At 66.9% G+C, this 57,157-nt stretch carries 49 protein-coding genes and 1 tRNA gene (2 of these 50 running past the window's edge); 32 read left to right on the top strand and 18 right to left on the bottom strand.

Going from position 1 to position 57,157, the window contains the following annotated elements; genetic code table 11:
• Positions 1–473 carry the 5' portion of a glycosyltransferase family 2 protein gene (locus ABIC35_RS17165; protein WP_121076554.1) on the bottom strand. The gene continues 487 nt to the left of window position 1, outside the view, so the window shows 473 of its 960 coding nt (coding positions 1–473); its start codon is at positions 471–473; the stop codon falls past the left edge of the window.
• 255 nt (positions 474–728) lie between these two features.
• On the opposite strand from ABIC35_RS17165, the gene gatB reads away from it, so the two are divergent.
• Both gatB and ABIC35_RS17175 read left to right on the top strand, forming a co-directional pair.
• Positions 729–2,240: an Asp-tRNA(Asn)/Glu-tRNA(Gln) amidotransferase subunit GatB gene (gatB, locus tag ABIC35_RS17170; protein WP_121076557.1), complete on the top strand. Its 1,512-nt coding sequence runs from the start codon at positions 729–731 to the stop codon at positions 2,238–2,240.
• 13 nt (positions 2,241–2,253) lie between these two features.
• Positions 2,254–2,871 (top strand): peptidylprolyl isomerase, encoded by a 618-nt coding sequence (locus ABIC35_RS17175; RefSeq protein WP_121076560.1) that lies wholly within the window; start codon positions 2,254–2,256, stop codon positions 2,869–2,871.
• 6 nt (positions 2,872–2,877) lie between these two features.
• Here ABIC35_RS17175 and ABIC35_RS17180 read toward each other — a convergent pair whose 3' ends face one another.
• From ABIC35_RS17180 to ABIC35_RS17190, 3 genes are all read right to left on the bottom strand, one after another.
• Positions 2,878–3,597: a Crp/Fnr family transcriptional regulator gene (locus ABIC35_RS17180; protein WP_183049367.1), complete on the bottom strand. Its 720-nt coding sequence runs from the start codon at positions 3,595–3,597 to the stop codon at positions 2,878–2,880.
• Between the two features lie 80 nt (positions 3,598–3,677).
• On the bottom strand, positions 3,678–3,866 hold the full coding sequence (locus ABIC35_RS17185; RefSeq protein WP_121076566.1) for a hypothetical protein: 189 nt from the start codon (positions 3,864–3,866) through the stop codon (positions 3,678–3,680).
• 16 nt (positions 3,867–3,882) lie between these two features.
• A complete protein-coding gene (locus tag ABIC35_RS17190; protein ID WP_121076569.1) occupies positions 3,883–4,065 on the bottom strand; it encodes a hypothetical protein in 183 nt (60 codons plus the stop codon).
• Between the two features lie 112 nt (positions 4,066–4,177).
• Here ABIC35_RS17190 and ABIC35_RS17195 point away from each other — a divergent pair.
• Positions 4,178–4,262 (top strand) — tRNA-Leu (locus ABIC35_RS17195).
• A gap of 57 nt (positions 4,263–4,319) precedes the next feature.
• Entirely contained in the window at positions 4,320–5,945 is a 1,626-nt protein-coding gene (gene tig, locus ABIC35_RS17200) for a trigger factor (RefSeq protein ID WP_121076572.1), read from the top strand.
• 230 nt (positions 5,946–6,175) lie between these two features.
• On the opposite strand, the gene ABIC35_RS17205 is transcribed toward tig, so the two are convergent.
• From ABIC35_RS17205 to ABIC35_RS17215, 3 genes are all read right to left on the bottom strand, one after another.
• Complete coding sequence (locus tag ABIC35_RS17205; protein ID WP_121076575.1) at positions 6,176–7,657, bottom strand: glycoside hydrolase; 1,482 nt, start codon at positions 7,655–7,657, stop codon at positions 6,176–6,178.
• Positions 7,654–9,021 carry a glycoside hydrolase family 27 protein gene (locus tag ABIC35_RS17210; protein WP_121076576.1) on the bottom strand — a complete coding sequence of 456 codons (1,368 nt, stop codon included), beginning with the start codon at positions 9,019–9,021 and terminating at the stop codon, positions 7,654–7,656. The genes ABIC35_RS17205 and ABIC35_RS17210 overlap by 4 nt, the downstream gene beginning before the upstream one ends.
• Positions 9,022–9,084: 63 nt before the next feature.
• Complete coding sequence (locus ABIC35_RS17215) at positions 9,085–9,792, bottom strand: FadR/GntR family transcriptional regulator (protein ID WP_121076579.1); 708 nt, start codon at positions 9,790–9,792, stop codon at positions 9,085–9,087.
• Positions 9,793–9,969: 177 nt separating this feature from the next.
• Here ABIC35_RS17215 and ABIC35_RS17220 point away from each other — a divergent pair, with 177 nt between their 5' ends.
• The 6 genes from ABIC35_RS17220 to ABIC35_RS17245 all read left to right on the top strand — a co-directional run bounded on the left by ABIC35_RS17220 (position 9,970) and on the right by ABIC35_RS17245 (position 21,328).
• Positions 9,970–12,762, top strand: a complete 2,793-nt coding sequence (locus tag ABIC35_RS17220) for a TonB-dependent receptor (RefSeq protein WP_354278529.1) — start codon at positions 9,970–9,972, stop codon at positions 12,760–12,762.
• Positions 12,763–12,864: 102 nt separating this feature from the next.
• A complete protein-coding gene (locus ABIC35_RS17225) occupies positions 12,865–14,370 on the top strand; it encodes a tryptophan halogenase family protein (protein ID WP_121076583.1) in 1,506 nt (501 codons plus the stop codon).
• 81 nt (positions 14,371–14,451) lie between these two features.
• A complete protein-coding gene (locus tag ABIC35_RS17230; RefSeq protein ID WP_121076585.1) occupies positions 14,452–17,703 on the top strand; it encodes a glycoside hydrolase family 2 TIM barrel-domain containing protein in 3,252 nt (1,083 codons plus the stop codon).
• Positions 17,703–19,250: an alpha-N-arabinofuranosidase gene (locus tag ABIC35_RS17235; protein WP_121076587.1), complete on the top strand. Its 1,548-nt coding sequence runs from the start codon at positions 17,703–17,705 to the stop codon at positions 19,248–19,250. The genes ABIC35_RS17230 and ABIC35_RS17235 overlap by 1 nt, the downstream gene beginning before the upstream one ends.
• A gap of 17 nt (positions 19,251–19,267) precedes the next feature.
• Complete coding sequence (locus ABIC35_RS17240) at positions 19,268–20,602, top strand: family 43 glycosylhydrolase (RefSeq protein ID WP_121079323.1); 1,335 nt, start codon at positions 19,268–19,270, stop codon at positions 20,600–20,602.
• A 102-nt stretch (positions 20,603–20,704) separates the two neighbouring features.
• The gene (locus ABIC35_RS17245) at positions 20,705–21,328 is read left to right on the top strand and encodes a superoxide dismutase (protein WP_121076589.1); all 624 of its coding nucleotides are present in this window, start codon (positions 20,705–20,707) and stop codon (positions 21,326–21,328) included.
• Between the two features lie 39 nt (positions 21,329–21,367).
• Here ABIC35_RS17245 and ABIC35_RS17250 read toward each other — a convergent pair whose 3' ends face one another.
• From ABIC35_RS17250 to mtaB, 4 genes are read right to left on the bottom strand one after another with little or no spacing between them, the layout of a single operon-like run.
• The gene (locus tag ABIC35_RS17250; RefSeq protein ID WP_121076591.1) at positions 21,368–23,125 is read right to left on the bottom strand and encodes a chloride channel protein; all 1,758 of its coding nucleotides are present in this window, start codon (positions 23,123–23,125) and stop codon (positions 21,368–21,370) included.
• 7 nt (positions 23,126–23,132) lie between these two features.
• Positions 23,133–23,756, bottom strand: a complete 624-nt coding sequence (locus tag ABIC35_RS17255) for a septation protein A (RefSeq protein ID WP_121076593.1) — start codon at positions 23,754–23,756, stop codon at positions 23,133–23,135.
• Positions 23,749–24,684 (bottom strand): signal recognition particle-docking protein FtsY, encoded by a 936-nt coding sequence (ftsY, locus tag ABIC35_RS17260; protein ID WP_121076595.1) that lies wholly within the window; start codon positions 24,682–24,684, stop codon positions 23,749–23,751. Before ftsY ends, ABIC35_RS17255 begins: the two co-directional genes overlap by 8 nt.
• Positions 24,681–25,907, bottom strand: a complete 1,227-nt coding sequence (gene mtaB / locus ABIC35_RS17265) for a tRNA (N(6)-L-threonylcarbamoyladenosine(37)-C(2))-methylthiotransferase MtaB (RefSeq protein WP_121076597.1) — start codon at positions 25,905–25,907, stop codon at positions 24,681–24,683. Before mtaB ends, ftsY begins: the two co-directional genes overlap by 4 nt.
• Here mtaB and ABIC35_RS17270 point away from each other — a divergent pair.
• Positions 25,907–26,485: a DUF924 family protein gene (locus ABIC35_RS17270; RefSeq protein ID WP_121076599.1), complete on the top strand. Its 579-nt coding sequence runs from the start codon at positions 25,907–25,909 to the stop codon at positions 26,483–26,485. The genes mtaB and ABIC35_RS17270 overlap by 1 nt on opposite strands.
• Here the strand turns inward: ABIC35_RS17270 and ABIC35_RS17275 are convergent.
• Positions 26,460–28,058, bottom strand: a complete 1,599-nt coding sequence (locus ABIC35_RS17275; protein ID WP_121076601.1) for a putative bifunctional diguanylate cyclase/phosphodiesterase — start codon at positions 28,056–28,058, stop codon at positions 26,460–26,462. The genes ABIC35_RS17270 and ABIC35_RS17275 overlap by 26 nt on opposite strands.
• A 236-nt stretch (positions 28,059–28,294) precedes the next feature.
• Between ABIC35_RS17275 and ffh the strand changes: the two genes are divergently transcribed.
• From ffh to rimM, 3 genes are all read left to right on the top strand, one after another.
• Positions 28,295–29,776: a signal recognition particle protein gene (gene ffh / locus ABIC35_RS17280; RefSeq protein WP_121076603.1), complete on the top strand. Its 1,482-nt coding sequence runs from the start codon at positions 28,295–28,297 to the stop codon at positions 29,774–29,776.
• A 48-nt stretch (positions 29,777–29,824) separates the two neighbouring features.
• Complete coding sequence (rpsP, locus tag ABIC35_RS17285) at positions 29,825–30,211, top strand: 30S ribosomal protein S16 (protein WP_183049368.1); 387 nt, start codon at positions 29,825–29,827, stop codon at positions 30,209–30,211.
• A gap of 63 nt (positions 30,212–30,274) precedes the next feature.
• A complete protein-coding gene (gene rimM, locus ABIC35_RS17290; RefSeq protein WP_354278530.1) occupies positions 30,275–30,778 on the top strand; it encodes a ribosome maturation factor RimM in 504 nt (167 codons plus the stop codon).
• A 23-nt stretch (positions 30,779–30,801) separates the two neighbouring features.
• On the opposite strand, the gene ABIC35_RS17295 is transcribed toward rimM, so the two are convergent.
• A complete protein-coding gene (locus tag ABIC35_RS17295) occupies positions 30,802–31,401 on the bottom strand; it encodes a hypothetical protein (RefSeq protein WP_121076607.1) in 600 nt (199 codons plus the stop codon).
• Between the two features lie 70 nt (positions 31,402–31,471).
• Positions 31,472–32,374 carry an NAD(P)/FAD-dependent oxidoreductase gene (locus ABIC35_RS17300; RefSeq protein WP_121076609.1) on the bottom strand — a complete coding sequence of 301 codons (903 nt, stop codon included), beginning with the start codon at positions 32,372–32,374 and terminating at the stop codon, positions 31,472–31,474.
• A 55-nt stretch (positions 32,375–32,429) separates the two neighbouring features.
• Here ABIC35_RS17300 and ABIC35_RS17305 point away from each other — a divergent pair, with 55 nt between their 5' ends.
• The 5 genes from ABIC35_RS17305 to rplS are packed head-to-tail and all read left to right on the top strand — an operon-like array spanning position 32,430 to position 34,621.
• Positions 32,430–32,798 carry a type II toxin-antitoxin system VapC family toxin gene (locus ABIC35_RS17305; protein ID WP_121076611.1) on the top strand — a complete coding sequence of 123 codons (369 nt, stop codon included), beginning with the start codon at positions 32,430–32,432 and terminating at the stop codon, positions 32,796–32,798.
• Positions 32,799–32,853: 55 nt separating this feature from the next.
• Complete coding sequence (locus tag ABIC35_RS17310) at positions 32,854–33,126, top strand: AbrB/MazE/SpoVT family DNA-binding domain-containing protein (RefSeq protein ID WP_121076613.1); 273 nt, start codon at positions 32,854–32,856, stop codon at positions 33,124–33,126.
• On the top strand, positions 33,119–33,502 hold the full coding sequence (locus ABIC35_RS17315) for a type II toxin-antitoxin system VapC family toxin (protein WP_121076615.1): 384 nt from the start codon (positions 33,119–33,121) through the stop codon (positions 33,500–33,502). Before ABIC35_RS17310 ends, ABIC35_RS17315 begins: the two co-directional genes overlap by 8 nt.
• Entirely contained in the window at positions 33,499–34,233 is a 735-nt protein-coding gene (gene trmD / locus ABIC35_RS17320) for a tRNA (guanosine(37)-N1)-methyltransferase TrmD (protein ID WP_121076617.1), read from the top strand. The genes ABIC35_RS17315 and trmD overlap by 4 nt, the downstream gene beginning before the upstream one ends.
• Before the next feature lies 1 nt (position 34,234).
• Positions 34,235–34,621, top strand: coding sequence for a 50S ribosomal protein L19 (gene rplS / locus ABIC35_RS17325; RefSeq protein ID WP_066717104.1), 387 nt, complete (start codon positions 34,235–34,237; stop codon positions 34,619–34,621).
• A 169-nt stretch (positions 34,622–34,790) separates the two neighbouring features.
• On the opposite strand, the gene ABIC35_RS17330 is transcribed toward rplS, so the two are convergent.
• Positions 34,791–35,099: a hypothetical protein gene (locus tag ABIC35_RS17330; protein WP_354278531.1), complete on the bottom strand. Its 309-nt coding sequence runs from the start codon at positions 35,097–35,099 to the stop codon at positions 34,791–34,793.
• Between the two features lie 388 nt (positions 35,100–35,487).
• Between ABIC35_RS17330 and ABIC35_RS17335 the strand changes: the two genes are divergently transcribed.
• The gene (locus ABIC35_RS17335; protein WP_121076619.1) at positions 35,488–35,880 is read left to right on the top strand and encodes a GAF domain-containing protein; all 393 of its coding nucleotides are present in this window, start codon (positions 35,488–35,490) and stop codon (positions 35,878–35,880) included.
• Positions 35,881–35,903: 23 nt separating this feature from the next.
• Here the strand turns inward: ABIC35_RS17335 and ABIC35_RS17340 are convergent, their stop codons facing one another.
• Positions 35,904–36,320: a hypothetical protein gene (locus ABIC35_RS17340; RefSeq protein WP_354278532.1), complete on the bottom strand. Its 417-nt coding sequence runs from the start codon at positions 36,318–36,320 to the stop codon at positions 35,904–35,906.
• 200 nt (positions 36,321–36,520) lie between these two features.
• On the opposite strand from ABIC35_RS17340, the gene ABIC35_RS17345 reads away from it, so the two are divergent.
• From ABIC35_RS17345 to ABIC35_RS17360, 4 genes are all read left to right on the top strand, one after another.
• A complete protein-coding gene (locus ABIC35_RS17345; protein WP_121076621.1) occupies positions 36,521–38,758 on the top strand; it encodes a DPP IV N-terminal domain-containing protein in 2,238 nt (745 codons plus the stop codon).
• Positions 38,759–38,887: 129 nt separating this feature from the next.
• Positions 38,888–40,747: a methyl-accepting chemotaxis protein gene (locus ABIC35_RS17350; protein ID WP_354278533.1), complete on the top strand. Its 1,860-nt coding sequence runs from the start codon at positions 38,888–38,890 to the stop codon at positions 40,745–40,747.
• Positions 40,748–40,821: 74 nt separating this feature from the next.
• Positions 40,822–42,171, top strand: a complete 1,350-nt coding sequence (locus ABIC35_RS17355; protein WP_121076625.1) for a DUF418 domain-containing protein — start codon at positions 40,822–40,824, stop codon at positions 42,169–42,171.
• A 224-nt stretch (positions 42,172–42,395) separates the two neighbouring features.
• Positions 42,396–43,421 carry an aspartate-semialdehyde dehydrogenase gene (locus tag ABIC35_RS17360; protein WP_121076627.1) on the top strand — a complete coding sequence of 342 codons (1,026 nt, stop codon included), beginning with the start codon at positions 42,396–42,398 and terminating at the stop codon, positions 43,419–43,421.
• A gap of 159 nt (positions 43,422–43,580) precedes the next feature.
• On the opposite strand, the gene dcd is transcribed toward ABIC35_RS17360, so the two are convergent.
• Positions 43,581–44,135: a dCTP deaminase gene (gene dcd / locus ABIC35_RS17365; protein ID WP_010543264.1), complete on the bottom strand. Its 555-nt coding sequence runs from the start codon at positions 44,133–44,135 to the stop codon at positions 43,581–43,583.
• 96 nt (positions 44,136–44,231) lie between these two features.
• On the bottom strand, positions 44,232–44,714 hold the full coding sequence (locus ABIC35_RS17370; protein ID WP_121076628.1) for a peroxiredoxin: 483 nt from the start codon (positions 44,712–44,714) through the stop codon (positions 44,232–44,234).
• Between the two features lie 114 nt (positions 44,715–44,828).
• Between ABIC35_RS17370 and ABIC35_RS17375 the strand changes: the two genes are divergently transcribed.
• The 8 genes from ABIC35_RS17375 to addB form a co-directional block, all read left to right on the top strand.
• The gene (locus tag ABIC35_RS17375; protein ID WP_121079329.1) at positions 44,829–45,389 is read left to right on the top strand and encodes a YqgE/AlgH family protein; all 561 of its coding nucleotides are present in this window, start codon (positions 44,829–44,831) and stop codon (positions 45,387–45,389) included.
• 119 nt (positions 45,390–45,508) lie between these two features.
• On the top strand, positions 45,509–46,927 hold the full coding sequence (gene ahcY, locus ABIC35_RS17380; RefSeq protein WP_121076630.1) for an adenosylhomocysteinase: 1,419 nt from the start codon (positions 45,509–45,511) through the stop codon (positions 46,925–46,927).
• A gap of 260 nt (positions 46,928–47,187) precedes the next feature.
• Complete coding sequence (locus tag ABIC35_RS17385) at positions 47,188–50,220, top strand: TonB-dependent receptor plug domain-containing protein (protein WP_121076632.1); 3,033 nt, start codon at positions 47,188–47,190, stop codon at positions 50,218–50,220.
• A gap of 109 nt (positions 50,221–50,329) precedes the next feature.
• Positions 50,330–52,669, top strand: a complete 2,340-nt coding sequence (locus ABIC35_RS17390; protein WP_121076634.1) for a sensor histidine kinase — start codon at positions 50,330–50,332, stop codon at positions 52,667–52,669.
• Positions 52,666–53,124 carry a tRNA (adenosine(37)-N6)-threonylcarbamoyltransferase complex ATPase subunit type 1 TsaE gene (gene tsaE / locus ABIC35_RS17395; protein ID WP_121076636.1) on the top strand — a complete coding sequence of 153 codons (459 nt, stop codon included), beginning with the start codon at positions 52,666–52,668 and terminating at the stop codon, positions 53,122–53,124. Before ABIC35_RS17390 ends, tsaE begins: the two co-directional genes overlap by 4 nt.
• Positions 53,121–54,092: an aminoglycoside phosphotransferase family protein gene (locus ABIC35_RS17400; RefSeq protein ID WP_183049487.1), complete on the top strand. Its 972-nt coding sequence runs from the start codon at positions 53,121–53,123 to the stop codon at positions 54,090–54,092. Before tsaE ends, ABIC35_RS17400 begins: the two co-directional genes overlap by 4 nt.
• Entirely contained in the window at positions 54,089–54,841 is a 753-nt protein-coding gene (locus ABIC35_RS17405; RefSeq protein WP_121076640.1) for a nucleotidyltransferase family protein, read from the top strand. Before ABIC35_RS17400 ends, ABIC35_RS17405 begins: the two co-directional genes overlap by 4 nt.
• An 80-nt stretch (positions 54,842–54,921) precedes the next feature.
• On the top strand, positions 54,922–57,157 hold the 5' portion of the coding sequence (gene addB / locus ABIC35_RS17410; protein ID WP_121076642.1) for a double-strand break repair protein AddB. It continues 704 nt past the right edge of the window; 2,236 of the gene's 2,940 nt are visible here — the first part of the coding sequence; it begins with the start codon at positions 54,922–54,924; its stop codon lies off the right edge, out of view.

Genomic DNA, 57,157 nt, shown 5'->3' on the forward strand with positions numbered 1-57,157 from the left:
TCGGTAAAGCTGCGGCCGAACAGCTGGGCCAGCATGCCGGTCAGCATCGCGTTGCCGAAGCGGTGGCCGCGGCGGTAGGCGAGCTCGATTTCCGACTTGCGCGCGCCGACGACCATGTCGAGCTGCTCGTCGATCAGGCGGTCGACCAGTTCGGGGGCCGCATCGGCGTCATAGGTGAGGTCGCCGTCGGAGAGGACGTAGACGTCCGCCTCGACATCGGCGAACATGCGGCGGACGACGTTGCCCTTGCCCTGCATGCGTTCCTGGCGAACGATCGCGCCGGCCTCGGCCGCGACTTCGCAAGTCCGGTCGCGGCTATTGTTGTCATATACATAGACGGTCGCTTCCGGCAGCGCGGCCTTGAAGGCTGCGACAGTCCTGCCGATCGCGACTTCTTCGTTGTAACAAGGAAGCAACACGGCGATTTTCAGCCCGGCGAAACGTCCGGCGCCCGTGGTGTCTTGCGGCGACATGAAGCTACCCCCGATATTTAGCATGCCAGAATCCAGATATTGTCGGGTTGGGTAGTGGATCGAGCTTCGTTGTGCAATGCCGAACAAACCGCTTCCGGGCACCGTTCGTCCCACCGCAGAACTGCCGCAAAGCTGGCGGCGATGTCGCCGCCAAACGCCGTTGCCGCACTGCGGTTCCAATTGCCCGCTGGACCTGAACGCCGCGACGCGCGATAGGCACAGGCACGCATATTCCCATTACCTTGTGAAGAGCACATGGCGACCAAGACTGCATCGAGCTACCGAATCCAGGGCGAGACCGGCGAATGGGAGGTCGTGATCGGCCTCGAAGTCCATGCGCAGGTGACGTCGAACGCCAAGCTGTTCTCGGGCGCGGCGACGGCGTTCGGCGCGGACCCGAACAGCCAGGTGAGCCTGATCGACGCGGCGATGCCCGGCATGCTCCCCACGCCCAACCGCGAGTGCATCCGCCAGGCGGTGCGCACCGGCATGGCGATCGGCGCGGTGATCAACAAATGGTCGCGCTTTGATCGCAAGAATTATTTCTACGCCGATCTGCCGCAGGGCTATCAGATCAGCCAGCTCTTCCACCCGCTGGTGGGCGAGGGCGAAGTCACGATCAGCCTCGACGACAAGGATCCCGAGGCCGAGGTGAAGACGATCGGCGTCGAGCGCATCCATGTCGAGCAGGATGCCGGCAAGCTGATCCACGACCAGCATCCGAACCGCTCGTACGTCGACCTCAACCGCGCCGGCGTGGCGCTGATGGAGATCGTGTCGAAGCCGGACATGCGCTCGCCGGCCGAGGCGGGAGCGTATCTCTCCAAGCTGCGCGCGATCCTGCGCTATGTTGGCAGCTGCGACGGCAACATGGACCAGGGCTCGATGCGCGCCGACGTCAACGTCTCGGTCCGCAAGCCCGGCGAGCCGTTCGGCACGCGCACCGAGACCAAGAACGTCAACTCGGTCCGCTTCGTGATGCAGGCGATCGAGGTCGAGGCACGCCGCCAGGTAGAGGTGCTGGAGAGCGGCGGCCGCATCGTCCAGGAAACCCGCCTGTTCGATCCGGATCGTGCCGAGACCCGCTCGATGCGCTCGAAGGAAGACGCGCACGACTATCGCTACTTCCCCGATCCCGACCTGCTGCCGCTCGAGCTCGACGACAGTTTCCTCGAGGAGTGCCGCCAGAGCCTGCCCGAGCTGCCCGACGCCAAGCGCCGCCGCTACGAGGAGTCGCTGGGCCTGACTCCGTACAACGCCGCGGTGCTGACCGCCGAGGCGGAGACGGCGCGCTGGTTCGAGGCGCTGCTCGCCGAGAGTGCGCGGATCCAGAAGAAGGGCGAGCAGGAAGTCGCGCGTTCCGCGGCCAACTGGCTGCTCTCGGACCTGTACGGGGCGCTCAATCGCCTCGGCAAGGGCATCGAGGAAAGCCCGGTCAGCCCCGAAGCGGGCGCCGAGCTGCTCTCGCTGATCGCCGACGGGACGATCTCCAACACGCTGGGCAAGCAGGTGTTCGAGATCATGCTGGAGACCGGCGATGCACCGGGCAAGATCGTCGAAGAGCGCGGCATGAAGCAGACCAGCGACACCGGCGCGATCGAGGCGGTGATCGCGGAGGTTTTGGCCAAGAACCCGAACCAGCTGGAGCAGTATCGCGCCGGCAAGGAAGCGCTGTTCGGCTTCTTCGTCGGCCAGACGATGAAGGCGATGGCCGGCAAGGCCAACCCGGCGGTGGTCAACGAGCTGCTCAAGAAGGCGCTGAGCTAAGGGAGGCGAGGGGATGTTGCGTCGACTGGTCGTCTTTGCCCTGTGCTTGGCTCCGTTAACCGCTTCGGCGCAGACCGCGCCGACGCCGGCATCCCCGCCCGCCAATCCCAAGGTCGCTATCGAGACCAGCGCCGGGCCGATGGTCGTCGAGGTCTATCTCGACAAGGCGCCGGTCTCCGCGCGCAACTTCCTGCGCTATGTCGATACCAAACGCCTCGACGGCGTGGTGTTCTACCGCACGGTCAAGCCGGCGGAGAAGTTCGGCTTCGTCCAGTTCGGCATCCAGAACGCGCCTGCCAAGATGTTCCCGCCGATCAAGCACGAGCCGACCACCGAAACCGGCATCAAGCATCTCGACGGCACGCTCTCGCTGCCGCGGCTGGCGCCGGGCACCGCGCGCGGCGAGTTCACCATCATGGTCGGCGACCAGCCCTCCTTCGATGCCGATCCGAGCAAGCCCGGCGACAACCTCGGCTATGCGGCATTCGGGCGGGTGATCGAGGGCAAGGACGTGCTGCTCAAGATCCTCGATGCACCGACCTCGCCGACCAAGACGCTGAGCGGCAGCTTCAAGGGCGAGGTGCCCGAGGTGCCGGTCAAGATCGTCTCGGCCCGCCGCATCGCGGGCTGATCCGCCTCAGAGCGGGTGGCGGTCCAGGTAGAGATAGCCCGGATCGAATTCGGCGAGCCGTTTGAGGCCGGGCAGGTCCTGGAAGGCAACGCGGCCGTTGCGGAACTCCATCAGCGACCGTTCGCGCAACTCGCGCAGTACGCGGTTCACATGCACCGGCGTAAGGCCCAGGCATTCGGCGAGTTCGGCTTGGCTGATCGCTAGGCGATAGCCGTCCTCCTCGGCTAGCCCCACCGCGCCGAGCCGCACGTGCAGCTCGCAGAAGAAGTGGGCGGCGCGCTGGATCGCCGAGCGGCGGCCGAGCGAAACCTCCCATTCGCGGTGGATTGCCGCATCGACATTGGTCGAAAACCACATGATCCTGGTGAGGTGCGGCAGCGTCTCGGTGATCTCGCGCAATCGCGTGTGGGATGCGCGCGCGATCGTGCAGGGCGTCAGCGCGAGCAGCGAATGGTCGAGTCGCTTGAGCGTGAAGCCGTGCAGATCGGCGAAGTCACCCGCGACATGGACATGGGTGATCTGGCGTTGGCCGTTCTTGAGATCCTTGTACCGGCCGATCAGCCCGTCGAGCAGCAGGGTGGAATAGTTCAGCTCCTCGCCCGCACGCACGATCGTGCGGCCGGCGGCATGGGTGACGGTATCCACGACCGACCCGCGCAGCGCAGCCTCTTCGGCCGCATCGATCGTGTCGCGCAGTCGGAGCTTGAGCAGGTGGCGTTCGATCATCGCGACAATCATCTCCAGCAGGCGGCAGCGGCTCTACCGCGTCCGAGGTCGGGCCGCTGCCATCGCAGTTTAGGGGGGGGTTATTGCTGGTTGAGGTCCTGGTTCTTCACGACCCCGTCGGCGCCATTCTCGCCGCCAGCGCCCAGCGGCACCGCCTTGGTGAGCGGCATGCCCTCCTTGGCCGCTGCGTCGGCGGCGTCGGAGCGGGCTTCCACCGCCTGCTGGATGTCCGAACGCGGATCGTCATTATCGTTGGTGATGTTCGGCATGGGAGCTTCTCCTGGTTCAGGCGACCGGCTGGCCGGGGGTGATGCCGGGATCGATGCTTGGCGTGGTGTCCGGCGCAGGCACGTCGATATCGGGCCCGGGCGGATTGATCTCCGGCGGCGGGCCGCCCGGCTGGCCGGGGTTGGGCGCCGGTGCTTCGGGCGGCGGCGTGGTAGGCTGGATGGGGGGCTCTACCGGCATGGGACATCTCCTGTTCGTTTCAGCCCCAACGCCTTGCGACACCCAATCGTTGCTTCGTACTTGCCCCGAACCCCATGACTGCTATAGAGCCCGCCGACCGGCGGTGTCCCCTGCGGGCGTGGCGGAACTGGTAGACGCGCTGGATTTAGGTTCCAGTATCGAAAGATGTGGGGGTTCGACTCCCTTCGCCCGCACCAGTCCTCGCGGCTGATGTGTGGTACACCGCAATTCCGATTCTTTTAGAAAGCGTGAGAATGCAGACTGTCGAGACGTTGAACGAGGGCCTGAAGCGCGCCTTCACGCTGAAGATCACCGCCGCGGACATCGACTCGAAGGTCGATGCCGAGGTCAAGCGGGTCGCTCCGCAGATTCGCATGCCCGGTTTCCGTCCCGGCAAGGTGCCGATCAACCTGGTCCGCAAGATGCACGGCGAGGCGCTCACCCAGGACGCGCTCAACAGCTCGATCCAGGAAGGCATTCAGAAGCTGATCGCCGACCACAAGCTGCGCCCGGCGATGCAGCCGTCGGTGAGCCTGGAGGGCGAATATTCCGTTGGCGGCGACGCGGAAGTGAAGGTCGAGCTGGAAGTGCTCCCGGACGTTCCGACGCCGTCGATCGAAGGCCTGAAGCTCGAGCGCCTGACGGTGCCGGTGCAGGATTCGGAAGTGCAGGAGCAGCTGAAGCAGCTCGCCGACCAGCAGAAGCGCTGGGACGATGCAGCCGAGGGCCATGCCGCGACCACGGGTGACCAGGTCGTCATGGACTTCGCCGGCAAGGTCGACGGCGTCGCCTTCGAGGGCGGCACCGGCGAGGGCATGGCTGTCGAGCTCGGCTCGGGCCGCCTGATCCCTGGTTTCGAGGAGCAGCTCGAAGGCGTGAAGGTTGGCGACGAGAAGCAGCTCAACGTCACCTTCCCGGAAGATTACGGCGCCAAGGATCTGGCCGGCAAGGCCGCGACCTTCGACGTCAAGATCACCGCCGTGCAGACCGCCGGTGAGACCAAGATCGACGACGACATGGCGAAGGCGTTCGGCCTCCAGGACCTGGAGCAGCTGACCGGCCTTCTGAAGGGCCAGATCGAGCAGCAGCTCAACGGCCTGACCCGCACCCACATGAAGCGCAAGCTGCTCGACCAGCTCGCCGCCGGCCACGACTTCCCGGTCCCGCCGTCGATGGTGGAAGCAGAGTTCGACCAGATCTGGCACCAGCTCGTTCACGAGACCGAGCATGAGGAAGATCCGGCCGCAGCGCTCGCCGAGCTCGAGAACGAGCGCGACGAGTACCGCGCGATCGCCGAGCGCCGCGTGCGCTTGGGCCTGCTGCTCAGCGAGATCGGTACCGCCAACGGCGTCGAAGTGACCGCGCAGGAAATGAACCGCCTGATCGCCCAAGCCGCGCAGCAGTACGGCCCGCAGGATCGCCAGCGCTTCATCCAGTATGTCCAGCAGGAGCCGATGGCGGCTGCCCAGCTGCGCGCACCGCTGTTCGAGGACAAGGTCGTCGACTTCCTGTTCGACAAGGCCGAGATCACCGACCGCGAAGTGACCAAGGAAGAGCTGGAAGCCGCGATCGAGAGCGACGACGGCTTCTCCTCGGGCACCCACGTCCACGACCACGACAACCACAAGCCGAAGAAGAAGGCCGGCAAGAAGGCCGAGGCTTCGGACGAGGCCGGTGAAGAGAAGCCTGCCAAGAAGCCGGCTGCGAAGAAGGCCAAGGCCGAGGAGGCTCCGGCCGCCGAGGGCGACGCGCTCGTAGAGGCCGAGCCGGTGAAGAAGGCGGCGACCAAGAAGGCGCCGAAGGCGGCCGAAGGCGAAGGCGAGGAAGCCGCGCCGAAGCCGAAAAAGGCAGCGGCCAAGAAGAAGGCCGACGCCGAGTGATTTGAGAAGGGCCGGAACGAAAGTTCCGGCCCTTTCGCTTTCTAATTCCCCTTTCGCTTGTGGGAGGGGCTAGGGGAGGGTGTGCAAGGGAAGCGGGCGAGATGCTCGCGGTGTGCCGGTGATGTTCAGCCTTGCTTCTTCACCGCTCGCCATCGCCTCCAGCTCTCACCCTCCCCCGTCCCCTACCGCAGGCGGGAGGGGAGCGCAGGCTTCGGCCGCAGGAGTAGGCTTCAGCGCAAGGCGACGACCAGCGTGGTGATCCCCTTGGGCTCCGCCAGCGCTTCGGCCGACACTGCCGCCGCATCACGCGTGGCATCGGTGACGATCCGCTCCACCACCTTTGCCCCGGGTGTGCCGATCGTCAGCCGCCGCGGCACCACGCCGCCATTGACGTGGACCAGCACCAGCCGCTTGCCGTCCGACGACACCGCGCCGACCGTGTCTGCATCGTCCACCGGCACCAGGCGATAGCCCGGCCGAATATAGCGGCTGAACTGCGCCATTGCCCAGTATTTGCGTGTCACGTGGATCGGATGCTCGGCGCTCGCCGGCGTGTAGGCCATCTTGACGATGCCCCAGTTGCTGCCGCCGGCGCTTCCGTCGCCTTTGTCGCTGCTCTGCCGCTCCACCGCCTGCCAGAACACCCAGGCGACCGGCTCGAGCCGCTTGAGATCGTGGACGACATGCTCGGCAAAGGCGAGTGGGCTGGCCGTGCCGTCGAAGCTCTCCGGATCCTTGTCGAGCGGGGTGTCGTTCTCGCTCATCCACAGGCGGATGCCGTGTGCGCGGGCGATGTCGCGCACCGCGGTCTGGTGGACGGTGCCATAGCTATGGACGTTGAGCTGGCCGATCCGAGCGCGCGTCGCCGCCGGATAGCCCTCCCAGTCACGCACGAAGAGGTGGGAGTTGGTTTCGTCGGGCGCGGCGATCACCGCCCTCAGCCCATGCGCCTTGAGCGCGCGGTCCGATGCGTCAATCATCTGCGCCTGGCGCGCGGGGCTCCAATGCGCGCCTTCCTGGGTGTTGGCGGCGAACCAGTAGTCGGTGTTCGGCTCGTTGACCGGCGACAGGGTACGGAAGGTGATGCCGTGCGCCTGTTGCAGCTTGTCCACCACGATCGCCAGATATTCGGCGAAGCGTGCCTCCTGGCCGGGGCGGAGATTGTCGTCGGTGCCCTTCTCGGCGCCCGAAACCTTGCCGCTGACGGTCATGAACCAGGGTGGCGAGTTGGAGAATGCCTCGAAGATCGGCGCTTTCACGCGGCGCTTGATCGCATCCAGCCACCAGCGCTGGTTGGCGTCGGCCGACCAGTTCCACATCGCCGGATCGGCGGGGTTCCACCAGTCCGTGCCGGTCGCGCCGGCCGGGCGGCGCCAGAAGCCGGGAACATCGGCGCCGGGGCGGAGATAGGGCGCCGTCTCGGGCGCGTCGCCGCCGCCGATATTGTAGCGCGCGATCGTCCAGCCGAGCCCCTGGGGGCCGTAGAACAGGTCGGCGAGCTTCTCGCGCACCGGATCGGGATAGCCGCCGGTAACGTGCGCGAACCAGGCGAGCGCCGTGCCCCAGCCTTCGAAGGGCTGGCCGGGCCGCTGGAGATCGGGGCGCAGCGTCAACGTTACAGCCGGCTCGGCCGCGGGGGGCGGGGCGCTGGTCTGGGCAAGCGCGGCGGGGGAGGCTGCGAGCAGCAGCGACAGGGCGAGCGTCTGGATCATGCGGGGCGTACTCGGTAGAGGGCGGCACCATGGGGCGGCAACGCGCGGGCGAGGCGGAGCGGGCTCGGCCCTTCGTCCTTGCCCTCCCAGAGGTTGCGGACCTGCACCGTGCCCGACAGGCCCAGCAGCCGCAGGTCGAACGCCGCCTCGCCGGGCTTGTCGCCGGTATTGAACAGCGCGACATAATGGCCACCCGTGGCCGCACGGGCGGTCCAGACGCGGCGATCGTCGGCGACGAACCAAGGGCGGTTGTCGCTGCTCGCCTGGTTGACGGCGAGCACCTGGCGGTTGGTGAGCAGCGCGCGGGTGGGCGCATCGAGATGGCGCAGGTCGCCGCCCATGATCAGCGGCGAACGCGCGATCGACCAGAGCGTCATCAGCGTCCGCTGCTCGTCGGGCGTGAATTTGGTGTCGCGCTGGCCGAGCGCGAGGCGGCCAAGCGGCAGCATGTCGGCATCGGGCCAGGCGCCGGGGCGGGTGTGGGGGCTCCAATTCTCGAGCCGGGTGAACTGCGCCTCCAGCATCTTCCAGTCGTCCCAGAAGTCGTCGGAGATTCGCCACATCTGCGCGTGCCGGGCGACGTGGTCGGCGCGCGGCACCGGGGTCTCCCCCGGCGAGAGGCTCAGCAGGATCGGGCGACCGCTCGCCCGGATCGCCTTGGCCGCGGCCTCGATTTCAGGGGCATGCGCGTCATAGGGGCGGCTCATGTCGTCCATCTTGACGAAGTCGACGCCCCAGGATGCGAGCAGCGCGAAGACACTGTCATAATAGGCCTGGGCGCCGGGCTTGCGCATGTCGACGCCGTACATGTCCGGGTTCCAGGGACAGATGCTTGACGTGTCCGCAATGTCGGCCGCGCGGACGCCGTTCGTCCCGAGCACCGGCAGGTTGCGCTCCACCGCCAGACGGGGGATGCCGCGCATCAGGTGGACGCCGAACTTCATGCCGAGCGCATGGATCTTGGCGGCGATGGCCGTGAAGCCCTTGCCGTTCGCAGCGGAGGGGAAGCGGTTGGGGGCGGGAAGCAGCCGGCCGTGCCCGTCCAGCGTCGGCACCGGCTTGGCGTTGTAGGTGTAGCTGTTCGCCTCGGGCTCGTACCACTGAATGTCGATGGTGAAGACATCGTAGCCGAAGGGCAGCAGCTCGCGCGCCTGGATTGCTGCGGTTTCCAGCGCCTGCGCCTCGGTGATCGTCGTAGCAAAGCTGTTCCAGCTGTTCCAGCCCATCGGCGGGGTAGGGGCGAGCATAGGGGCCTTCGTCGCGGCGCGCGCGTGGGGCGTTGCCGCAAGGCCGCCGACGAGTGCGGCCCCCTTCAGCACGCCGCGTCGGCCGATCCCCCCGATTCGTGCGATCGTGTCAGACATCGGCCACTCCCTACGGTTTTGTCTGACTATAAATGACGTGAAGATGGCGTCAACGCCAGGTGCTCAGCCTTGCAGCGACGATTCCGTATCCTCCTGCGCCTGAAGAATCAGCGTGATCGTCGCGGCGCGCGCGGCCGCCGGATTACCCTCGGTGATTGCCGTGAAGAGGTCGCGATGGAGTGGGATCGAATCGCGCAGCTGCTTCGCCTTGCGATGCTTGAACAGCGTCGTCGAGCGTACCGCGGCCCCGATGCTGCCGGACAGGCTGATCAGCAGATCGTTGCCGGTCGCCTCTAGGATGATGTTGTGGAACTGCTGGTCGGCGGCCTGGCCTTCGGGGCTCGACAGACCCGCTTCTTCCATCACCTCCATCGCATGGCCGAGCCGGCCGATATGGCGCGTCGAGCGCGAGCGGGCGGCGAGCTCGGCGGCGGCGGGTTCGACGATCATGCGGAGTTGAAACAAACTTTCGACGAACGCCATCGGCGGCTCGCCTTCGAACATCCAGGCGAGAAGGTCGGGATCGAGCAGGTTCCAGTCGGCGCGCGCGCGCACGCGGGTACCGGCCTTGGGGCGGCTTTCGATCAGCCCCTTGGCGGCGAGCATGCGCAGCGCCTCGCGTACGACGCTGCGCGACACGCCGCGCGATTCGGCAAGGTCGAGCTCGCCCGGCAGAATCGCACCGGGCGGATAGCGGCCGGTCGCGATCGCGACCCCGATCTCGTGTGCAATCGATTGGTGCGCTGGATGGCGCTTTCGCTGTTCCGTCAATGGTTTGCCCCCGTGTTGTGTGGCGATTTTGGGACCAGTTGGGCCCATACGCCAGCCCCAATCACACCCTACGAAAAGCACTTGTCTTACAAATACGACAGGATATGTTGTCGGACAACTGGCCACCACCGCGCGGAGACGCGGCTTTCCGGGCCAGCGGATTTGGGGAGGTTTGCTGTGAAATTGCACCATCGTACTTCGTTGCTCGGCGTTTCGGCCCTGGCGTTCGCGGTTGCCGGCGGCATCGCGCCCGCCTTTGCCCAGCAGGACGGCGCGTCCGCGGCCGGCGGCGGAGACGACATCGTCGTCACCGGCGTGCGCGAGAGCCTGCGCTCGGCCGCGGCGCTGAAGCGCAACGCCGATCAGATCGTTGACTCGGTGCAGGCGCAGGACATCGGCAAGCTGCCCGATGCCAACACCACCGAAGCGCTGCAGCGCATCACCGGCGTGCAGATCCAGCGCCGCTATGGCGAAGGCGCCACCGATTTCGACCACCGCACCCAGCCGGCGATCACCGTGCGCGGTCTCACCCAGGTGCAGAATTTCCTCGACGGCCGCGCGGTCTATTCGGCCTCGGGCGGGCGCGCGTTCGACCTCGAAGGCGTGCCGCCCGAACTGCTTTCGGGCATCGACGTGTACAAGAACGCGCCGGCCAATATCATCGAGGGCGGCGTCGGCGGTGCTGTGAACCTGCGTACCCGCAAGCCGTTCGATTCGCCCGGCCAGGTGATCAGCGCCACGATCCGCGGCAATTACTACGATCGCATCGACAAGCCGGGCTATGCCGTGTCGGGCCTGTACAGCAATCGCTTCCAGGCGGGCGAGGGCGAGATCGGCGTGCTGATCAACGCGGTCTATTCGAAGAGCCGCTATCGCCAGGACGGCCTGCTGATCGGCCCGTTCGACACGGTCGCGCCCGGCTCGATCGCGGGGGCTCCGGCCAATGCGCAGATCCCCTATGGCCCCGAAATCTACGACGATAGCGGCGACCGCAAGCGCTTGGGTGTCGCCGGCGCGATCCAGTGGAAGCCGAGCGATGCGCTGCTGATCACCGCGCAGGGGCAGGTCACCAAATATTGGTTCAACCGTACCGGCGCCTATTTTTACGACCTGAGCAACCGCTCGAACGTGCGCGACAGCAATGGCAACGTCACCAGCTACGGTACCGCGCCGGCGCCGGGGGCTGCCTTCACCTTCAACAGCGAAGGCTATGCGACCAGCGGCACGCTGTCGCCGATCGCGTTCGAGACCGGCCGCTATGACCAGCAGCTGTGGAGCGCGAGCAAGAACTTCACGCTCAACGCGGCGTGGAAGCCTACCGATCGGCTCAAGGTCAATCTCGATGCGCAGTATCTGACGTCCTACTACAACGCCGATCGCAACGGCCATGTGCTGTCGCTCTACACCCAGTCCGGCCAGACCTCGCTGACCACGCCGCATCCGCTGACCGTCGATTTCGACCTGCGCGGCAAATATCCGCGCTGGGACGTGACGGAGCAGGGCGTCCTCAACAACCCGGCCAATTACACCACGCCCTATATCGCGGACTCGCTCCAGCGGAACGATGCCGACACCTGGGCCTTTGCCGGCGACATCGAATATGACGTCGATGGCGGCCTGCTGAAGAAGCTGCGCGCGGGCGCCCGCTATGCCGACAACAGCATCGATCTGCGCGGCACCTGGCACGCCGCCTGCATCACGTCGCTCGGCGCCGATCCGAACTGCGGTGCGCCGGCCGGCACCCCGCTGGTGCCGCTCAGCAAGAACCCGCAGCTCTCGATGCCGGGGCCGTCCAAAAACTGGTTCGACGGCAACAGCGTGAAGGGTGGCATCCTCTATCCGGCCTTCCCGGCGGGCGACGGCGTATGGGCGCAGACCAAGGCGCTCTATGCGCTGCTCGGCGCGCAGACGCAGGACAGCTTCAAGCCCGGCGACCTCAACAGCCAGACCGAAAAGACCTATACCGGCTGGGCCATCGCCGATTACGGCTTCGAGCTGGGCGGCATCGCGTTTGACGGCGGCGTCGGCGTGCGGGTGGTGAAGACCAAGGCGACCTCGATCGGCACCCAGTTCAACAATGACGGCACCTCGGCGCCTATCAGCGTGAGCAAGGAATATACCAAGGCGCTGCCGAGCTTTAACCTCCGCGCCAAGCTGACCGACACGTTCCAGATGCGCTTTGCCTATTCGAAGGGCCTGGCGCGCCCGAACTTCGACCAGCTCTCGACCAACCTGACGCTGAACAACCCGAACCAGATCAACCCGGTCACCGGCCACCCCAGCGCGAGCTCGGGCAACCCGCTGCTCAACCCGATCCGCTCGGACAATTTCGACGTGACCGCGGAATGGTACTTCGCGCCGAGCGGCTCGCTCACCGGCGGCCTGTTCTACAAGAAGGTCAACGGCTTCCTGGCCGGCGGCATCGTCCCCGGCGTGTATAACGGCGTGACCTACGACATTAGCACCCAGGTCAATTCCGGCAACGGCACGGTGAAGGGTGCGGAGATCGGCTATAACCAGTTCTTCGACTTCCTGCCCGGGCCGCTGAGCGGGCTCGGCCTGCAGGCCAACTACACCTATGTCGACTCCAGCGTGTCCAACCCCTTCGCCGTGGCGGGGTCGAATGCGCCGACGCAGCTGCCGCTCGAGAAGCTGTCGAAGCACAGCTACAATATCGTCGGCCTGTACGAGAAGGGCCCGGTCACCGCGCGCGTCGCGTGGACCTGGCGGTCGAGCTATCTCGACCAGACCCAGGGGAGCGGTGCCAACGGCATCCCGCAATATGCCGCGCCCTATGCCTCGCTCGATGCCTCGGTCAGCGTGAACCTGACCAAGCAGGTGGCCATCTCGGCGGACGTGGTGAACCTCAACAACCGGATGAACCGGATCTATATCGGCACGCCCGCCGCGCCGCTGCGCTACGAGCTCAACGACCGGCGCTTCGGCCTGTCGCTGCGCGCGACCTATTGACCGTGTGGGCCGGGGCAGGCGACTGCTCCGGCTTTCGTCTATCGGAGCATGGCGCAGGGTGACGGCTTTCCACCTTTGGACGTTCAACGGGCGGCGCGCGGCATGAGCGCGCCGCTTTCGCATATCGCGATCATCGGCGGCGGCACGGCGGGCTGGATGGCGGCCGCTGCGCTGGGCCGGGTGCTGGATACGCGCGCCATCGCCATCACTTTGGTCGAGTCCGAGGCGATCGGCACGGTGGGGGTGGGCGAGGCGACGATCCCGCCGATCCAGGCGTTCAACGCGCTGCTTGGCATCGACGAGGCCGAGTTCCTGCGGGCGACGAAGGGGACGGCCAAGCTTGGCATCGAGTTCGTCGACTGGCGCGCGAAGGGCACCCGCTACTTCCATCCGTTCGGTATCCACGGCATCGATTTCGGCGCGATCCCGTTCGAGGCACTGTGGCAGCGCGCGCGGCTGGCGGACGAGGCGGCGCCGCTCGAGGCCTATTCGATCTGCGCCGAGGCGGCGCGGCTGGGCCGCTTCCAGCGCCCGGTGACCAGCGGCAACAACCCGCTGACCCATCTCGGCTATGCCTATCATTTCGATGCGGCGCTCTATGCCGGTTTCCTCCGCGACAAGGCCGAGCAATGGGGCGTGCGGCGACAGGAAGGCAGGATCGTCAGCGTCGAGCGCAGCGAGGATGGCGCCATCGCGGGCGTCGTGCTGGAGGATGGCACGCGCATCGCCGCCGACTTCTACATCGACTGTTCGGGCTTCCGGTCGCTGTTGCTCGGCGAGACGCTGGGCGTGCCGTTCGAGGATTGGGCACAGTGGCTGCCCAATGACCGCGCCGTCGCGGTGCCGTGCACGCTCGGCGCGGAGGGACGCTCGCCGTTCACGCGCTCAACCGCGCGGGGGGCGGGGTGGCAGTGGCGGATCCCGCTCCAGCATCGCGTCGGTAATGGGCTGGTCTATGCGAGCGCCCATTGTTCGGATGCGGAGGCCGAGGCGCAGCTGCTCGGTAGCCTCGAAGGCACGCCGCTCGCCGAACCGCGGTTGCTGCGCTTTCAGGCGGGGCGCCGCGCGCGCTTCTGGGAGAAGAATTGCGTCGCGCTCGGCCTCGCCAGCGGCTTTCTCGAGCCGCTGGAGTCGACGAGCATCCATCTCGTCCAGGCAGGCATCGCGCGGCTGCTGGAGATGCTGCCGGTGGGCGGCGGCACGCCTGCCGACATCCGCCGCTACAACCGGCTGATGGCGACCGAATTCGAGACGATCCGCGACTTCCTGATCCTCCACTTCCACGCCACCGCGCGCGACGACACCGACTATTGGCGGCATCTGCGGACCATGGACCTGCCCGATACGCTGGCCGATCGCATCGCCATCTACCGCGCCAGCGGGCGGCTCTACCGCGAGGCGGACGAGCTGTTCTCCAAGACGAGCTGGCTGGCGGTGCTGCACGGGCAAGGGATCGACCCCAGCGGCTATGACCCGATCGCCGACGGCATGCCGCGCGACGAGGCGGCGGCGCGGCTCGCCCGGATCGCCGAGGTGACGGCACTGGCGGCCTCGCGCATGACCACGCACGAGGCGTTCCTGCACGAGAGCGGAGCCCTGCAACGATAAATTACACGGAAATTACTCCGAGAAATTTGACCGAAACAATCAGCCTTTGCAGTATGCCCTCATGGGGCGGGAGGAATCAGCGTGAACAAGTTCGGGTTGCTGGCGGCGGTGGGGACGGTTGCGCTCGCCTCCGGCATGGGGATGGCGCAGGACGGGCCGAAGATCGGCGACGCGCCGCAGGTCCAGCCGGTGCAGGTCGATCCGCGCCGCCCCGATTGGGAGAACCCGGCGGTGTTCGCGCGCGGCAAGATGCCGGCCAGCGCCACGCATTTCCCCTATGAGAGCCGCGCCGCCGCGCTCGCGGGCGATCCCGCCAGGTCGAGCCGCTATCTGCTGCTCGACGGCCAATGGTCGTTCCACTTCTCTCCTTCGTCGGACGCGGTGCCGAACGGCTTCGAGAAGCCGGACTACAACGTCGCCAAGTGGAAGCGCATCAAGGTCCCCGCCGACTGGCAGACCGAAGGCTATGACCAGGCGCGCTACAACAACATCACCTATCCCTTCCCGGCCAACCGTCCGCTGATCCCGCACGCGACCAACCCGGTCGGCTCCTATCGGCGAGACGTGCAGCTGCCGGCGAACTGGTCCGGGCAGGACGTGATCCTGCACATCGGCGCGGCGGGTTCGGCCTATCAGGTGTGGGTAAACGGCGTCGAGGCGGGCTACTCGCAGGACTCCAAGCTGCCTTCCGAGTTCGACGTGACCAAGCTGGTCCATGCCGGGCGCAACACGATCGCGATCCAGATCCATCGCTGGTCCGACGGTAGCTATCTGGAAGACCAGGATTTCTGGCGCGTCTCTGGCATCGAGCGCTCGGTCTATCTGGCAGCGGCACCCAAGGCGCGCGTCGCCGACCTGTTCGTCCATGCCGGGCTCGACGCGGCGTACAAGGACGGCAAGCTCTCGACCGAGCTGACGCTAACCGATCGCACCGCGCCGCTCACCGCGCGGATGACGCTGCTCGATGGCGACAGGCAGGTACTGATGCGCGAGACGCAGCTTCCCGCCGGTGCCGCGCAGAAGGTAACGCTCGCCGCCGATGTGCCGGGCGTGCGCCCCTGGACCGCCGAGACGCCCAATCTCTACACGCTGCTCGTCGAGCTGGTCGATGCCGAGGGCAAGGTGGTGCAGGCCACCCCGCAGCGGATCGGCTTCCGCACCGTCGAGATCAAGAACGGGCTGGTCAGCGTCAACGGCAAGCCGATCACCATCCGCGGCGTCAACCGCCACGAGCATGATCCGGAGACCTTCCACGTCGTCAGCCATGCGTCGATGGAGCACGACATCCAGCTGATGAAGCGGGCGAACATCAACGCGATCCGCACCTCGCACTATCCGAACGACCCGTATCTGTACGAGCTCGCCGATCGCTACGGCCTCTATGTGATGGACGAAGCGAATATCGAGAGCCACGCGTACATGGATTACGCCAACAAGCATGGCGAACTCCGGTCTCAGCTGCAGGTCGGTTTCGATCCGGCGTGGAAGGACGCGCACGTCTCCCGCGTCGTCAACATGGTCCAGCGCGACAAGAACCACCCCTCGGTGATCTTCTGGTCGCTGGGCAACGAGGCAGGGATCGGCCCGAACTTCGAGGCGGCGGCCGCGGCGGCCAAGGCGGTCGATCCGGGCCGGCTGGTCTCGTACCTCGGCTGGGGAACCTGGGACGGGATCCAGGACCACCGGCCGAACTATTATGCCGACATCTACGCGCCGATGTACGATCCGGCGGTAAAGCTGGAGGATTACGCCACCAACTGGAACTTCAAGCAGCCGGTGATCCAGTGCGAATATGCCCATATGATGGGCAATTCGGGCGGCAATCTGAAGGAATATTGGGACACCATCTACGCCCACCCGAACAAGCTGCAGGGCGGTTTCGCCTGGGACTGGGTCGACCAGTCGATGTATCGCTACACCAAGGACGGGCGCCGCTACTGGGGCGACGGCGGCGAATATGGCCCGAACCCCGGCGGCGATATCGAGTTCGGCGACGGGCTCCTCCAGTCCGATCGCACGCCCAATCCGCAGCTCTATGAGCTCCGCAAGGTCTATGCGCCGATCCAGTTCGACGGCTTCGATGCCGCGGGCGGCACGGTGACGGTGCGCAACCGCCATGATTTCCGCGACCTGTCCGGCTTCACCTTCGATTGGGAAGTGCAGGAGAATGGCGTCGCGGTGGCGAGCGGCACGTTGGCAACGCCGGATGTGGCGGCGCACGGCGCGGGCACGATCGCTCTGCCGCTGGCGGGCATCGCGCGCAAGCCGGGTGCCGAATATTTCGTCACGATCCGCGCCCGTGCCAAGGCCGATGCGGTGCCGCTGGTGCCGGGCGGCACGGTGATCGGATGGGAGCAGTTCGCGATCGATCCTGCCTATCGTTCGGCTGAGGTAACGGCGCCCAAGGGCACGGTGACGATGCAGGACGGGCAGGGGACGATTACCCTCTCGGCCGGCGGCGCGACGCTGGTGGTGAACCGCGCGACCGGCCTGGTCGATCGATACGTCGCCAGGGGCAAGATGCTGCTCAGCGGCGGCGCGCCGCATTTCTGGCGGGCGGTGACCGACAACGACATCGGTATCAGCACCGACAAGCAGCTCGCCGCCTGGAAGGGGATGAGCGAAACGCGCACCGTCGCCTTGGTGCAGGTGCAGGATCTGGGCGAAGAGGGCGCCGAGGTGCGTGTCGCCTACACCATGGGTGGGGGCGCGGTGCGCTTCACCAGCGTCTACCGGATGGCGAGCGACGGTTCGGTCGCGGTCGATGGCCGGTTCGACCCGGTCTCGGGCCAGTTGCCGCCGCCGTTCCGCATCGGCCTCGCCTTCACCACGCCGGGCAGTCTCAAGACCGTCGAATGGTATGGCCGGGGCCCGCACGAAAGCTATGTCGACCGCAAGACCTCGGCCCCGATCGGACTGTGGCGCGGTGCGGTCGCCGAGCAGAACCATGATTACATCCGCCCGCAGGAGACCGGCAACAAGGTCGATGTCCGCTGGATGGAACTGATCGGCGGCGGCTCGGGCCTGCGGGTGCAGGGCGACACGCCGCTGATGATGAACGCGCTCGCCTTCCCCTATGCCGATCTCGACCGGCACGAACCCGGCACCTGGAAGAGCACCGATGTGGTGCCCAAGGCGCAGGGCACGCTGCTGATCGACGCCGCGCAATGGGGTGTCGGCGGCGATACCCAGTGGAGCGAGTTCGGCAAGCCGCTCCCGAAATACCGCACCCAGTTGGTGCCCACCTCGATCCACTTCCGCCTCACCCCGTTCGCGGGCGAGGGCACTACCCCCACCAAGGCGCGCCCGGCGCGCGCGACGGAGAAAGAATGATGCGAAGCCTCATCAGCGCGATTGCGCTCATCGCCGCCATGCCCGCCTTGCCGGCGCTGGCGCAGACCGGCGGCGACGCCGTGACGGTGCATGGCGACCAGCCGGGCGCCAAATATGACCGCCGCCTGTTCGGCCAGTTTGCCGAGCATCTCGGCAGCGGCATCTATGGCGGCCTCTATGTCGGTGCCGACAGCAAGATCCCCAATGTGAAGGGTTTCCGCCGCGACGTGATCGACGCGCTTAAGGCGATCAAGGTGCCGGTGATCCGCTGGCCCGGCGGCTGCTTCGCCGACGAATATCACTGGCGGGAAGGCATAGGGCCGAAGGCGAAGCGCCCGGTAAAGGTCAACACCAACTGGGGTGGCGTGACCGAGGACAATACCGTCGGCACCAACGAGTTCATGGATTTCACCGAGGTTGTGGGCGCCGAGCCCTATGTCTCGGGCAATGTCGGCACGGCGGCCCCCAGCGAGATGGCCGAGTGGGTCGAATATATGACCTCGCCGACCAAATCGACGATCGCCAACCAGCGTCGCGCCAATGGCCGCGACAAGCCGTGGAAGCTGACGATGTTCGGCATCGGCAACGAGCTGTGGGGCTGCGGCGGCGACATGCACCCGGAATATGCCGCCGACGAGACCCGCCGCTACGCCACCTTCCTCAAGGTGCCCGAGGGGCAGCGTCTGATGAAGATCGCCAGCGGCGCCAACTCGGCCGATTACAACTGGACCGAGGTGATGATGCGCAAGGCCGGCGACAAGATCGACGGCATCGGCGTGCACTATTACACGGTGCCCGGGCCCTGGGAGAAGAAGGGCGCAGCGACGGGCTTCGACGAGGAGAGCTGGGCGCGCACGCTCTCCAAGACGCTCAAGATGGAAGAGCTGCTGACCGAGCACGGCAAGATTATGGATAGGTACGACCCCAAGAAGCGGGTCGCGCTGCTCGTCGATGAATGGGGCACCTGGTACGATGTCGAGCCGGGCACGAATCCTGGCTTCCTTTACCAGCAGAACAGCCTGCGCGACGCGATGGTCGCGGCGCTCAACTTCAACATCTTCGCGGCCCATGCGGACCGCGTGCGCGGCGCCAACATCGCCCAGATGGTCAACGTGCTGCAGGCGATGCTGCTGACCGACGGCGCCAAGATGGTGAAGACCCCCACCTATTGGGCGTTCGACCTGTACAAGGACTATATGGACGGCACGGTGCTGCCGGTCGACGTGCAGTCCCGCTGGTACAATAAGGACCAGTGGACGATGCGCGCGGTCAGCGCCAGCGCGGTGCGGGGCACCGACGGCGTGGTCCATGTCGGCCTGGTCAATGTCGATCCCAACCAGCCGGCGAGCGTGAGCGTGAAGCTGGACGGCGTGACCGGCACGGCAGTGACCGGCAAGGTCCTCACCGGCGCCACGATGGACGCGCATAACGACTTCAAGGCACCGGACGCGATCCGTCCGGCGGCGTTCACCGGCGCGACGCTTTCGGGCGGGACCCTGACGGTGCAGGTGCCGGCCAAGGCGATTGTGATGCTCGACATCAAGTGAGCAAGGCGGTTCTTCTGATGGTGGCGGCGGGCTTGCTCGCCGCCGCCGACGCGCCTGCGCCGCGCTGGGATGCGGCCGGGGACGGCAATCCGCTGCTCCCCGGCTATTTCGCCGACCCGTCGATCGTGCGCGATGGCGGCAAGTGGTATATCTACGCGACCATCGATCCCTGGGGCGCCGACACGCTGGGCATGTGGACCTCCAGCAACGGCCGCGACTGGAGCTTCTCCACCCCCGCCTGGCCGACCAAGGCCGCGGCGACCAGCCCGACCTCGGGAGACTCCAAGGTCTGGGCGCCGTCGGTGGTGAAGGCGAAGAACGGGCGCTGGTACATGTATGTCTCGGTCGGTTCCGAGGTGTGGGTCGGCAGCGCGCCGTCGCCCGCCGGCCCCTGGGCCGATGCGCATGGTGGCAAGCCGCTGATCGCGAAGGATTTCGCGCCGGCCTATCACATGATCGACGCCGAGGCGTTCGTCGACGAGGACGGTACGGCCTATCTCTATTGGGGCTCGGGGCTCAACTGGACCAACGGCCATTGCTTCGTCGTAAAGCTGAAGCCCGACATGGTCAGCTTCGATGGCGAGCCCAAGGACGTCACGCCCGCCAATTACTTCGAGGGTCCGTTCCTGGTGAAGGCCGGGCGGCACTATGTCCTCACCTATAGCGACGGCAAGACGACCGAAGACACCTACAAGGTCCGCTACGCGATCGGCGACACGCCGTTCGGCCCGTTCCGCGAGGGGCCGGACAGTCCGATCCTGTCTACCGACAAAAGCCGCGACGTGATCAGCCCCGGCCATCACGCGATCTTCCGCGTCGGCAAGCAGCCCTACATCCTCTACCACCGCCAGTCGCTGCCCTGGCCGCGGCCGGGCGACGACGCGACGCTGCGCCAGATCGCGGTCGATCCGCTGACGATCCATGCCGACGGCACCATCGCGAGGGTCACGCCGAGCCATGGCAGTGTGGTTGCGGGCTTCGTCGCCCGCCGTACGCGGGGCCTGCCGGTCACGCTGAAGGGCGCGGCCGCGGACGCCGTGCATGCAGCCGAGCGGGCAGGGGACGACAATTACGCGACGCTATGGCGCCCCGCGCCCGGCACTGCGCCGCTGCTCGTCGCCGATCTCGGCAAGGTGCAGACCGTCCGCGCGGCGCAGCTGCGGATGGAATATGCCAACCGCGCCTATGACGTCGCGATCGAGGCCTCGGCCGATGGCACGCACTGGCGGCAGGTTGCTGCCAAGTCCGGCGCCAGCGGCTCGCCCATCGTGCTGCCGCTGGCCATCACCGCCCGATATCTCCGTCTGCGCGTGCCTGCGGGTGCCGGTGTATGGGAGTGGCAGCTCTTCTGATCGGCGGCATCGATCAGGGGCGAAACAAAAAATGTTGCGGCGCGACGCCCTCCCATGCGTTAGGCGGGCGGACAAGCTTTCCAATTCCAAGAGGAGCATGACATGGCCTTCGAACTTCCCGAACTGCCGTACGCCAAGGACGCGCTCGCGCCGCACATGTCGGCGGAGACCTTCGACTTCCACCATGGCAAGCACCACAAGGCCTATGTCGACAACTGCAACAAGCTGGTTGCCGACATCCCCGAACTCCAGGGCAAGAAGCTCACCGAGGTGATCGCCTATGCCAAGGACAAGGGCAACAAGGGCCTGTTCAACAACAGCTCGCAGATCTGGAACCACAGCTTCTTCTGGCAGTGCCTGACGCCGAACTATGCGGCGCCCACCGGCAAGCTGGCCGAGATGATCACCCGCGACTTCGGCAGCCACGAAGCGCTGATCGAGAAGCTGAAGGCGGAGTCCGTCGGCCACTTCGCCAGCGGCTGGGGCTGGCTGGTGCTCGACGGTGACACGCTCAAGGTCACCTCGTTCCATGACGGCGATTCGCCCGTCGCGCACGGCGTGAAGCCGCTGTTCACGATCGACGTGTGGGAACACGCCTATTACATCGACTATCGCAATGCCCGCCCGTCGTTCGTCGACACCATCCTGACCAAGCTGGTGAACTGGGACTTCGTCGCCCAGAACCTCGACGGCGAAGGCGCGAGCCGCGCCGACCAGCAGGGCTGAGCCCTATCGGTCCCTCCGCCCGGTGATCGGGCGGGGGGATCAACTTTCCCCGTACAGGTCGCGCTGGGCCTTCTCCAACTCCTCGGCATAGCGCCGCCGCGCATGGCTCTCGGTGATGAGCCCCAGCACCTCGCCATCGGGTGCCAGCACCGCCAGATCGTCCGCCACGCTCGCGTCGAAGGCTTCCAGCACTTCCGCGATCGTCATGTCCGGCGATAGCGCGCGATCCACGAACTTCGCCATGCTGCCGACGCGATCCGCCTGATCGGCGGACGGGCTCCACACCGCGGCGGTCTCGGCGATACCGGCATAATGGTGCTTGGCGTCGAGCAGCACGACGCGCTTGGTGGAGCCCAGCGGGAAGCGGGCGCGGAACGTCGCCACGTCCGTGTCCGCCGCGATCGTCGCCACATCGCGCCGCATCATACGGGCAGCGGTGAGGCCGCGAACCCAACCCACGTCCCGCCCGCTGCGCAGCGTCTCGCCGCGCAGATGCAGCCGCCAGGTGGAGAAGCTGTAGCCGAACATCTCGCGCACGATCGTGCTGGCGATCAGCGTCGCGGCGATGGTGGCGCCGGTAATGCTGAAGTCGTGGGTGACCTCCAGCACCAGCAGCGACATCGTCATCGGCCCGCCGACCACCGCCACTGCGAGCGCTGCCATGCCGACCACCGCAGCATCATCGGGAGCCAAGTGGTGCAGCCCGGGGATCTCGGCGAGCGTCAGCTGGTAGAAGCGCCCGATAAGCGCGCCGAGAAACAGCGAGGCAAAGAACAGGCCGCCCCGAAAGCCGAAGCCCAGCGACACGGCCGAGCCGAGTAGTTTGAGCACAATCACGAGTCCGAGCGAGGCGAGCGTCGCCGTCGCGGCGAGGTTGATGTCCAGCGCGCCATGCCCGCTCGACAGCACCTGCGGGGAGAGCAGCGCGAGCGGGATCATCAGCACGCCGCCGATCAGCGGCGCCCAGGCCGGCCGGATCGGGCTGCGGCGCACGCCGGCCTCCACCAGCGCCACCAGCCGCATCAGCGCGATGCCGAAGCCCGCGCATAATATGCCGAGAAGCGCGTAGAGGAGGTAATCCGCAGTGCCGATCGCATGTACGCCGCCTGCGCTGATCACATAGGGATGGATACCCAGCGTGCGGGCGATCAGCGCGGCAGTCAGTGAGGCAAGAACCACCGGGGCGACGATCGCCGGCGTGTAGGCGCCGAGCACGATCTCGAAGGCGTAGAAAGCCCCCGTGAGCGGCGCCCCGAACGCCGCGCCCAGGCCCGCGCCGGCACCGGCGGCCATCAGCGTCCGCAGGTCCGCCCGCCGCAGCTTCAGCCGCTGGCCGAGCAGCGAAGCGAGACCGCCGCCCGCCTGCGCATAGGCTGCCTCCAGGCCAACGGAGGCGCCAAAGCCGTTGGAGAGCAGGGTCTGGCCCACCACGGTTGCGGTATCGCGCGCGGGAATGCGCCCGCCGTGCAGCGCATTGGCCTCGACCACGTCGATGGTCTTGCGGCGGCGAAGCACCCACAGCGTGAGGCCGAGCAGCGCACCGCCCACCGGCAGGGCGAGCAGGCGGAGCGGGGCGATATGGCTCGCCGCGCTCAGATGCTCGCCGAGCGCCAGCCCGAACAGCACCCGCTGCATGCCCCGCGCGCTCTGGCCGATGGCGATGGCGGCAAGGCTCGCCGCCGCGCCGACGCCGATCGCCAGCAGCAGGAACAGCAAGGTGTTCGAGCGGATCTGCCGGCGCAGTCCATTCGCCGCGCGCACTGCGTGGAAGGTGGCCGGGTGGCGCGGCAGGAACATGGCGGGATCAGCCTTCCGGCGGGACGGGCGCGTCCTCGGGCTTTTCGAGCTGCAGGCCGTGGCGCAGCAGCATCGGGATATTGGCGATCGCGAACACCAGGGTCAGCGGGATCACCACCCAGGTTTTGAACGTCACCCAGCGATCCCAGTCGAGCATGTGGCGCATGACTTCGTTGAGCACCGCCATCGCGACGAAGAACACGGTCCAGTTGATCGTCAGCAGCCGCCAGCCCTTGGCGCTCAGCCCCGGATAGGCCGACTCCAGCATCGTCTGGAGCAGCGGCTTGTTGGTGATCAGGCCATAGCCGAGGATCACCGCGAACATCGCATAGACGATGGTCGGCTTGACCTGGATGAAGGTCTGGTCGTGGTAATAGAGGGTCAGGCCGCCGAACACGAGCACCAGCACGCCGGTGATCCACAGCATCGGCGAGACGTGGCGGGTCTTCCACCAGGAGACGGCGATCGCCGCCGCCATCGCGATCATGAAGGCCAGCGTGGCGGTGAAGATGCGCTGGAGCTGGACGCCGGGGGCGAGGCTGTTGACCGCGAAGAACACGATCAGCGGGCCGTAATCGAGCGCCATGCGCAGGCCGGCGGATGCCTTGGGGCGGGCGGCTGCATCAGCCATGGGTCAGTTCCTCCACGCCGGCAATGATGCGGGCGACCTCGACCGGATCGAAACCGCGCAGATCGTCGACCTTCTCGCCTACGCCGATCGCGTGGATGGGCAGGCCGTATTTCTCGGCCGCGGCAACGAGGACGCCGCCGCGCGCGGTACCGTCGAGCTTGGTCATCACGAGGCCGGTGACGCCCGCCACTTCCTTGAACACCTCGATCTGGTTGAGCGCATTCTGGCCGGTGGTCGCGTCGAGCACCAGCACCACGTCGTGCGGCGCGGCCGGATTGAGGCGGCCGAGCACGCGGCGCACCTTGGCCAGTTCGTCCATCAGCTCGCGCTTGTTCTGCAGACGGCCGGCGGTGTCGACGATCAGCACGTCGGTGCCAATCTCGGTCGCGCGCTTTACCGCTTCGAACACGACGCCGGCGGCGTCACCGCCCTCGGCGCCCGAGACGATCGGCACGCCGATCCGATCGGCCCAGGTCTTGAGCTGGCCGATCGCGGCGGCGCGGAAGGTGTCGCCGGCGGCGACCATCACGCTGTAATCCTGCTCGAGCAGCTGGTTGGCCAGCTTGGCGATCGTCGTCGTCTTGCCCGATCCGTTGACGCCGATGACGAGGATCACCTGCGGGCGCGGGAACGCCTCGATCTCGAGCGGCTTGGCGACTGGCTCCAGCACCTTGGCGACTTCCTCGGCGACGATCACGCGGATGCCGAGTTCCTCCAGGTTGCGCTCGAACTGCCCTTCGGCAAGCCGCGCGCGGACCTTGGCGGCGGTGGCGGGGCCGAGGTCCGAGGCGATCAGCGCCTCCTCGATCTCGTCCAGCGTCGCCTCGTCCAGCCGGGCGAGCGACAGGCCGGCGAGGTTGCCGAGCAGCCGGTCCGACGTCTTGCGAAAGCCGCCGAGCAGCTTTTCATGCCAGCCGGGCCCGCTCATGCGACCAGCTTTCCGTCTTCGACGCGTGCAATCGTCACGTTCACCGTTTCTCCAGTCTGCCAGGGGGCGGTGAGCCGCACCTCGGCGAAATTCTCTGCATGGCCGCGGTCGCCCGGGCGCTCGACCAGCACCTGCTGGCGGCTGCCGACCAGGGTTTCCAGCCAGTTCGCCCGCTGCGCCGCCGCTGCCGCGCGCAGCCGGGCGGCGCGATCGCGGATCGTGGCGGGCGCCACCTGCGGCATGCGCGCGGCGGGCGTGCCGGTGCGCGGGCTATAGGGGAAGATATGCGCATGCACCACGCCGCAATCGGCGATCAGGGCGCGGGTGTTCTCGGACATCGTCTCGTCTTCGGTCGGAAAGCCCGCGATGAGGTCGGCGCCGATGGCGATCTCGGGCCGCGCGGCGCGCAGGCGTTCGGCCAGTGCAACCGATTGCGCGCGGCTGTGGCGGCGCTTCATCCGCTTGAGGATCATGTCGTCGCCCGCTTGGAGCGACAGATGGACGTGCGGCATCACGCGCGGCTCCTGGGTGAGCAGCGCGAACAGCCGATCGTCGACTTCGATCCCGTCGAGCGACGAAAGCCGCAGCCGCTGAAGCTTGGGCACGTGGCGGAGGATGCGCTCCACGAGCGAGCCCAGGGTGGGAGCGCCGGGCAGGTCATGGCCATAGCTGGTGAGGTCGACGCCGGTCAGCACCACTTCGCCATGCGCCTCCGCCAGCATTGCGACCCGATCGATCACCGCGCCCGCGGGCACCGAGCGGCTGTTGCCCCGCCCGAAGGGAATGGCGCAGAAGGTGCAGCGATGGTCGCAGCCATTCTGCACTTCCACGAAGGCGCGGGCGTGGGTGGAGAAGCTGGCGGCGAGGTGCGGCGCGGTTTCGCGCACGGCGAGGATGTCCTGCACCTGCACCTTGGCCTCGGACGCCCAGGCTTGCGGAAGCAGCTTCTCGGCATTGCCGATCACCCGGTCGACCTCGGGCATCGCGGCGAAGGCTTGCGGATCGATCTGCGCCGCGCAGCCGGTAACGACCAGCTCCGCGTCGGGCCGTTCGCGGCGGGCGCGGCGGATCGCCTGGCGCGTCTGCTTCACCGCTTCGTTGGTGACCGCGCAGCTGTTCACGACGATGGCGTCCCTGCCGTCGAGCAGCGCACGGATCGACTCGCCTTCGGCTAGGTTCAGCCGGCAACCCATGTTAAGGATGAGAGGCGAGGAGAGGGACATTGGCCAGCGATCTAAGGACGCCGACCGCAGAAGTCCAACACCGGGCGGGCCAGGTACTGGCCTTCTGGTTCGACGCGCTGCTGCCCGAACAATGGTTCCTGAAGTCCGACGGGGTGGATCGCGAGATCGCCGATCTGTTTGGAGACCTGCGCGATCGGGTGCTGGCCAGCGACGCTGCGGGGTGGGACGAGGATTCCGAAACGCTGCTAGCCGCCGTGATCCTGCTCGACCAGTTCTCGCGCAATATCCATCGCGGGCAGGCCGAGGCGTTTGCGGGCGATCCGCTCGCGCAGCACTTGGCCAAGCTTGCCGTGAAGCGAAGCTGGGATGGGCGCATGTCCAAGGAGCAGCGCCAGTTTCTCTACATGCCGTTCGAACACGCGGAGGATGCCGAACTCCAGGCGCTGAGCCTGCGCTGCTTCGCCGCGCTCGAAGACGAAGAACTGATGGCCTATGCGCGCAATCATGCCGAGGTCTTCCACCGCTTCGGCCGCTTCCCGGGACGCAACGAGGCGCTGGGGCGCATCTCCACCCCCGACGAGCTCGACTATCTCAGCCAGCCTGGAGCTGGCTGGTAGCATCGCCGCCTTCCAGCCGCGGACCGGGCTGGAGGATCAGCCGCCGCTCGGCGAGTAGGCGCCGCGCCCCCGCGATCGACAGCGGCTTGCCATAGAGCCAGCCCTGCGCCTTGGCGCAGCCGATCGCGCGCAGCCGCTCCTCGATCGCGGTGTCTTCCACCCCCTCGGCGGTGATCGGGAGGTTCAGGCTCTCGCCCAGCCGCAGGATCGTGTTGACAATCGCGGCAGAATCCGCGCTCTGGTTGAGCGAGAGGATGAAGCTCTTGTCGATCTTGATCCGGTCGAAGGGCAGGGCGCGGAGATGGGCGAGTGACGAATAGCCGGTGCCGAAATCGTCGAGCGCCAGCCGCACCCCCTGGTTCTTGAGGCTGCCGACGATCGACTGGGCGAGCGCCAGGTTATCGAACAGCGCGCTTTCGGTGATCTCCACTTCCAGCCGGTGGGCGGGAAAGCCGGTCTCGGTGAGCACCTTGATGATCTTCTGCGCCAGCCAGGCGTCGCGCAGTTGCACCGGCGAGATGTTGACCGACAGGCTGAGCCCCGGATCCCAGTCGCGCGCCGCGTGGAAGGCCTGGCGCATGATCGACAGCGACAGGTCGCCGATCAGCCCGGCATCCTCGGCGACGGGAATGAACCGGTCGGGCGGGATCATGCCGTGGGTCGGATGCTCCCAGCGGGCGAGCACCTCGAAGCCGTGCAACCGGCCGCTGGCCAGATCCACCTGCTGCTCGAAATAGGGGGTGATCTCTTCGCGCGGGATCGCGATGCGCAATCCGCTTTCGAGGGCGCTGCGCACCTGCAGCGCGCGTTCCATCGCCGGATCGAACCAGGCGAAGCGGTTCTTCCCCGCCTTTTGCGCCTGATGCATGGCGATGTCCGCGGTGCGCAGCAGCGCGTCGATGCTCGGGCAGTCGAAGTCGGAACGGGCGATGCCGAGCGAGCAGCTGATGTGCAGCACATGGCCTTCCACCTCGAAGGGCTGGGCGAGGCGGGTAACGATGCGCTCGGCGATGCGCTCGACGGTTGCCGGCTCGCGCGGGTCGAAGGCGAAGGCGCAGGCGAACTCGTCGACGCCCAGCCGCCCGGCCAGCGCCATCTGGGGCAGGGCCTGGGCGACTTCCTGCGCCACGGCGCGGATCAGCGCGTCGCCCACCGCATGGCCGTGCAGGTCGTTGATTGCCTTGAACCGGTCGAGATCGAGCACCAGCATCGCCACCGCCTGGCTGCGGCGATGCGCGCGGGCGAACATCGCGGCGCCTTCCTCGGTGAGGCTGTTGCGGTGGAGGAAGCCGGTCAGCGGATCGCGGCTGGCGACGCTGTGTGAGCGCTCGCCGGCGCCGCGACCTGTGGTGCGCGTGGCGAGGCGGCGCGCGCAGAGGAGGATGAGGACCAGGTTTACGGCCTGGGCGCCAAGCAGCCAGCCGCCTGGCACGATCTGCTCGACATGGTCGAACGCCAGTCCCGCGCCGATCGCGAGCGCGAGCAGCGCGGAGGCGACACACAGCGCGTTGAAGATCGCCGCGGTGCGATCCTTGCGCGTGCTCTCCCGCTCCCGTTGCTGTTGCCGCGTCATCGACGCACTACGCCCCTCGTACTAACGAAGCGGCGTTTTCCCATGCAAGGCGTGTAGATCGGGTTAAACCCTAGGAGGTTGCTTTCCGCCGCCACTGCGGCTAAGGGGACCCACCGTTCCTCCGTGGACGCGAGACATTTGCCACCCCAAGGGGTGACGCCGGCCGACGAGGTTTCGTCCGCCGGCGTGTTTTGCGTTTGGCGGAACAACGACTGATTTGGAGTGATCTGGGCATCATGTTCGAGAGTTTGAGCGATCGGCTGGGCGGCGTCTTCGAGCGCCTGCGCGGACGTGGCGCGCTCGCCGAGGCCGATGTCCGGACCGCGATGCGCGAAGTGCGCGTGGCGCTGCTGGAAGCGGACGTCGCGCTGCCCGTCGCCCGCGAATTCGTCGACAAGGTAACCGAGCAGGCCGTCGGCCAGCAGGTGCTGCGCTCGGTCACGCCGGGCCAGCAGGTCGTCAAGATCGTCCATGACGCGCTGGTCGACATGCTCGGCGCCGACACGGCCGAACTGAATATCGACGTCACCCCGCCGGCGGTGATCATGCTCGTGGGTCTGCAGGGCTCGGGCAAGACCACCACCACCGCCAAGCTTGCCAAGCTGCTGAAGAAGCAGGGCAAGAAGGTGATGATGGCGTCACTGGACGTGAACCGTCCGGCTGCGCAGGAACAGCTGGCGGTGCTCGGCACCCAGACCGAGGTGGCGACGCTGCCGATCGTCACCGGCCAGCAGCCGGTCGAGATCGCTCGCCGTGCGCTCCAATCGGCGAAGCTCCAGGGCTTCGACGTGGTGATGCTCGACACCGCCGGCCGTCTCCACGTCGATCAGGCACTGATGGACGAGATGAAGGCGGTTGCCGACATCTCGAAGCCGCAGGAAATCCTGCTCGTCGTCGACTCGCTCACCGGCCAGGACGCGGTGAACGTCGCCAGCAACTTCTCGGCGCAGGTGCCGCTGACCGGCGTGATCCTCACCCGGATGGACGGCGATGCGCGCGGTGGTGCGGCGCTGTCGATGCGCGCGGTCACCGGCCAGCCGATCAAGTTCGCCGGCATGGGCGAGAAGCTCGACCAGATCGAGCCGTTCCATCCAAAGCGCGTTGCCGGCCGGATCCTCGGCATGGGCGACGTGGTCAGCCTGGTCGAGCGCGCCGCGGCGTCGATCGAGCAGGAAGACGCCGAGCGCATGGCGAACCGGCTCGCCAAGGGCCAGTTCGACATGAACGACCTGCGCGCGCAGCTGAACCAGATGCGCAAGATGGGCGGCATCGGCGCGCTGGCGGGGATGATCCCCGGCATGAAGAAGGCGCAGGCCGCGGTTGATCAGGTCGGCGGCGACAAGGTGCTGATCCGCATGGACGCGATCATCGGTTCGATGACGCCCAAGGAGCGCGCCAAGCCCGAACTGCTCAACGCCAAGCGCAAGATCCGCATCGCCAAGGGCAGCGGCTTGACCGTGCAGGACGTCAACAAGCTCATCAAGATGCATCAGGAGATGCAGACCGCGATGAAGCGCCTGAAGAAGATGGGCGGCCTGAAGGGCATGCTGGGCATGCTCGCCAAGGGTGGTCCGGGCGGCGGCATGGGCGGCATCGGCAATGCGCTGGGCGGCGCCGAGATGGGCGAGATGATGGACAAGGTGGGCGCCGGCCTGCCGGGTTTGCCGGGCGGCGCCAAGCTGCCGCCGGGCTTCGAAAATTTGCTGAAGAAAAAGTAACTTAACCCAGTTTGTTTCAATCGTATCTCTAGAAGGAAGTGAAGTAGAATGGCTCTCTCCATGCGTCTGTCGCGCGGCGGCTCCAAGAAGCGCCCGTACTACCGGATCGTCGTTGCTGACGCCCGTGCGCCCCGCGACGGCAAGTTCATCGAGAAGATCGGCACCTACAACCCGCTGCTCGCCAAGGATTCGGCCGAGCGCGTGAAGCTGGACGACGAGCGCGCCAAGTACTGGCTGAGCGTCGGCGCGCAGCCGACCGACCGCGTTGCCCGCTTCCTCGACGCCGCTGGCGTCAAGGAGCGTGCGGCCCGCAACAACCCGAACAAGGCGGTTCCGGGCGAAAAGGCCAAGGAGCGTGCGGAAGAGCGTGCGGAGAAGGCCAAGGCAGCCGCCGAAGCCGCTGCCGCCCCGGCCGAAGAGACCGCCGAGGCCTGAGCTTGAATGTCCCTCCCGCGCGCTGGTGCGGGAGGGATGGCTCGTGCGTCGCTGCATCCCATTATGGCAGAACCTTCCGCTCCCTCGACCCGCGGCGATCGCCCGGTGACGCTTGCCGCCGTGATCGGCGCGCACGGCATCGCCGGCGAGGTGCGGCTGAAGGTGTTCGCCGAGGATCTGGCGGCGCACAAGAGCTTCAACGGCGGCACGCTGACGCTCAAGTCGGTGCGCGGGGGATCCAATGGCGTGATCGCCCGCTTCGCTGAAGTGGCCGACCGCAATGCCGCCGAGGCACTGCGCGGCACCGAACTGACGGTGCCGCGATCCGCCCTCCCGCCGCTGGGCGAGGGCGAATATTACCATATCGACCTGCTCGAATTGCCCGTGGTCGGTGAGGACGGGGCCGCGATCGGCCGCGTTGTCGCGATCGACGATTACGGCGCAGGCGACGTGATTGAGATCGAACGCCCCGACGGCAAGCGCTTCATGGTGCCGATGCGCCCCGAGGCGGTGCCGAGCTGGGATGGCGAGAAGCTCGTCGTCGCGAGCACCTTCCTGGAAGCCTGATCGGACCCAGGCGATATGCGTGGCTATTGTGGTCCGTGCGCCTGCCCCAACGATCCGCTCAGCGTCGCATTCACCCCCTGAATCGGGGAAATCGTTACCGAAACCATGTCGTGCAGCCGACCCGGCGCATGCTGCTCTACCCCGCGTGGTACATACCAATAGTGGGTCGTGACCGTTCCTTGGGCGATCTCGTCCGGCGGGCCGAACCGCTGCGCCATTGCCGCGGCGAAACGCCGTCCCTGGGCAAGATTTCGGTCGCGATCGGCAAGCGCGGAAAACTGGTCGTTCAACCTCATCCAGCCCAGCGTTCGGTGCGGCACGCTGCCGTCGAACTGGAGCATCACCAGCCAGCGCGCGTGTCGCAGGTAGCAGACGAGGGCGGAAGGGTCTTCGCTTTTCGTGTCGCCGGCGTCGCTCGCCGTGGTGCAGGTTGTGCGTTGATAGCCACGCAGGCCAAGCGCAGCTTCGACCTCCGCCTCGGGCATGCGTGGAGCAATGCCCTCCATCGCATAGCCGCGCCATTCCACGGCGGACCCGTGGATCTGCTCCCGGCCGGCATCAGGGGTCCGCGTGTTGCATCCTCCTGTCAGGAGCAGCGGCAAGGCAAGGTAGAGCAGTTTCATCGGCCCTGCACGCTATGGGACAAGACGCGGCTAGGCGAGCGGTACGCGACCAAGGGCTACGCACGGACGATCAGCGCCAGAGCGGCGTTTCCGCATTCAGCATATTCCGGATCGTCGTCGCGGCGACCCCGGCTTCGCCCATCGCATGGCTGATCTGGTCGAGGCCCTTGGCGACGTCGCCGGCGGCGAACAGGCCGGGGAGCGAGGTGCGCTGGTGGTCGTCCACTTCCAGGCAGCCGCTGGCGTCGGCGCGGGCGCCGGCCTCGACGGCCAGCTCCGAGCGGATGTGCGAGCCCAGCGTCGGGTAGAGGCTGTCGAAGGCGAACTGGCCGGTCGGCACCGTCACGAGGATCCGGTCGTTCTCGAGCGCCCAGTCGGTAGCCGGGCCCTCGACGCGCGCAACGCCTGCCGCATCCAGCTGTTCGATCTGTTCCGGCGGCAGGTCGTGGCGATCGGGGGCGATCAGCGTCACGTCCCGGGTGAAGCTGCGGATGAACAGCGCCTCGCGCGCCCCGTGTTCGCCGGTGCCGTACACGGCGACGCGCTTGTCGGTGACCTCATAGCCGTCGCAGACCGGGCAGTAGCGGATCTGGCCCCGCCCCAGCGCGGCGTCATGCAGGTCGTCGGGCATCGGCGGGCGGTGGTTGACGACGCCGGTGGCGAGGAGGACCGAGCGGGCGCGGACCTCGCGCTCACCGATCCTTGCGGCGAACCCGCCCTGGATCGGCTGCAGGCTCGTGACCTTCGCTGCTTCGCGCACCGTGCCGTATCTCTCCGCCTGGGCGCGCATCGCCGCGAGCAGGTCCAGGCCGGAGATGCCGTCGGGGTAGCCTGCGTGGTTGTGCGTGCAGGGGATCAGCGCGGCGCGGCTCGATCCGCAGTCGAACAGGCGGATGTTCAGATGATAGCGGCTGAGATAGATGGCCGCGGTGAGCCCTGCCGGGCCGCCGCCGATGATGATGCAATCGTCCATCGCGCGCCAGCGCTTGGGCTTGCGACAGGTTCCCGGATCGAGTGTAGGGCAGGGCATGGTCACGCCCGATTATCTGCTCGATACCTGCGTATGCATCCGCCTGCTGCGGGGCGGTGGCGCGCCGGTCGCGCGGCGGATTGCGGCGGCCGAGCCGGGCGCCATTGCGATCTCGGCAATCAGCCTTGCCGAATTGATAGGAGGGGCTGGGCAGGGCAGTGCCGCTTTGGACGGGTTGCTCGAGCAAGTCCCGGTGCTAAACTTCGATGCAGCGGCGGCGCGCTCCTTTCCAGCGGCGCGCGCCGCGCGCGGTCGCCATGACCGGTTGATCGCGGCGCATGCGCTCGCGCTGGGCGCGACGCTGGTGACTCATAACGGCCGCGATTTCCGTGCCGTGCGGGGCCTGCGTATCGAAGACTGGTTCTGAGCGCGTTGCGCTCCGGGGTGAATGTATATACATCACGTATATACGGAGGCAACGCATGGGCGAGGAATACCGCGCCAAGATCTTCAAATCGGGCAACTCGCTGGCGCTGCGCCTGCCCAAGGCGCTGGGGCTGAAGGAGGGCGGCGAGGTCGTGCTGCGCGAGGAGCGGCGCGGCTTCTCGGTCGAGCCGGTGGACGGCGAGGAGAAGATCGACCTCAGCGGCATCGCCGGCGCGCTGCCTTGGCTGAAGCCGATCCCGCCGGAAGATCGCGAGATCGAGGAACGCACGCTTGATTGGGAAGGGCGCAGGCTGCGGCGCGATGGCTGAACCTCGCTTCCTGCTCGACACGAACATCTGCATCTATGTCCTGAACGAAGCGCGAGGCGCGTCAGCACGGGCGGTGGAGGCACAGGCCAAGGGCAGCGTGGTGAGTTCCACCATCGTGCTCGCGGAAGTGTTGCGTGGGGTGCCCGACGACGATGCGGCCGGACGACAGGTCGTCGAGCGATTCTTCCGCCTGGTGGAGCCGCTGCCGTTCGACGCCGCCGCTGCGGAGGTGTATGCGGGCCTGCCGTTCCGCCATGCCCGCCTCGACCGGCTGATCGCCGCGCAGGCGCTGGCGGCGGGGCTGACGCTGATCACCAACAACGAACGGGATTTCGCCGACATCCCCGACCTCAAGCTCGAGAACTGGACGCTGTGACCTTCGCTGCAACTATCCTGACGCTGTACCCCGAGATGTTTCCGGGCCCGCTCGGCATCTCGCTGGCCGGGCGCGGTCTGCGGGAAGGGCTCTGGTCGCTGGAGGCCGTGCAGATCCGCGACTTCGCTACCGACAAGCATCGCTCGGTGGACGACACGCCGGCCGGGGGCGGGGCGGGGATGGTGCTGCGCGCCGATGTACTGGCGGCCGCGATCGACAGTGTTCCCCGTGATGGGCGCCCGCTTCTCGCGATGACGCCGCGCGGACGGACGCTGACGCAAGATCGTGTGCGCGATCTTGCGGCAGGTTCCGGTGCGATCGTGCTGTGCGGCCGGTTTGAGGGATTCGACGAGCGCATCTTCGAAGCGCGCGACATCGAGGAAGTCTCGATCGGCGATTACATCCTCTCCGGTGGCGAAATGGCGGCGCTGACGCTGCTCGATGCTTGCATTCGGCTCGTTCCCGGCGTAATGGGCGCCGCTTCTAGCGGTATGGACGAGAGCTTCGAAACGGGGCTGCTCGAATATCCGCAATATACCCGACCTGTCGAATGGGAAGGGCGCACGATCCCCGAAGTGCTGCGATCGGGGGATCATGCGAGGATCGAAGCCTGGCGTCGCGCCATGGCGGAGACCGATACACGGCTAAGGAGGCCAGACCTTTGGGAACGCCATGAGGGCGTTCGGGTCCAGTCTCCCTCTGGCGCGCGGCGAAAACATGGGACTGACTGAGATGAATATCATCCAGACGCTCGAAGCCGAGCAGATTGCCAAGTTCACCGAAGCCAAGAAGATTCCTGAATTCCGCCCGGGCGATACCGTCCGCATCGGTGTGAAGGTCGTCGAAGGCGAGCGTACCCGCGTGCAGAATTTCGAAGGCGTGTGCATCGCCCGCTCGAACAAGGGCATGGGTTCGAACTTCACCGTCCGCAAGATCTCGTTCGGTGAAGGCGTGGAGCGCGTGTTCCCGCTCTATTCGCCGAACATCGATTCGATCGAGGTCGTGCGTCGCGGTGTCGTGCGTCGTGCGAAGCTCTACTATCTGCGTGGTCGTACCGGTAAGTCGGCGCGTATCGCCGAGCGCCGCGACACCCGCACCGAGGCGCAGGCCGCCGAATAAGGCTGGTCTTCCCAGAACGCGAAAGGCGTGCGGACCCCGCGGTTCGCACGCCTTTTTTCTTGCCCGGTACCCGGCGCAATGCGCGGATACCGCAGAGCCATCGACACAAAAAAGCGCCGCGAACGGGTTACGTCGCGGCGCCTTCGATATTGGCGATGGGTGGCGCCGATCAGGCGGCGGCGCGCAAGCCGTCGTTCTGGAGCAGCGCTCGACCGCGGGCAGTGAGGGCGGCATCGCGCACCTCGGGCCCGCCGATGCCGATCAGCAGCGCCTCATAGGCGAGCAGACCGCGATCGCAGAGGCCCTGCACGGCAGCGACAAAGGCATGATGGCCGTCCAGCGATGCGCCGAGATCCAGCGCCGTCGGGGTCAGCGTGGCGCTGCCCGGCCAACTGCGCTGCAGTGCGTCGGCGATCGCGACGATGCAGCGCGAATCGAGGGCGCTCAGCGCCTCGCGACTTTCCCCGCTCATCGACATCAGGTCCTCCTTAGCAACATGGTCCGCATGCCTTTGTGCAACCCGAGGGGCCGTAGCGAACCCACCGAACTCGTGCTCAAAATTGCATTTATCAGAACCACGCCATCGACCCTCGGCCGGTTCCGCAACATTCCTATGCACACAGACGCCGAATCGGTTTTTTCCGTCCCGGAGTCGTGCTGTGACGCAGCATTTACGCTACTAGGCAAAATCTGCCTAGACGTAGGTTGCATCCGAAACGAATTTACCGGTTGATAACTTCTGCGGTCGTCTCGTTCTGGAACACAGCAAATGGCGCCAACCGGTAAATGTGCCGCTGGTAAAACTCCGTACTGCCCGGAGCTCCACGAGTCGCTTACGATACAACCGTTTTCATCAGGGTGTCGTGATGTCGGCTTGGGGTATTGCAGCGTTGGAACTGGATGATCGATTCGGATCCTGTGCCGCGGGTGAGATGATGCCCGAGGAAAGCCGGATCGTGCGCGCGGCGGTGGTGCTGCTGCGCGGCGACGTTGCCGTATTGCATACCGGCTCGCGCGCCGTACTTGCGGCCGCGGATGGCGTCGAGGCCGCTGATTCCGCGCGACAATTGTCCGACCCGCTGGAAGCCATGGCGCTCGGCTATCGCAGTCAATTGTCTGTGCCCTTGTGGCGTGAAGGTCGCCGTATCGGCGCATTGGCTGTGCTCGACCGTGCGGAGCGCCGCTTCGGGGAAGCGGATATCGCTCTGCTGCAAGGGCTTGCGGGCCGCATGGACGTCGCGCACCCCAGCATCCATTAAAAGGCCGGCAAGGCCTTACGCCGTCAGTTCGCCTGGTTGGCTTCGCTTGCCAGCATGGCGCGACCGCGTGCAGTGAGGGTGGCATCGACCAACATTGGGCCATCGCTGTTGAACACGAGTGCCTCATAGGCAAGGAACCCAGCGTCGCTGAGCGATTCTACCATCCCGAGAAATTCGGCAGCGGCGGTTTCGCGGCCGCCCAATCCAATGGCGGCCGGCGTGAGAAGTGTAGAACGCGGCCAGTTCTGCTCCAGCAAACGCGTCGCGCATTCTACCGGAACACCTGAACCTATCCTGCCAAGACGGTCCACCGACATGCGGTACTTCTCCTGATCGATCGAGCGCGCCCCGCTTCGCGGCTCCACCGCGGCTGCCGTGTTTCCGGCAACTTTTGTGCTTCGGACTTTACCATAGTTTTCCATGGCGTCGAGCATATTCATTCCGAAATTTGAATATCTTTAACTGTATCTCCATTTCGCAAGGCTTCTAAAAGACTTGTTTGAGACTTCGCGGAAGTGCCCAATCGTTGGCTCGCCGACGACAACGGTTGTCCCGAAGCGGCAACTGCCTCTTTACGGTTCGTCCGCGCTCGATAAACCACCCGCGACCGGTAGCGGATGCCGGAAGGGCGGAGTTTTGGATGCGCAAATGGATGCTGGGCGTAACGGGGGCGGCGATCGCGATGGGGGTGAGCATGGCTGATGCCGCGGCGCAGGCACAGGCGCAGACGGGGCAGTCGCTGACGCTGCAACGCATTTTCGCCAGCCCCGCGCTGGACGGCCCGGCGCCGCGCGCGGTGCAGCTGTCCCCCGACGGCAAGTACTTGACCTTGCTGCGCAATCGCGACGACGATCGCGAGCGCTACGACCTGTGGGCGCTGGATACCGCCAACGGCCAGTGGCGCATGCTGGTCGACTCGAAGAAGCTCGGCTCCGGTGCAGCGCTTTCTGAAGCGGAGAAGATGCAGCGCGAGCGCGCGCGCATCGGGGGCACCAAGGGCATCGTCTCCTATGACTGGGCGCCCGACGGCAAATCGATCCTGGTGCCGCTGGACGGCGAGCTGTTCCGTGCGCGGCTGAACGGGGAGGTCGACAAGCTGCCGGCCGCGGCCGGCCCCAAGCTCAACGCGGCGCTGAGTCCCGCGGGCAAGTTCGCCAGCTACCTCCAGGATCAGAACCTGATCGTCATGGACCTGAGCAGCGGCAAGGCGACGCGGGTCACGCCCGACGGCGCGGGCACGGTGCATTGGGGCGAGGCCGAGTTCGTTGCGCAGGAGGAAATGGCCCGCACCGCCGGCTATTGGTGGTCGCCCGACGAAGCCCATGTCGCGGTCGAGCGGTTCGACGAGGCGCCGGTCGGTATCGTCACCCGCGCCGCGATCGGGGCGGAGGGGACGAGCATCGTCCAGCAGCGCTACCCCAAGGCCGGCACCGCCAACGCGCTGGTCGAGCTCTACGTGCTCGATCCCACCGGGCAGAAGCGGATAAAGGTCGATCTCGGTCCCGATCCGGATATCTATCTGGCCCGCGTCGACTGGGCGGCGGACGGCAAGACCCTCTACGTCCAGCGTGAGAACCGCGCGCAGACCCAGCTCGACCTGCTTGCGGTCGATCCCGCTACCGGCGCATCGCGTGTGCTGTTCAGCGAGAAGGCGGCGCCGAAGAGCTGGATCAACCTCAGCTACGGTCTCAAGCCGCTCGACGACGGCAGCCTGATCTGGTGGTCCGAGCGCGACGGCCACGGCCATCTCTATCGCTGGCAGGCGGGCACATTCACCCAGCTGACCAAGGGCCCCTGGGAAGTCGCGCCTGACGGTATCAGCGTCGACCAGAAGCACGGCCGCCTCTATTTCCAGGGCAACAAGGACGATCCGCTCGAGCGGCACCTCTACTGGATCGACTATCGCAAGCCCGCCGCGATTGCCCGGCTGACCCAGCGCGGCTGGTGGAACGCTGCGAGCATGGATGCCAGCGGCACCCGCGCGATCATCAGCCGCTCCAGCCCCAACCAGCCGCGCCAGGTCTATCTCGCCGATGCCGACGGTAAGCGGATCGCCTGGGTGCAGGAAAATGCGGTTAGCGATGCCGGCCACCCCTATCATCCCTATCTCGCAGCGCATCGCGAGCGCAGCTTCGGCACGATCAAGGGGCCGGACGGCACCGAGCTGCACTGGGAGATGATCACGCCGAAGCTGGAGCCGGGCAAGCGTTACCCGGTGTTCTTCCAGCATTATGGCGGCCCGCATGTGCAGACTGTCAGCCGCGCCTGGGGCGGGGCGCTCGAGCAATATCTGGTGCAGCGCGGCTATATCTGGTTCCAGATCGACAATCGCGGCTCGGCAAATCGCGGCGTCGCCTTCGAAAGCGCGATGTGGCACGCGATGGGCAGCGTGGAAGTGCAGGACCAGCTGGCCGGCGCGGCCTATCTGAAGTCGCTGCCCTTCGTCGATCCGACGCGCATCGCCACCTATGGCTGGTCGTATGGCGGCTACATGACGCTGAAGATGCTGGAGGCGGCACCCGGCACCTTCGCAGCGGGTGTCTCCGGTGCGCCGGTGACCAAGTGGGAGTTGTACGACACCCATTATACGGAGCGCTATATGGGCGATCCGCGCCAGGTGCCGGAGGCCTACAGGGCCTCAAGTACGCTGGGTGACGCGGCGAAGATCGCCGATCCGCTGCTGATGATCCACGGCATGTCGGACGACAATGTCGTACTGGAGAACGGCACCGCAATGTATGCCGCGCTCCAGCAGCAAAAGGTGCCGTTCGAGATGATGCTCTATCCTGGCCAGACCCATCGAGTCGGCGGGCCGGGTATCAGCGAGCACCTGTGGAATACTATCCTGAACTTCCTTGATCGTTCGTTGACCAAGTAAAGGCCTGAGAAAACAACCGAATACGTAAAAGACCGGGGGCGTGCCGCAGCAATGCGGCACGCCCCATATTCTATAATGCGCAGGTGGGAGATCTGCGCGCCTCCGGGCTGCGCCTAGGAGGAACTGAGCGTGCAATTCCTGGCAAATCTCAAAATCCAGTTCAAGATCATGATGATGCTGGGTGTGCTTGGCATCGTGACCTTAGGCGTTGCCTGGTATGGCGGCGGCGTGATGCGAAATATCGATGCGAACTATTCGCAGCTGACCGACGTCATTCACCCGAACACTGCCAAGCTCATTCGTGTCAATCGGCTGAGCCAGACCATGATGTATTCGGCGTACAAAACGCTCGTGTACGATGGCTCGTCGGCGCAGGCGAAGAAGTCTGCCGCAGACGAGAGTGCGGCATACAAGCAGGCGGTCGATTATCTGAACGAGGTGGAGGCGAGCGAGAAGGGTAGCGCAAATCTGGCTCCCATTCGTGCCGGTCTCGACGAGCTTCAGAATGCAGTGGCGCCAGCGCTTGAGCAGGGTCTCGCCAACAACGATGGCGAAGCGAAAGCGCTTCTGGCGAAGGCTGATGAGATCGCGGCGGCTTTCACCACCAAGATCAAGGCGTTCAACGATGGTCGAGTTGGCGAGGCCAACAAGCAATCGGCGGCGCTTACGGTTAGCGTCGCCAGCGCGGCGTTCACGCTGCTGGGCATTGCGCTGGTAGCGGTTGCCGGCAGCATGGGCCTTGCCATCTTCGTTACGCGTTCGCAGGTCGCAGGACCTCTTGGCGGCTTGCAGGACACGATGCGGGCGCTGGCAAGCGGTAACAACCATGTCGACGTGCCCGGCACCGAGCGTGGCGACGAAGTCGGCGCGATGGCCAAGTCGGTGCTCGTCTTCAAGGAAGCCGCGCTGCGCCAGGAAGAGCTGACCGAAGCCAAGAAGCGTTCCGACGCCGCACAGGCGCTGGTCGTCGAAACGCTCGAGGATCGCCTGGGCAAGCTCGCCGGCGGTGACCTGACCGCCTCGATCGAAACGCGCTTCGACCCTGAATATGAAGGGCTGAAGCAGAACTTCAACGCCGCCGTGTCGTCACTGCGCGAGCTGATCACCGCCGTGATCGAGAGCGCCGAGACGATCTCCACCGGCTCGTCCGAAATCGCCCAGGCCAGCGAGGATCTCGCCCGCCGCACCGAAGGCGCCGCCGCCAGCCTCGAGGAGACTTCGGCCGCGGTCAGCCAGATGGACCAGCGGATCAAGGCGACCGCCGCGGCCTCCACCAAGACCGTCGAGCGGGCGACCGGCGCCATTGGCGTGGTCGACTCCGGTCGCACCGTGGCGGACGAGGCGATGCAGGCGATGAGCCGCGTGTCGGAAAGCGCCAAGGGCATCGACAACGTCATCGAGGGTCTCGACAAGATCGCCTTCCAGACCCGCGTTCTCGCGATGAACGCGGCGGTGGAAGCCGGTCGTGCGGGTGAAGCGGGCCGCGGCTTCGCGGTCGTCGCCGACCTCGTCTCCGCTCTGGCGATGCGCGCCGAAGAGGAAGCCGGCCGCGCCCGCGACCAGCTGACCGCGACGCAGACCGATATCAACGCGGCGGTCGACATGGTGCGTCGTGTCGACAGCGCGCTCGGCGCGATTGTGGGCGACGTCAACGAGGTCCATTCGCTGCTCGAGACCATGGCCAAGGACAACCAGGTCCAGGCTACCGCGGTTACTCAGGTGGCGACGGCGGTGAACAGCATCGACCAGACCACCCAGCAGAATGCCGCGATGGTGGAGCAGACTTCGGCTGCCGCCCGCAACCTCAGCTCCGAGGTCAACGCGCTGACCGAGCAGGCCTCGCGCTTCAACGCGGGCGACCGCAGCCACCGCAAGCCGGTGCGCTCCAAGGTCCACGCGCTGCCGGTCGCCTCCAACGCGGCGCACGCGACCAGCGTCAGCACCGTTCGTCAGACCGGTGCCGAAGTGGAAGAATGGGCGAGCTTCTAAGCCTCCATTCTTTGCACTCGACGCGCAATTGACCACAGTCTAGGCTCGCCTTCGTCTTACGACGGGGGCGGGCCATGGCGTTGGAGGGGGTGGCGCAACTTGCGCCGGTACAGGGCAAGGCGCGGATCGACATACTCGACATCTTGCGCGGTCTCGCCATCCTCGGCATCTTTTTCATGAACATACCGTTCGAAGGTCAGACGGCGGTGACGATGCTGCTGCGGCCGCAAATCATCGGCTGGAGCTCGCTCGATCAGTGGAGCTGGACCCTCGTCGAGGTGGCGCTGGAAGGCACGCAGCGCGGCGTGCTGGAGATCCTGTTCGGCTGCGGCCTGATGGTACTTGCGGCAAAGGCGATGCGGCCGGACGGGCCGGTGGCGGTGGCCGATCTCTATTGGCGCCGCAACCTGTGGCTGCTCGGGTTCGGGCTGCTCGACATCTTCGTCTTCCTGTGGACCGGCGACATCCTCCACATCTATGCGCTCGCCGCGCTGTTCCTCTTCCCGTTCCGCCTGCTGGGCCCGCGCGTGCTTCTGGCGCTGGGATCGCTGTTCGCGCTGGGCATGGTTGCCACCGGCGTGCCGATCTACATGGAGCGCGCCGCGCTCGTTGCCGCCGCGCCGGTGATCGAGAAGAAGGTCGCCGCGCACCAGCCGCTGACCAAGGAGGAACAGGCCCAGCGGAAGGACTGGCAGAAGCTGCTCGACCGCCGCGCCACCGGTGGCGAGATGGGCAAGAAGATCCGCGAGATGGAGAAGAAGGGCCATGCCGGCGGCTTCCTCGCCTATGCCGCGATGAACATCGGCTTCTATTTCGAGTTCATGCTGCCCGAGCTGGGGCTGTCCATCGCCGAAGCCTTCTGCATGATGCTGATCGGCATCGCGCTGTGGAAATGGCAGGTGGTGCAGGGTGGGCGCAGCACGCGCTTCTACGCGATCCTGATGCTGTGCTGCTACGTGCCCGGCATGATCGCCCGCGCGATCGGGGCGCAGGAAATGCTGTCGCCGGTGCCGATCGTCCACACCGCCTGGATCACCGAGGAGCCGGCGCGGATACTGGTTTCGATCGGCCATGTCGCGCTGGTCAACCTGGCGGTGCGCAGCGGGGTGGGGCAGGCGCTGCTCGCGCCGTTCAAGGCGGCGGGGCGCACGGCGTTCTCGCTCTATTTCCTCCAGCAGTTCATCGCCATCTACATCCTGTTCGCGCCCTGGGGACCGGGGCTGTTCGGCAAGCTCAGCTGGAGCGGGCTGTACGGCGTGGCGCTGGCGGTGCTGGTGTTTGAGGTGGTGCTCGCCAATCTCTGGCTGCGCGCCTTTGCGATGGGGCCGATGGAATGGGCGTGGCGCTCGCTCGCCTATGTGCAGTGGCAGCCGTTCCGGCGTCCCCGTGCGACGGCGCCGGAGGGCTCGCTCGCCGCGGCATGAAATTGCGCAAATACGGGCTCGCCACGCAAGCATGTTTCTGCTAGCGGAACCCGCGATGCTTCGAAAACGCGCCAAATCCACGCGAATTACACCGCGCCCGTAATCCGGGCGCGATAGCTGCGCTTTATACAGCGAAGCAGCGGAATGCTGGTGCATTCCACCCTTCATCCCCACTAAAGAGCCTCCACGCCGCAGGTGTCGGCGCGGGCAAGAAAGAGGTACAAATGGGTTACCGTGTCGTCGTCGCAGGCGCCACCGGCAATGTCGGTCGCGAAATGCTCAACATCCTGGCCGAGCGGGAATTCCCGATCGACGAGCTCGCCGTGCTGGCGTCGTCGCGCTCGACCGGCGACATGGTCGACTATGGCGAGACCGGGAAACAGTATAAGGTCCAGAATATCGAGCATTTCGATCCCACCGGCTGGGACATGGCGCTGTTCGCCATCGGCTCCGAAGGCAGCGCCAAGTACGCGCCGAAGTTCGCTGCCGCCGGCTGCACGGTGATCGACAATGCCTCGCTCTACCGCATGGACCCGGACGTGCCGCTGATCGTGCCCGAGGTGAACCCCGAGGCGATCGACGGCTACAAGGTGCGCAACATCATCGCCAACCCGAACTGCTCGACCGCGCAGATGGTGGTGGCGCTCAAGCCGCTGCACGATGCCGCGAAGATCAAGCGCGTGGTGGTCGCGACCTACCAGTCGGTCTCTGGCGCGGGCAAGGCGGGCATGGACGAGCTGTTCAACCAGAGCCGCGCGATCTTCGTCGGCGACCAGGTGGAGCCGGCCAAGTTCACCAAGCAGATCGCCTTCAACGTGATCCCGCACATCGACAGCTTCCTCGACGACGGCTCGACCAAGGAAGAGTGGAAGATGGTCGTGGAGACCAAGAAGATCCTGGATCCCAAGATCAAGGTGACCGCCACGTGCGTGCGCGTGCCGGTGTTCGTCGGCCACTCCGAGGCGATCAACATCGAGTTCGAGGACGAGATCTCGGCGGAAGAGGCGCAGAACATCCTGCGCGAGGCACCGGGCATCATGCTCGTCGATAAGCGCGAGAATGGCGGCTATGTCACGCCGATCGAGAGCGTCGGCGAATATGCGACCTATGTCAGCCGCGTGCGCGAGGATTCGACCGTCGAGAACGGCCTGTCGCTGTGGTGCGTCTCGGACAATCTCCGCAAGGGCGCGGCGCTGAACGCGGTGCAGATCGCCGAACTGCTGGGGCGGCGCCACCTGCAGAAGGCTTGACCCTCAGCGTCTCCTCCCTCGGCGAAGCCGGGGGAGGGGGACCGCCGCCGAAGGCGGTGGTGGAGGGGGCTTGCTGCGAATTCTCGGGGTTTCCCCCTCCACCACTCGGCTGCGCCAAGTGGTCCCCCTCCCCCGCTTCGCGGGGGAGGAGACACTTTCTCAAAGCCGCGGCAGGGTGACCCCGCGCTGGCCCATGTACTTGCCCGCGCGGTCTGCATAGCTCGTCTCGCAGGGCTGCTCGCCCTTGAGGAACAGGAACTGGCAGGCGCCTTCATTGGCGTAGATCTTGGCCGGGAGCGGGGTGGTGTTGGAGAACTCCAGCGTCACATGGCCCTCCCATTCGGGCTCCAGCGGCGTGACGTTCACGATGATCCCGCAGCGCGCATAGGTCGACTTGCCGAGGCAGATCACCAGCGTGTCGCGCGGGACGCGGAAATACTCAACCGTCCGCGCCAGCGCAAAGCTGTTGGGCGGGATCACGCAGACATCGGTCTTGCGGTCGACGAAGCTGTTCGCGTCGAAATTCTTCGGGTCGACCACCGCGCTGTCGACATTGGTGAAGATCTTGAACTCGTCGGCGACGCGGGCGTCATAGCCGTAGGAGGAGAGGCCGTAGCTGATGCAGCCTTCGCGGCGCTGGCTCTCGACGAAGGGCTCGATCATGCCGTGGTTGAGCGCCTGCTCGCGAATCCAGCGGTCGGATAGAATGGACATGGGCGCGGGTAGTGCGGGGCGGGGCGGCACTCGTCAAGCGGACCGCCCCGCAATCGCATCCTCCTCCCCGCGGCCGCAGGGAGGAGGAGGGGCCGATCAGAGCTTGCTCAGCACATATTCTGCCGAGCTGACCTCGAAGGCGCCGGGCGCCTCGACGAACAGCTGCTCGACGACGCCGTCATTGACGATCATCGCGAACCGCTGGCCGCGCTTGCCGAGGCCGAAGCCGGTGCCGTCCAGCGTGAGGCCCAGCGCCTCGGCGAAGGCGCCGTTGCCGTCGGCGAGCATCGTCACCTTGTCGGCAACGCCATTGGCCTCGCCCCAGGCCTTCATCACGAAGAAGTCGTTGACCGCGGTGCAGGCGATCTCGTCCACGCCCTTGGCCTTGATCGCGTCTGCCTTCTCGACGAAACCCGGCAGGTGCTTGGCCGAGCAGGTGGGGGTGAAGGCGCCGGGCACCGAGAACAGCGCGACCTTGCGGCCGGCGAAATAGGCGGGGGCCTGAACCTGGTCCGGTCCTTCGGCGGTGACCTTGACGAGCGTGGCGTCGGGGATGCGATCGCCGGTCTGGATCGTCATGCTGTTCTCTCCTTGTACGAATCCTGCGGCCGCGCGGCCGCCGCGCTTCCATCGCATCCCGCGCAACAAATTCAAGCGTGGCCCGTAGGGAGGGCGAACGATATGGTGGACCGCATGGATTCGACGCCCTCCCTCACCGGCCAGTTCCTGCTGGCCATGCCCGGCATCGGCGACCCGCGCTTCGAGCGCGCAGTGATCGCGATGTGCGCCCATGATACCGAGGGCGCGTTGGGCATCGGCATCGGCGCCACGATCGATGGGCTGGGCCTGCACGACCTGCTCGAACAGTTCGAGATCGATCCGGGCACGGTGCCCGACGTGCCGGTGCATTTCGGCGGGCCCGTCGAGCCGCGCCGCGGCTTCGTGCTCCATACCGCCGACTGGAGCGGGCAGGACACGATCGACGTCGCCGGGCGCTGGCAGCTGTCCGGCACGATCGACGTGCTGCGCGCCATCGCCGAGGGCAAGGGGCCGAGCCGCTGGCTGGTCGCGCTCGGCTATGCCGGCTGGGGCGAGGGGCAGCTGGAAACCGAGCTGACCCGGCATGGCTGGTTCAACACGCCCGCCGATCTGGCGTTGCTCTACGATACCGATGTGTACGAGCGCTGGGCGGAAGGGTTCGTCGGCGCGGGCATCGATCCGCGGCTGCTGGCAAATAGCACGGGCACCGCTTGAATTCGGCCGAACGGCATATAAAGATATCTTTATATTAACATTGCGCGCCTGACCCGAAGCGGCTAGGGGCGCACCCATGCGGCCGGGAGGATTCCCGGTGCGCCAGCATTTGCCTGCAACTGGAGAAGCAGCCCGTGGCTAAGAACGACTATGTCATCAAGGACATCGCCCTCGCCGATTTCGGCCGCGCCGAAATCAACATCGCCGAGACCGAGATGCCCGGCCTGATGGCGCTCCGCAAGGAATTCGGCGCATCGCAGCCGCTCAAGGGCGCGCGCATCACCGGTTCGCTGCACATGACGATCCAGACCGCCGTGCTGATCGAGACGCTGACCGCGCTCGGCGCGCAGGTCCGCTGGGCGACCTGCAACATCTTCTCGACGCAGGACCACGCCGCCGCCGCGATCGCCGCGACCGGCGTGCCGGTATTCGCGGTGAAGGGCGAGAGCCTGGCCGACTATTGGGATTATGTCGGCGACATCTTCAACTGGGGCGCCGACGGTGACGGCACCACCGCCAACATCATCCTCGACGACGGCGGCGACGCCACCATGTTCGCGCTGTGGGGCGCCAAGCTCGAAGCCGGCGCGACGCTGGGCGAGCCGGAGAATGACGAGGAAGTCGAGTTCCAGCGCGCGCTGAAGGCGTTCGTCGCCAAGTATCCGGGCTACCTCACCAAGACCGTGCAGAACCTGAAGGGCGTCTCGGAAGAGACCACCACCGGCGTGCACCGCCTGTACGAGATCGCCAAGAAGGGCGAGCTGCCGTTCCCGGCGATCAACGTCAACGACAGCGTCACCAAGTCGAAGTTCGACAACCTCTATGGCTGCAAGGAATCGCTGGTCGACGCGATCCGTCGCGCCACCGACGTGATGCTCGCCGGCAAGGTCGCCGCGGTTGCCGGTTTCGGTGACGTCGGCAAGGGTTCGGCCCAGTCGCTGCGCAACGGTGGCGCCCGCGTGCTCGTGACCGAAATCGATCCGATCTGCGCGCTGCAGGCGGCGATGGAAGGCTTCGAGGTCGTCACGATGGATGAGGCCGTCAAGCGCGCCGACATCTTCGTGACCGCCACGGGTAACGCGGACGTGATCACCGCCGATCACATGAAGGCGATGAAGCCGATGTCGATCGTCTGCAACATCGGCCACTTCGACAGCGAGATCCAGATCTCGGCGCTGTCGAACTATAAGTGGACCGAAGTGAAGCCCGGCACTGACCTGGTCGAGTTCCCGGACGGCAAGCAGATCATCGTGCTCGCCAAGGGCCGCCTGGTGAACCTGGGCTGCGCCACCGGCCACCCGAGCTTCGTGATGTCGGCCAGCTTCACCAACCAGACGCTGGCGCAGATCGAGCTCTGGACCAAGGGCGAGAACTACAAGAACGAAGTCTACGTCCTCCCGAAGCACCTCGACGAGAAGGTCGCCGCGCTCCACCTCGAGAAGCTGGGCGTGCACCTGTCGCAGCTGAGCGAGAAGCAGGCCGCCTATATCGGCGTGCCGGTCGAAGGTCCGTTCAAGCCGGACCACTACCGCTACTGATCCATCTGGACAGATCGGCGTTCAGGAAGGCCGTCCCCGGAAGGGGGCGGCCTTTTCGCTGCGCCCGTATGCATGTTACGTGCGTGTTGCACAGGAGCAACGGTAGCGAAGAAACAGTGGCCAATGTGTCGCCGTGCGCATCCTGCCCACGCTTTTGCGCGTTTTGGGAAACGTGTCTGCAACCTCGGCAAAACCCCAGATGCAACGATGGGTTCGACCGGCGGCAGCATCGTTGAAAGCATGCAAAAAGGGGTTCGTACATGCGTCTCAATGTTTCCGGCCGAGTACCCGGCCTGCGTTTCACGGCTTCGGCCGCCGTCCTTGCGTTCGCGCATCTCGCCACACCCGCGCTGGCACAGACTAGCAGCTCGACCGCGCAGGATGGGGCGGCGCCTGCCCAGGAACCGACGGAAATCGTCGTGACCGGCTCGCGCATCGCGCGCCCCGAATTCGATACGGTGCAGCCGACCCAGGTGGTCGGCGCGGCGCAGATCGAATCGCGCGGCTACACCAATGTCGGCCAGGCGTTGCGCGAGATCCCCGCCTTCGGGCCGCCGGGCAACAGCTCGGTCGGCGCGCAGTCCTCGTTCGGCCCGTCGCAGACCTTTGTCGACTTCTTCGGCCTCGGCACCCAGCGCACGCTGGTGCTGGTGAACGGCCGCCGCTTCGTGTCCTCGAACACCGCGAGCATCTTCGGTCCGGTCAACCCGGGCACCCAGGTCGACCTCAACAACATCCCGACGACGCTAGTCCAGCGCATCGAGACCGTCGCGATCGGCGGCGCGCCAATCTATGGCTCGGATGCGATCGCCGGCACCGTCAACATCATCCTGAAGAAGGATTATCAGGGGCTCGAGGTCGGCGGCCAGTATGGCGTCTCCGAGCGTGGCGACGCGCCCGAAGCCCGTCTTAACTTCCTTGCCGGCAAGAACTTCGCCGAGGGCCGCGGCAACATCGTCGTGTCGGGTGAGTACAACCACACCACCGGCATCGTCGCCAATGATCGCGCGGTCACCGCGAGCGGCAATTTCTTCGGCACGCCACCGACATCGGCGGGGTCGCCGTTCGCGCGCCTGCTCTACCCGCAGCAGCGCTATTCGGCGTTCACCTCGGGCGGCGTGCCGTTCGTCGACGACAATTACCTGGTTCGCGAGTCGGGCATCCAGAACGCCGCCGGCCAGTATCTGCAGTTCGGCCCGAACGGCACGCTGGTGCCGCTCGACCTCGGCACCGTGCTGCGCCAGGGCTATATCAGCAGCGGCGGCAACGGCTTCGACCTGCCGGCGCAGAGCAACCTGCTGACCAGCTCCGAACGCTACATCGCCAGCGCCCAGCTCAACTATGCCTTCACCGATCACGTCCGCTTCTTCGGCGAGGGCTGGTACACGCACACGAAGGGCGTGAACCTGATCGATCAGCCCAACTACAACACAGCGCTGTTCGACGCCGCCGGCACCCCCGACGGCAACCTGATCGTGTCGCTCAACAATCCCTATCTGAACGCCGCGGATCGCGCGACGATCGCCTCCCAGCTGCCGGCCGGCCAGAACGAATTCTATGTCGGCCGTGCGCTGAACGATCTCACCACCGGCCGTGCCGAAGCGCGGATCGAAACCTATCGCTTCGTCGGCGGACTAGCGGGCGATTTCGGCGTTGGCGATCGCAACTTCACTTGGGAAGCCTCGGTAAACTATGGCCGCTCGCAGACCCGCGGCCGCAACTACGAGCTCGACAACCAGAACTTCTTCAACGCGATCGACGCCGTCGCTGATGCCAGCGGCAACATCACCTGCCGCCCCGGCGTGACCAACTCGACCGCCGACACGATCAGCAAGACCTGCGCGCCGCTGAACATCCTGGGCTCCGGCCAGGCGAGCCAGGCCGCGCGGGACTATATCTTCGCGATCGCGCGTCCGGTCTCGACCAACGAGCAGTTGGTGTTCAACGCCAATGTGACCGGCGCCGTGGCCAAGCTGTTCGGCAACGACGTCAGCATCTCGGCGGGCTATGAGCATCGCCGCGAGAAGACCTCGTTCGATCCGGGGAGCTTCTATTACGGCGAGGACAACGGCGACGGCACCCGCACCCAATATGGCCGCAGCATCCCGATCGACCCGATCAGCGGCCGCTTCCACACCAACGAAGCGTTCGGCGAGCTCGTCATTCCGTTCGTCACCGCGCAGAACGGCATGAGCTGGCTGAAGACCGTCGAATTCGACGGTGCGGCGCGCTATGTCGACAACTCGTTGTCGGGCGGCGACTGGGCGTGGACCGCGGGTGGACGCCTCGGCTTCATCTCGGACCTGACCTTCCGCGGCAACTATACGCGCTCGATCCGTTCGCCCGCGATCACCGAGGCGTTCAACCCGACCTCGCGCGCGTTCGACAATGGCCGCGACCCGTGCGACGCCAATTATTCGACCAGCGGCCCGAACCCGTCGGTGCGCCAGGCGAACTGCCGTGCCGCGGGCATCGACCCGACCAGCTTCGTGTCCAACTACAGCAACTTCACCATTCCGGTGACGGTCTCGGGCAATCCCGGGCTGCGCAACGAAGTGGCGAACAGCTGGACGGTCGGCGCGATCGTGCAGCCGCGCTTCGCCAAGAGCCTGACGGTGGCGGTCGACTGGATCAACATCAAGCTGAAGGACGCGATCGTCTCGCTGGGCGGCGATGACATCCTCAACGCCTGCTACGATTCGTCCGCCTATCCGAACAGCTTCTGCGGCCTCGTCACGCGCGACGCCAACGGCCAGATCACCGGCATCCAGGAGGGCTATTACAACGCCTCGTCCTACGAGACGACGGGCCTGACGGTCACCGCCGCCTACCGTCTGCCGCTCTCGCGGCTCGGCATGTCGAGCAACGGCGTCGCCGGCCTATCGGTGAACTATTTCTACCGCGACAAGCTGCAGCAGCGCGTCGGCATCGGCGACATCAACCATCTCGCGGGCGAGATCGGCTATCCGCACCATTCGGGTACCGCCAACCTCACCTATGAGAGCGACCGGTTTAACGGCCTGATCCAGGCCCAGTATATCGGCAAGGGTGCCTATGACGTCGACGAGGCCGCGAACGCCCGCAACATCATGGGCGTCAGCGACTGGTGGGTGTTCAACGCGACGCTGGGCGTGCGCGTGAACCAGCAGTTCGGCATGAAGCTGATCGTCGACAATGTGTTCGACGTAAAGCCGCCGTACCCGGCGCCCGCCGGCAGCGCCAATGCTACCAGCACCTATTTCTCGGGCATTCTGGGCCGTTATGCCCGGATCGCCGCGAGCGTGAAGTTCTGAGCGGCGCGCAGAAAACAGGTGCACAAGGGGCTCGGCGTCGCCGGGCCCCTTTTCGTATGGGCACGGCATCGCCTAAGGATGGGACGATGGCTTGCCGACGTCTTCCCCGATGATCGTAGTTTCGCAGAGTGGCGCAGCCATTGTCGGCGCGGTGCTGGCATTCGTGCTGATCGCGGCGGTGTGGGCGCTCTATGCCGGGCTCGCCGCGCGCGCCGCTGCACGCACCGCCTATGAGCAGAACCGCCGGCTGCTGCGCTTCTCCCGCACCTCGCCGGCGCTGCCCATGCTGGTTCGCGCCGATGGCCGCATCGAAATGTCGCCGCGTCTTGCCGCCTGGCTCGGGCTGGAGGGACCGGTCGAATCGCTCGCCCGGCTGTCGCAGAAGGATTCGGGGCTCGATCCCGAGGATGTCATCTTGCTCGGCGAGCAGGTCGCGGCGGCCCAGCGCGCCGGCCAGTCCTTTCGGCTCTCCCTGCCGGTGCGCGGCTCCGAGCGGATGCTGCTGGTGCTGGGCGAGCGCGCCTCCGAGGCGGTGGAGACGCCGGGCAGCGTGCTGCTCTGGGTACTCGACGCGACCGACAGCCAGGCGGAAGTGGGATCGCTGGAGCGCGAGGCCGATCGGCTGCGCGCCGCCTTCGACGCGCTGACCGCGCTGATCGAAGCCGCGCCGATGCCGATGTGGTATCGCGGCCCTGACCTACGGCTGCTGATGGTCAACACCGCCTATGTTCGCGCCGTCGAGGGGCGCGACGCCGAGGATGTGGTTTCACGCGGGGTGGAACTGGTCGACGGCGCCGGGCTGGGCGGTCCGCTTGCCAACGCCGCGATCGCGCGCGACACGCAGGAGCCACAATCGGCCGCGATGCCCGCGACGATCGCCGGCGCGCGGCGGATGCTGCGCCTCCATGACGTGCCGCTGCCGACCGGCGGTATCGCCGGCTTCGCGGTCGACATCGAGGAGCTGGAGCGCGCTCGCGGCGGCCTGAAGCGCTTCGCCGAGGCGCAGCGCGCGATGCTCGACCGGATGTCCGCCGGCGTCGCGCAGTTCGGCTCGGACCGCAGCCTGGTGTTTTGCAACCAGCCCTTCCGCCGCCTGTTCGCGATGAAGAACGAGTGGCTGGCCGACCGCCCCGAGTTCGACCGCGTGCTGGAACGCATGCGTGAGGCGCGCAAGCTGCCCGACGTGCGCGACTTTCCGCACTGGAAGGCCGAGCGCCGCGAGTGGTTCACCGCGCCCGAGGCGGTGGAGGAAAGCTGGAGCATCGGCACCACCCACCTCCGCGTCGTCGCCCAGCCGCTGCCCGAAGGCGGGCTGCTGCTGATCTTCGAGGACCAGACCCAGCAGCTCGAACTGCAGCGCGAGCATGGCGAGATGCAGCAGGTCCGCACCGCCACGCTGGACAGCCTGGCCGAAGCGGTAGCGGTGTTCGGCAAGGGGCGACTGCAGCTGTGGAACCGCAAGTTCCGCCAGGTCTGGGGCTTCGAGGACGGGTTCCTCGACGGCCACCCGCAGATCGCCACGATCGTCAAGGCGGCCGGCGGCAAGCTGGTCAACGCCGCCCGCGCCGAGATCATCGGCGACCTGATCCGGCTCGCGGCGAAAGATCGCCAGCAGCGCGGCTCCAGCATCACCTTTGCCAATGGCCGCCATTTCGACATCGCCGCGGTGCCGCTGCCCGACGGCAACGCGCTGGTGACCATGCTCGACACCACCGATCGCCAGCGGGTGGAACGGGCGCTGCGCGACCGCAACGAAGCGCTGGAGGCGGCCGACCGCGTCCGCACCGCCTTCGTGGCCAATATGAGCTATGAGCTGCGCACGCCGCTCACCTCGATCAAGGGCTTTGGCGAGATGCTCCAGGGCGGGTTCGCCGGCAAGCTGAGCGCGGACGGCAAGGAATATGTCGAAGCCATCCTGATGTCGGTCGACCGGCTGGGCGGGTTGATCGACGACGTGCTCGACCTGACGCAAAGCGAAGGCCAGCCGATCGAGCGCGAGACGGTGGATGTCGAGCTCGCCGCCACCAGCGCGGCCGATGTGATCGCGCCGCTCGCCAAGGGCAAGGCGATCGATCTGGTGATCGAGGATGCCGGCACCGCAGGCGTGGTGCAGGGCGATGCCCGCCGCATCCGCCAGACCGTCGAGCATCTGCTGCGCCACGCGGTGTCGCACACGCCCGAGGGCGGCCGCGTGCTGCTGCATCTCGACGGCAACGCGCGGGTGGCTCGGGTGATCGTCAGCGATGACGGCCCGGGCATGCCCCCGGAGGCAGTCGCGCGGGCGTTCGACCGGTTCGCGCAGGTCGGCACCTCGCGCGGCGGCGATCGCGCGCTGGGGCTGGGTCTGCCGCTCGCCAAGCAGTTCGTCGAGGCGCATGGCGGGCGGATCGAGCTGATCTCCGAGCCGGGGCAGGGGACGCTGGTCACGGTGGAGTTGCCGCGCGGATGACCGAAGACTCGATCCTGCTCGCCTCCCTTGACGAAGCGCGGGCGCTCGGTGCCAAGCTGGCTGCCGTCGCAGGCCCCGGCGACGTCATCGCGCTGTCCGGCCCCCTGGGCGCGGGCAAGACCAGCATCGCCCGCGGGCTGCTCGCGGCACTGGGACTGGAGGGCGAAGCGCCGTCGCCGAGCTTTGCGATCGTCCAGCCCTATGACGTGCCCGAGGTGCGGCTGCCGGTACTGCACGTCGACCTGTATCGCATCGAGGATCCGGACGAGGCCGAGGAACTCGGGCTCGACGACGCGCGCGAGGATTCGCTGCTGCTCGTCGAATGGCCCGAGCGGCTGCCTGCCTCGGCATGGCACGACGCCTTGTGGCTGACGCTGGCGGTCGCCGCGGACGGCACCCGTGCCTTGACAGCGCGCGTGCCGGCGGCATGGGAAGGCCGATGGCCGTTGACATGACTCCGCCGCTTGGCGCGCCCGCTTTTCTCGCTTCCGCCGGCTGGGCAGGAGCCGACATCCTTCCCGTTGCCGGCGATGCCTCGTTCCGCCGTTATTTCCGCGTGGTCGACGGCGACCGCAGCGCGATCCTGATGGACGCCCCGCCCCCGCACGAGGACCCGCGCCCGTTCCTGGCGGTGGCGCGCTGGCTGACCGACCATGGCTTTGCCGCCCCCGCGATCCTGCACGAGGATCTGGCGCAAGGCCTGGTGCTGCTCGAGGATTTCGGCGACGTCCGGCTGCGCGAGACCGTCGATGCCGAGCCCGCGCGCGAGCTGGGCCTGTACGGCGCTGCGGTGGACCTGCTGGTACGGCTCCACGATGCGCCGGCCGGGGTCGAGGTGCCCTATGATCTCGCTGTCTACCAGCGCGAGGCGGGGCTGTTCGTCGAATGGTATTGCCCCGCCGTCGGGCTCGAGGTGGATGCTGCCGGCTATCGTGACGCCTGGGATGCGGTGCTGGCGCCGCTGCTGGGTGGTCACCGCCCCGTCACGGTGCTGCGCGACTACCATGCCGAGAATCTGATGCTGATCGAAGGTGGCGAAGGCTTGGGACTGCTCGACTTCCAGGATGCGCTCGCCGGGCACCCCGCCTATGACCTCGTCTCGCTGCTGCAGGATGCGCGCCGCGACGTGCCGCAAGCGACCGAGGCGGCGATGCTGGCCCGTTACCGCGACGCGGCCGGCGCCGGCGAGGCGTTCGACGTCGCCTATCACGTGCTCGGCGCCCAGCGGAACGCCAAGATCCTCGGCATCTTCACCCGGCTGTGGAAGCGGGACGGGAAGCCTCGCTACCCGTCGCTCTGCCCGCGCGTCTGGGCCTATCTCGAGCGCGACCTTGCCCATCCGGCGCTCAAGCCGGTGGCGGACTGGTTCGCGGCCAACGTACCGACCGAGAAGCGCGGCGATCCGATGCAGGTGGCGGCATGACGATCTACTCGCTCCGCCCGCAGCCGCTCGCGCCGGCGCCGAAGACCGCGATGGTGATGGCTGCCGGCCTCGGCAAGCGGATGCGCCCGCTCACGGTCAGCCGGCCCAAGCCGCTGATCGAGGTGGCCGGCAAGCCGCTGATCGACCACGTCTTCGATCGCCTGTCCGTCGCTGGGGTCGAGCGGGCGGTGGTCAACGTCCATTACCTTGCCGACCAGCTCGAGGCGCATCTACGCGCGCGGGTGAAGGGCATCGAGCTTCTGATCTCGGACGAGCGCAAGCAGTTGCTGGAGACCGGCGGCGGCCTCGTCCAGGCGCGCGACCTGCTGGGTGACCAGCCCTTCCTCTGCGTCAACAGCGATAATCTGTGGGTCGACGGCCCCAGCGACGCGATCCGCCTGCTCGCATCGCAGTGGGACGACGCGAAGATGGACGCGCTGCTGCTGCTGGTACCGCTGGCGCGGGCGACCTGTCATCGCGGGCAGGGGGACTTCCGGCTCGACGCATTCGGGCGGATCACCGAGCGGCGCAAGCCCGGCCGGCTGGCGCCCTTCGTGTTCACCGGCATCCAGATCCTGTCGCCGCGGGTGATCCGCGACTGGCCCGAGGGGCCGTTCTCGACCAACTTGTTCTGGAACCGCGCGATGGAGGCCGGGCGCTTGTGGGGCGCGGTGCACCAGGGCCTGTGGTTCGACGTCGGCTCCCCCAAGGCGATCCGCGCGACCGAGATGGCGCTCGCAGAGCTTTGATCGTCCAGGCCGCGGACAGCGGTTGCGTTGAAGGCCCACGGCGCTAAGGTTCGCGCTCCGTTCCCCTTTTGCCGAGCCGCATGTCGCACGCGCTGCACCTTTACACGATTCCGCCACACCGGGCCTTTGCCGACGCGCTGGCGATCGGGCTGATCCGCCGCTTCGGCGCGGACCCGCTGCGGCTGGCCCGCGGTGTGGTGCTGCTACCGAACAATCGCGCCAAGCGGGCGATGCAGGACGCCTTCGTGCGCGAGAGCGGCGGTGGGCTGCTGCTGCCCCGATTGGTCGCGATCGGCGATCCCGAGCTCGACGAAGCGGTGTTCGAGACGGTCGACGATCCCGAGCCGGTACCGCCCGCGGTCGATCCGCTCCAGCGGCGGATGATCCTCGCGCGGCTGCTCCAGGGGCACGATGCGCGGCTGGACGCGGCGGAGGCGGTGCGGCTGGCGGGTGATCTGGGCACGACGCTCGACCAGCTGCTGGTCGAGGAAGTTTCGCCCCGTAAGCTGCGCGATCTGGAGCTGGGGCCCGAGCTGTCGGCGCATTGGGAGCGCTCGCTCGCGCTGTTCGAGATCGTGCTGACCCGCTGGCCCGAGGAACTGGCCGCGCTGGGGCGCGTCGACCTGCCCGAACGGCGGCGGCGCCTGCTCGATCGTGTTTCCGCACGGTGGAAGGCGGCGGCGCCCGCCGGCTTCGTCTGCGCTGCGGGCATCACCACGGCGGCGCCCGCGATCGCGCGGCTGCTGCGGGTCGTGGCGGGGCTGCCCGAGGGGATGGTGGTGCTGCCCGCGCTCGCCACCGGCATGGGCGACGACGAATGGGAGTCGCTCGGGCCGCACAAGCCGGATCCCACAACGGGTCGGCGGCGGCGCGCGCTGGAGACGCACCCGCAATTCCACCTCAAGCTGCTGCTCGACCGGATGGGCGTGGCGCGCGGCGAGTTCCAGCAATGGCGCGTCGCCAGCGAGCTCGACGCGCCGCCCGCGCGCAGCAAGGCGATCGCCTCGGCGATGCAGCCGCCCGAGCTCACCCATCGCTGGACCGACTTGCCTGCCGGCGAGCGGCGGCTGGATGGCGTCCGCGCGCTCGAACTGGCGACCCCCGCCGAGGAGGCGCAGGCGATCGCACTCGCGCTGCGCGAGGCGCTGGAGACGCCCGCGCGTACCGCCGCGCTGGTCACCCCCGATCGCGCCTTGGCCCGCCGGGTGGCGGCGCATTGCGCGCGATGGGGCATAGCGGTCGACGATTCCGCCGGCCAGCCGCTGTCACTCACCCCGCCGGGCACGCTGCTGCTGGCCCTTGCCGATGCGGCGGCGCAGGCGTTCGCGCCGATGCCGCTGCTGACCTTGCTCAAGCATCCGCTGGTCCGGCCGAACGATCGTGCGGCCTGGCTGGACGGCGCTCGCGCGCTCGACCTCGCGCTGCGCGGGCCGCGCCCGGCGCCGGGGCTGACCGGTATCGACGCGCATCTGGCCGAGCAGGGCGGACGGGAAGGGGCGCTGCGCCGCACCGCTGCAGCTTGGTGGGACACGTCGCGGCCGTTGCTCGCGCCGCTGGAGGCGGTCTTCGCGGCAGGCGCGCAGCCGCTTGCTGGGCTGGTCGCCGCCCTACGCGAGGCAGCGCAGGCACTGGGCGGTGACATGCTGTGGAGCCGCGAGGACGGCCGCGCCGCCGCGCTGCTGCTCGACGATCTGGAACGCGAGGCGGCGCATGGCCCGGCGCTTGCCGAGCCCGACAGCCTCGCCCCGATGCTCCGCACGCTGATGGACGAAGTCGCGGTGCGGCCGCCGCAGGGCGGGCATCCGCGGCTCGCCATTCTCGGCCTGATCGAGGCGCGGCTGCACAGTGCCGACCTGATGATCCTCGGCGGGCTCAACGAAGGCGTCTGGCCGGGACTGCCCGCGCCCGACCCCTGGCTCGCGCCGCGCATCCGCGCCGAGCTGGGGCTGCCGGGACTGGAGCGGCGGATCGGCGTATCCGCGCACGATCTCGCGATCGGGCTGGGCGCACGGCAAGTCCTGCTCACCCGCGCCCGCCGCGACGCGAGCGCGCCGACCATCGCCTCGCGCTTCTGGCTGCGGCTGGAGGCGCTGTCCGGTGGCCTGGAGCGGGCAACCGACCTCGCGGCGTGGATGGCGGCGATCGACGCGCCGGGCGCCTTCGCTCCGGTCGCGCGGCCCGAGCCGTCGCCCCCAGCCAAGGGCCGGCCCAAGGTCATCTCGGTCACCGAAGTCGATCGCCTCAAGGCCGATCCCTATGCCTTCTACGCCCGGCGGATGCTGCGGCTGATGCCGCTCGATCCGGTCGATGCCGATC

It is taken from the genome of Sphingomonas trueperi (assembly GCF_040545965.1).
Classification (GTDB): Bacteria; Pseudomonadota; Alphaproteobacteria; order Sphingomonadales; family Sphingomonadaceae; genus Sphingomonas; species Sphingomonas trueperi_C.

Bases quoted from the DNA above. Each gene is read 5' to 3' on its own strand.
- ABIC35_RS17310 (WP_121076613.1), top strand. From the start codon at position 32,854: ATGGGCGAGGAATACCGCGCCAAGATCTTCAAATCGGGCAACTCGCTG.
- mtaB (WP_121076597.1), bottom strand. From the start codon at position 25,907: ATGTCCCTCTCCTCGCCTCTCATCCTTAACATGGGTTGCCGGCTGAAC.
- rpsP (WP_183049368.1), top strand. From the start codon at position 29,825: ATGGCTCTCTCCATGCGTCTGTCGCGCGGCGGCTCCAAGAAGCGCCCG.
- ABIC35_RS17305 (WP_121076611.1), top strand. From the start codon at position 32,430: ATGGTCACGCCCGATTATCTGCTCGATACCTGCGTATGCATCCGCCTG.
- ABIC35_RS17345 (WP_121076621.1), top strand. From the start codon at position 36,521: ATGCGCAAATGGATGCTGGGCGTAACGGGGGCGGCGATCGCGATGGGG.
- ABIC35_RS17400 (WP_183049487.1), top strand. From the start codon at position 53,121: ATGACTCCGCCGCTTGGCGCGCCCGCTTTTCTCGCTTCCGCCGGCTGG.
- ABIC35_RS17190 (WP_121076569.1), bottom strand. From the start codon at position 4,065: ATGCCGGTAGAGCCCCCCATCCAGCCTACCACGCCGCCGCCCGAAGCA.
- ABIC35_RS17225 (WP_121076583.1), top strand. From the start codon at position 12,865: ATGAGCGCGCCGCTTTCGCATATCGCGATCATCGGCGGCGGCACGGCG.
- ABIC35_RS17355 (WP_121076625.1), top strand. From the start codon at position 40,822: ATGGCGTTGGAGGGGGTGGCGCAACTTGCGCCGGTACAGGGCAAGGCG.
- dcd (WP_010543264.1), bottom strand. From the start codon at position 44,135: ATGTCCATTCTATCCGACCGCTGGATTCGCGAGCAGGCGCTCAACCAC.
- ffh (WP_121076603.1), top strand. From the start codon at position 28,295: ATGTTCGAGAGTTTGAGCGATCGGCTGGGCGGCGTCTTCGAGCGCCTG.
- ABIC35_RS17315 (WP_121076615.1), top strand. From the start codon at position 33,119: ATGGCTGAACCTCGCTTCCTGCTCGACACGAACATCTGCATCTATGTC.
- ABIC35_RS17275 (WP_121076601.1), bottom strand. From the start codon at position 28,058: ATGACGCGGCAACAGCAACGGGAGCGGGAGAGCACGCGCAAGGATCGC.
- ABIC35_RS17255 (WP_121076593.1), bottom strand. From the start codon at position 23,756: ATGGCTGATGCAGCCGCCCGCCCCAAGGCATCCGCCGGCCTGCGCATG.
- ABIC35_RS17180 (WP_183049367.1), bottom strand. From the start codon at position 3,597: ATGATCGAACGCCACCTGCTCAAGCTCCGACTGCGCGACACGATCGAT.
- ABIC35_RS17390 (WP_121076634.1), top strand. From the start codon at position 50,330: ATGATCGTAGTTTCGCAGAGTGGCGCAGCCATTGTCGGCGCGGTGCTG.
- rplS (WP_066717104.1), top strand. From the start codon at position 34,235: ATGAATATCATCCAGACGCTCGAAGCCGAGCAGATTGCCAAGTTCACC.
- tsaE (WP_121076636.1), top strand. From the start codon at position 52,666: ATGACCGAAGACTCGATCCTGCTCGCCTCCCTTGACGAAGCGCGGGCG.
- rimM (WP_354278530.1), top strand. From the start codon at position 30,275: ATGGCAGAACCTTCCGCTCCCTCGACCCGCGGCGATCGCCCGGTGACG.
- ABIC35_RS17175 (WP_121076560.1), top strand. From the start codon at position 2,254: ATGTTGCGTCGACTGGTCGTCTTTGCCCTGTGCTTGGCTCCGTTAACC.
- ftsY (WP_121076595.1), bottom strand. From the start codon at position 24,684: ATGAGCGGGCCCGGCTGGCATGAAAAGCTGCTCGGCGGCTTTCGCAAG.
- gatB (WP_121076557.1), top strand. From the start codon at position 729: ATGGCGACCAAGACTGCATCGAGCTACCGAATCCAGGGCGAGACCGGC.
- ABIC35_RS17185 (WP_121076566.1), bottom strand. From the start codon at position 3,866: ATGCCGAACATCACCAACGATAATGACGATCCGCGTTCGGACATCCAG.
- ABIC35_RS17330 (WP_354278531.1), bottom strand. From the start codon at position 35,099: ATGTCGATGAGCGGGGAAAGTCGCGAGGCGCTGAGCGCCCTCGATTCG.
- ABIC35_RS17210 (WP_121076576.1), bottom strand. From the start codon at position 9,021: ATGTCTGACACGATCGCACGAATCGGGGGGATCGGCCGACGCGGCGTG.
- ABIC35_RS17405 (WP_121076640.1), top strand. From the start codon at position 54,089: ATGACGATCTACTCGCTCCGCCCGCAGCCGCTCGCGCCGGCGCCGAAG.
- ABIC35_RS17295 (WP_121076607.1), bottom strand. From the start codon at position 31,401: ATGAAACTGCTCTACCTTGCCTTGCCGCTGCTCCTGACAGGAGGATGC.
- ABIC35_RS17240 (WP_121079323.1), top strand. From the start codon at position 19,268: ATGGTGGCGGCGGGCTTGCTCGCCGCCGCCGACGCGCCTGCGCCGCGC.
- ABIC35_RS17375 (WP_121079329.1), top strand. From the start codon at position 44,829: ATGGATTCGACGCCCTCCCTCACCGGCCAGTTCCTGCTGGCCATGCCC.
- ABIC35_RS17235 (WP_121076587.1), top strand. From the start codon at position 17,703: ATGCGAAGCCTCATCAGCGCGATTGCGCTCATCGCCGCCATGCCCGCC.
- ABIC35_RS17370 (WP_121076628.1), bottom strand. From the start codon at position 44,714: ATGACGATCCAGACCGGCGATCGCATCCCCGACGCCACGCTCGTCAAG.
- ABIC35_RS17340 (WP_354278532.1), bottom strand. From the start codon at position 36,320: ATGAATATGCTCGACGCCATGGAAAACTATGGTAAAGTCCGAAGCACA.
- ABIC35_RS17335 (WP_121076619.1), top strand. From the start codon at position 35,488: ATGTCGGCTTGGGGTATTGCAGCGTTGGAACTGGATGATCGATTCGGA.
- tig (WP_121076572.1), top strand. From the start codon at position 4,320: ATGCAGACTGTCGAGACGTTGAACGAGGGCCTGAAGCGCGCCTTCACG.
- ABIC35_RS17360 (WP_121076627.1), top strand. From the start codon at position 42,396: ATGGGTTACCGTGTCGTCGTCGCAGGCGCCACCGGCAATGTCGGTCGC.
- ABIC35_RS17205 (WP_121076575.1), bottom strand. From the start codon at position 7,657: ATGATCCAGACGCTCGCCCTGTCGCTGCTGCTCGCAGCCTCCCCCGCC.
- ABIC35_RS17385 (WP_121076632.1), top strand. From the start codon at position 47,188: ATGCGTCTCAATGTTTCCGGCCGAGTACCCGGCCTGCGTTTCACGGCT.
- ABIC35_RS17245 (WP_121076589.1), top strand. From the start codon at position 20,705: ATGGCCTTCGAACTTCCCGAACTGCCGTACGCCAAGGACGCGCTCGCG.
- ABIC35_RS17250 (WP_121076591.1), bottom strand. From the start codon at position 23,125: ATGTTCCTGCCGCGCCACCCGGCCACCTTCCACGCAGTGCGCGCGGCG.
- ABIC35_RS17300 (WP_121076609.1), bottom strand. From the start codon at position 32,374: ATGGACGATTGCATCATCATCGGCGGCGGCCCGGCAGGGCTCACCGCG.